The 56,065-nt window shown below is 64.0% G+C and carries 54 protein-coding genes (2 of these 54 running past the window's edge); 28 read left to right on the top strand and 26 right to left on the bottom strand.

The genetic code is table 11. From position 1 onward, the window contains the following. From IVB40_RS26390 to IVB40_RS26425, 8 genes are all read left to right on the top strand, one after another. Positions 1-304, top strand: the final stretch of a protein-coding gene (locus IVB40_RS26390; protein WP_247816757.1) for an NAD(P)/FAD-dependent oxidoreductase. The gene continues 968 nt to the left of window position 1, outside the view; only the last 304 of its 1,272 coding nucleotides appear in the window; its start codon lies beyond the left edge, outside the window; the stop codon is at positions 302-304. Then, entirely contained in the window at positions 297-749 is a 453-nt protein-coding gene (gene soxX / locus IVB40_RS26395) for a sulfur oxidation c-type cytochrome SoxX (RefSeq protein WP_247816758.1), read from the top strand. The genes IVB40_RS26390 and soxX overlap by 8 nt, the downstream gene beginning before the upstream one ends. 8 nt (positions 750-757) lie before the next feature. After that, positions 758-1,225, top strand: coding sequence for a SoxY-related AACIE arm protein (locus tag IVB40_RS26400; protein WP_027568780.1), 468 nt, complete (start codon positions 758-760; stop codon positions 1,223-1,225). After that, positions 1,225-1,542 carry a thiosulfate oxidation carrier complex protein SoxZ gene (gene soxZ, locus IVB40_RS26405; protein WP_027568779.1) on the top strand — a complete coding sequence of 106 codons (318 nt, stop codon included), beginning with the start codon at positions 1,225-1,227 and terminating at the stop codon, positions 1,540-1,542. Before IVB40_RS26400 ends, soxZ begins: the two co-directional genes overlap by 1 nt. Further along, positions 1,539-2,318 carry a sulfur oxidation c-type cytochrome SoxA gene (gene soxA, locus IVB40_RS26410; protein ID WP_247816759.1) on the top strand — a complete coding sequence of 260 codons (780 nt, stop codon included), beginning with the start codon at positions 1,539-1,541 and terminating at the stop codon, positions 2,316-2,318. The genes soxZ and soxA overlap by 4 nt, the downstream gene beginning before the upstream one ends. Before the next feature lie 78 nt (positions 2,319-2,396). After that, positions 2,397-3,719: an extracellular solute-binding protein gene (locus tag IVB40_RS26415; protein WP_247466985.1), complete on the top strand. Its 1,323-nt coding sequence runs from the start codon at positions 2,397-2,399 to the stop codon at positions 3,717-3,719. Continuing rightward, on the top strand, positions 3,716-4,654 hold the full coding sequence (locus IVB40_RS26420) for a sugar ABC transporter permease (protein ID WP_018457161.1): 939 nt from the start codon (positions 3,716-3,718) through the stop codon (positions 4,652-4,654). The genes IVB40_RS26415 and IVB40_RS26420 overlap by 4 nt, the downstream gene beginning before the upstream one ends. Further along, the gene (locus tag IVB40_RS26425; protein WP_247816760.1) at positions 4,651-5,475 is read left to right on the top strand and encodes a carbohydrate ABC transporter permease; all 825 of its coding nucleotides are present in this window, start codon (positions 4,651-4,653) and stop codon (positions 5,473-5,475) included. Before IVB40_RS26420 ends, IVB40_RS26425 begins: the two co-directional genes overlap by 4 nt. On the opposite strand, the gene IVB40_RS26430 is transcribed toward IVB40_RS26425, so the two are convergent. The 3 genes from IVB40_RS26430 to IVB40_RS26440 form a co-directional block, all read right to left on the bottom strand. Beyond that, positions 5,476-7,131, bottom strand: coding sequence for a regulator (locus tag IVB40_RS26430; RefSeq protein ID WP_247360077.1), 1,656 nt, complete (start codon positions 7,129-7,131; stop codon positions 5,476-5,478). Between the two features lie 10 nt (positions 7,132-7,141). Continuing rightward, positions 7,142-7,843 carry an isochorismatase family cysteine hydrolase gene (locus tag IVB40_RS26435; RefSeq protein WP_247816761.1) on the bottom strand — a complete coding sequence of 234 codons (702 nt, stop codon included), beginning with the start codon at positions 7,841-7,843 and terminating at the stop codon, positions 7,142-7,144. A 204-nt stretch (positions 7,844-8,047) separates the two neighbouring features. Further along, positions 8,048-9,016, bottom strand: coding sequence for a hypothetical protein (locus IVB40_RS26440; protein WP_247816762.1), 969 nt, complete (start codon positions 9,014-9,016; stop codon positions 8,048-8,050). A gap of 188 nt (positions 9,017-9,204) precedes the next feature. On the opposite strand from IVB40_RS26440, the gene IVB40_RS26445 reads away from it, so the two are divergent. Further along, positions 9,205-12,681: an indolepyruvate ferredoxin oxidoreductase family protein gene (locus tag IVB40_RS26445; protein WP_247816763.1), complete on the top strand. Its 3,477-nt coding sequence runs from the start codon at positions 9,205-9,207 to the stop codon at positions 12,679-12,681. Between the two features lie 122 nt (positions 12,682-12,803). On the opposite strand, the gene IVB40_RS26450 is transcribed toward IVB40_RS26445, so the two are convergent. The 4 genes from IVB40_RS26450 to IVB40_RS26465 all read right to left on the bottom strand — a co-directional run bounded on the left by IVB40_RS26450 (position 12,804) and on the right by IVB40_RS26465 (position 17,751). Further along, the gene (locus IVB40_RS26450; protein ID WP_247816764.1) at positions 12,804-14,525 is read right to left on the bottom strand and encodes an FAD-dependent oxidoreductase; all 1,722 of its coding nucleotides are present in this window, start codon (positions 14,523-14,525) and stop codon (positions 12,804-12,806) included. A 59-nt stretch (positions 14,526-14,584) separates the two neighbouring features. Further along, positions 14,585-15,604: a trypsin-like peptidase domain-containing protein gene (locus IVB40_RS26455; protein ID WP_247816765.1), complete on the bottom strand. Its 1,020-nt coding sequence runs from the start codon at positions 15,602-15,604 to the stop codon at positions 14,585-14,587. 91 nt (positions 15,605-15,695) lie between these two features. Further along, positions 15,696-16,145 (bottom strand): gluconate 2-dehydrogenase subunit 3 family protein, encoded by a 450-nt coding sequence (locus IVB40_RS26460; RefSeq protein WP_247466976.1) that lies wholly within the window; start codon positions 16,143-16,145, stop codon positions 15,696-15,698. Between the two features lie 7 nt (positions 16,146-16,152). Further along, positions 16,153-17,751 (bottom strand): GMC family oxidoreductase, encoded by a 1,599-nt coding sequence (locus IVB40_RS26465; RefSeq protein WP_247425749.1) that lies wholly within the window; start codon positions 17,749-17,751, stop codon positions 16,153-16,155. A 196-nt stretch (positions 17,752-17,947) separates the two neighbouring features. On the opposite strand from IVB40_RS26465, the gene IVB40_RS26470 reads away from it, so the two are divergent. Continuing rightward, complete coding sequence (locus tag IVB40_RS26470) at positions 17,948-18,736, top strand: thermonuclease family protein (protein WP_027568768.1); 789 nt, start codon at positions 17,948-17,950, stop codon at positions 18,734-18,736. 217 nt (positions 18,737-18,953) lie between these two features. On the opposite strand, the gene cyoD is transcribed toward IVB40_RS26470, so the two are convergent. From cyoD to IVB40_RS26490, 4 genes are read right to left on the bottom strand one after another with little or no spacing between them, the layout of a single operon-like run. Continuing rightward, complete coding sequence (gene cyoD, locus IVB40_RS26475; RefSeq protein ID WP_018457172.1) at positions 18,954-19,343, bottom strand: cytochrome o ubiquinol oxidase subunit IV; 390 nt, start codon at positions 19,341-19,343, stop codon at positions 18,954-18,956. Next, a complete protein-coding gene (locus IVB40_RS26480) occupies positions 19,340-19,981 on the bottom strand; it encodes a cytochrome (ubi)quinol oxidase subunit III (RefSeq protein WP_247816766.1) in 642 nt (213 codons plus the stop codon). Before IVB40_RS26480 ends, cyoD begins: the two co-directional genes overlap by 4 nt. Next, the gene (gene cyoB, locus IVB40_RS26485) at positions 19,981-21,981 is read right to left on the bottom strand and encodes a cytochrome o ubiquinol oxidase subunit I (protein WP_247468128.1); all 2,001 of its coding nucleotides are present in this window, start codon (positions 21,979-21,981) and stop codon (positions 19,981-19,983) included. The genes IVB40_RS26480 and cyoB overlap by 1 nt, the downstream gene beginning before the upstream one ends. Further along, on the bottom strand, positions 21,971-22,804 hold the full coding sequence (locus tag IVB40_RS26490) for a cytochrome ubiquinol oxidase subunit II (RefSeq protein WP_247816767.1): 834 nt from the start codon (positions 22,802-22,804) through the stop codon (positions 21,971-21,973). Before IVB40_RS26490 ends, cyoB begins: the two co-directional genes overlap by 11 nt. Positions 22,805-23,037: 233 nt before the next feature. On the opposite strand from IVB40_RS26490, the gene IVB40_RS26495 reads away from it, so the two are divergent. The 3 genes from IVB40_RS26495 to IVB40_RS26505 are packed head-to-tail and all read left to right on the top strand — an operon-like array spanning position 23,038 to position 25,221. After that, positions 23,038-23,850 (top strand): SDR family oxidoreductase, encoded by an 813-nt coding sequence (locus tag IVB40_RS26495; RefSeq protein WP_247816768.1) that lies wholly within the window; start codon positions 23,038-23,040, stop codon positions 23,848-23,850. Positions 23,851-23,864: 14 nt separating this feature from the next. After that, positions 23,865-24,419, top strand: a complete 555-nt coding sequence (locus IVB40_RS26500; protein WP_247816769.1) for a carboxymuconolactone decarboxylase family protein — start codon at positions 23,865-23,867, stop codon at positions 24,417-24,419. A gap of 1 nt (position 24,420) precedes the next feature. Beyond that, positions 24,421-25,221, top strand: a complete 801-nt coding sequence (locus IVB40_RS26505) for an SDR family oxidoreductase (protein ID WP_027568762.1) — start codon at positions 24,421-24,423, stop codon at positions 25,219-25,221. A 187-nt stretch (positions 25,222-25,408) separates the two neighbouring features. Here the strand turns inward: IVB40_RS26505 and IVB40_RS26510 are convergent, their stop codons facing one another. After that, on the bottom strand, positions 25,409-26,740 hold the full coding sequence (locus IVB40_RS26510) for a sorbosone dehydrogenase family protein (RefSeq protein WP_247816770.1): 1,332 nt from the start codon (positions 26,738-26,740) through the stop codon (positions 25,409-25,411). A 235-nt stretch (positions 26,741-26,975) separates the two neighbouring features. Between IVB40_RS26510 and IVB40_RS26515 the strand changes: the two genes are divergently transcribed. The 3 genes from IVB40_RS26515 (at position 26,976) to IVB40_RS26525 (ending at position 29,524) form a co-directional block, all read left to right on the top strand. Then, positions 26,976-28,166 carry a urate hydroxylase PuuD gene (locus IVB40_RS26515; RefSeq protein ID WP_247816771.1) on the top strand — a complete coding sequence of 397 codons (1,191 nt, stop codon included), beginning with the start codon at positions 26,976-26,978 and terminating at the stop codon, positions 28,164-28,166. Positions 28,167-28,311: 145 nt separating this feature from the next. After that, positions 28,312-29,169 (top strand): VOC family protein, encoded by an 858-nt coding sequence (locus tag IVB40_RS26520; RefSeq protein ID WP_247816772.1) that lies wholly within the window; start codon positions 28,312-28,314, stop codon positions 29,167-29,169. A gap of 79 nt (positions 29,170-29,248) precedes the next feature. Then, entirely contained in the window at positions 29,249-29,524 is a 276-nt protein-coding gene (locus IVB40_RS26525) for a hypothetical protein (RefSeq protein ID WP_027516602.1), read from the top strand. Here the strand turns inward: IVB40_RS26525 and IVB40_RS26530 are convergent. Beyond that, a complete protein-coding gene (locus tag IVB40_RS26530; RefSeq protein ID WP_247816773.1) occupies positions 29,521-30,555 on the bottom strand; it encodes a L,D-transpeptidase in 1,035 nt (344 codons plus the stop codon). The genes IVB40_RS26525 and IVB40_RS26530 overlap by 4 nt on opposite strands. A 182-nt stretch (positions 30,556-30,737) precedes the next feature. On the opposite strand from IVB40_RS26530, the gene IVB40_RS26535 reads away from it, so the two are divergent. Continuing rightward, positions 30,738-31,694, top strand: a complete 957-nt coding sequence (locus IVB40_RS26535) for a lytic transglycosylase domain-containing protein (RefSeq protein WP_247816774.1) — start codon at positions 30,738-30,740, stop codon at positions 31,692-31,694. Positions 31,695-31,744: 50 nt separating this feature from the next. Here IVB40_RS26535 and IVB40_RS26540 read toward each other — a convergent pair whose 3' ends face one another. Continuing rightward, complete coding sequence (locus IVB40_RS26540; RefSeq protein WP_247816775.1) at positions 31,745-32,809, bottom strand: DUF1236 domain-containing protein; 1,065 nt, start codon at positions 32,807-32,809, stop codon at positions 31,745-31,747. A gap of 102 nt (positions 32,810-32,911) precedes the next feature. Between IVB40_RS26540 and IVB40_RS26545 the strand changes: the two genes are divergently transcribed. Next, entirely contained in the window at positions 32,912-33,397 is a 486-nt protein-coding gene (locus tag IVB40_RS26545) for an NUDIX domain-containing protein (RefSeq protein WP_247816776.1), read from the top strand. Here the strand turns inward: IVB40_RS26545 and IVB40_RS26550 are convergent. Further along, positions 33,384-34,358 carry a tripartite tricarboxylate transporter substrate binding protein gene (locus tag IVB40_RS26550; RefSeq protein ID WP_247816777.1) on the bottom strand — a complete coding sequence of 325 codons (975 nt, stop codon included), beginning with the start codon at positions 34,356-34,358 and terminating at the stop codon, positions 33,384-33,386. The two genes, IVB40_RS26545 and IVB40_RS26550, sit on opposite strands and share 14 nt — an antisense overlap. Positions 34,359-34,794: 436 nt before the next feature. Between IVB40_RS26550 and IVB40_RS26555 the strand changes: the two genes are divergently transcribed. From IVB40_RS26555 to IVB40_RS26565, 3 genes are all read left to right on the top strand, one after another. Continuing rightward, entirely contained in the window at positions 34,795-35,451 is a 657-nt protein-coding gene (locus IVB40_RS26555) for a hypothetical protein (RefSeq protein WP_247360102.1), read from the top strand. Continuing rightward, the gene (locus IVB40_RS26560) at positions 35,448-35,714 is read left to right on the top strand and encodes an HGGxSTG domain-containing protein (protein ID WP_247816778.1); all 267 of its coding nucleotides are present in this window, start codon (positions 35,448-35,450) and stop codon (positions 35,712-35,714) included. The genes IVB40_RS26555 and IVB40_RS26560 overlap by 4 nt, the downstream gene beginning before the upstream one ends. Positions 35,715-36,148: 434 nt before the next feature. Beyond that, the gene (locus tag IVB40_RS26565) at positions 36,149-36,499 is read left to right on the top strand and encodes a hypothetical protein (RefSeq protein WP_081747933.1); all 351 of its coding nucleotides are present in this window, start codon (positions 36,149-36,151) and stop codon (positions 36,497-36,499) included. 255 nt (positions 36,500-36,754) lie between these two features. On the opposite strand, the gene IVB40_RS26570 is transcribed toward IVB40_RS26565, so the two are convergent. Beyond that, complete coding sequence (locus IVB40_RS26570) at positions 36,755-37,894, bottom strand: transglycosylase SLT domain-containing protein (RefSeq protein WP_247816779.1); 1,140 nt, start codon at positions 37,892-37,894, stop codon at positions 36,755-36,757. Positions 37,895-38,146: 252 nt separating this feature from the next. On the opposite strand from IVB40_RS26570, the gene IVB40_RS26575 reads away from it, so the two are divergent. After that, entirely contained in the window at positions 38,147-39,424 is a 1,278-nt protein-coding gene (locus IVB40_RS26575) for a L,D-transpeptidase (RefSeq protein WP_247819599.1), read from the top strand. A gap of 168 nt (positions 39,425-39,592) precedes the next feature. On the opposite strand, the gene IVB40_RS26580 is transcribed toward IVB40_RS26575, so the two are convergent. From IVB40_RS26580 to xylB, 8 genes are all read right to left on the bottom strand, one after another. Next, positions 39,593-40,045 (bottom strand): GNAT family N-acetyltransferase, encoded by a 453-nt coding sequence (locus tag IVB40_RS26580; RefSeq protein ID WP_247816780.1) that lies wholly within the window; start codon positions 40,043-40,045, stop codon positions 39,593-39,595. A 207-nt stretch (positions 40,046-40,252) separates the two neighbouring features. Further along, on the bottom strand, positions 40,253-40,651 hold the full coding sequence (locus IVB40_RS26585; RefSeq protein WP_247816781.1) for a hypothetical protein: 399 nt from the start codon (positions 40,649-40,651) through the stop codon (positions 40,253-40,255). A 197-nt stretch (positions 40,652-40,848) separates the two neighbouring features. After that, positions 40,849-41,361, bottom strand: a complete 513-nt coding sequence (locus IVB40_RS26590; RefSeq protein WP_247816782.1) for a cupin domain-containing protein — start codon at positions 41,359-41,361, stop codon at positions 40,849-40,851. A gap of 247 nt (positions 41,362-41,608) precedes the next feature. Next, complete coding sequence (locus IVB40_RS26595) at positions 41,609-42,097, bottom strand: hypothetical protein (RefSeq protein WP_247816783.1); 489 nt, start codon at positions 42,095-42,097, stop codon at positions 41,609-41,611. A 400-nt stretch (positions 42,098-42,497) separates the two neighbouring features. Further along, the gene (locus IVB40_RS26600) at positions 42,498-43,445 is read right to left on the bottom strand and encodes an ABC transporter substrate-binding protein (protein ID WP_247360109.1); all 948 of its coding nucleotides are present in this window, start codon (positions 43,443-43,445) and stop codon (positions 42,498-42,500) included. 96 nt (positions 43,446-43,541) lie between these two features. Beyond that, a complete protein-coding gene (locus tag IVB40_RS26605; RefSeq protein ID WP_247816784.1) occupies positions 43,542-44,582 on the bottom strand; it encodes a ribose ABC transporter permease in 1,041 nt (346 codons plus the stop codon). Continuing rightward, positions 44,575-46,110: a sugar ABC transporter ATP-binding protein gene (locus tag IVB40_RS26610; RefSeq protein WP_247816785.1), complete on the bottom strand. Its 1,536-nt coding sequence runs from the start codon at positions 46,108-46,110 to the stop codon at positions 44,575-44,577. Before IVB40_RS26610 ends, IVB40_RS26605 begins: the two co-directional genes overlap by 8 nt. Before the next feature lie 210 nt (positions 46,111-46,320). Next, positions 46,321-47,766, bottom strand: coding sequence for a xylulokinase (gene xylB, locus IVB40_RS26615; protein ID WP_247816786.1), 1,446 nt, complete (start codon positions 47,764-47,766; stop codon positions 46,321-46,323). Positions 47,767-47,908: 142 nt separating this feature from the next. Here xylB and IVB40_RS26620 point away from each other — a divergent pair, with 142 nt between their 5' ends. The 4 genes from IVB40_RS26620 to IVB40_RS26635 all read left to right on the top strand — a co-directional run bounded on the left by IVB40_RS26620 (position 47,909) and on the right by IVB40_RS26635 (position 52,796). After that, positions 47,909-49,162 (top strand): MFS transporter, encoded by a 1,254-nt coding sequence (locus IVB40_RS26620; protein WP_247816787.1) that lies wholly within the window; start codon positions 47,909-47,911, stop codon positions 49,160-49,162. Between the two features lie 24 nt (positions 49,163-49,186). After that, positions 49,187-50,380: a M20/M25/M40 family metallo-hydrolase gene (locus IVB40_RS26625; RefSeq protein WP_247816788.1), complete on the top strand. Its 1,194-nt coding sequence runs from the start codon at positions 49,187-49,189 to the stop codon at positions 50,378-50,380. A 74-nt stretch (positions 50,381-50,454) separates the two neighbouring features. Further along, positions 50,455-51,543, top strand: a complete 1,089-nt coding sequence (locus tag IVB40_RS26630) for a mandelate racemase/muconate lactonizing enzyme family protein (RefSeq protein WP_027568739.1) — start codon at positions 50,455-50,457, stop codon at positions 51,541-51,543. Between the two features lie 104 nt (positions 51,544-51,647). Beyond that, positions 51,648-52,796 (top strand): amidohydrolase, encoded by a 1,149-nt coding sequence (locus tag IVB40_RS26635; protein WP_247816789.1) that lies wholly within the window; start codon positions 51,648-51,650, stop codon positions 52,794-52,796. A 6-nt stretch (positions 52,797-52,802) separates the two neighbouring features. Here the strand turns inward: IVB40_RS26635 and IVB40_RS26640 are convergent, their stop codons facing one another. Then, complete coding sequence (locus tag IVB40_RS26640; RefSeq protein WP_346283302.1) at positions 52,803-53,018, bottom strand: hypothetical protein; 216 nt, start codon at positions 53,016-53,018, stop codon at positions 52,803-52,805. Positions 53,019-53,111: 93 nt separating this feature from the next. Between IVB40_RS26640 and IVB40_RS26645 the strand changes: the two genes are divergently transcribed. Next, on the top strand, positions 53,112-53,834 hold the full coding sequence (locus IVB40_RS26645) for a DUF72 domain-containing protein (RefSeq protein ID WP_247816791.1): 723 nt from the start codon (positions 53,112-53,114) through the stop codon (positions 53,832-53,834). Between the two features lie 134 nt (positions 53,835-53,968). Here IVB40_RS26645 and IVB40_RS26650 read toward each other — a convergent pair whose 3' ends face one another. Further along, entirely contained in the window at positions 53,969-55,156 is a 1,188-nt protein-coding gene (locus IVB40_RS26650; protein WP_247816792.1) for a CoA transferase, read from the bottom strand. A 165-nt stretch (positions 55,157-55,321) separates the two neighbouring features. On the opposite strand from IVB40_RS26650, the gene IVB40_RS26655 reads away from it, so the two are divergent. After that, a protein-coding gene (locus tag IVB40_RS26655; protein ID WP_247399727.1) for a hypothetical protein crosses the window boundary here: on the top strand, positions 55,322-56,065 show its 5' portion. It continues 144 nt past the right edge of the window; 744 of the gene's 888 nt are visible here — the first part of the coding sequence; it begins with the start codon at positions 55,322-55,324; its stop codon lies beyond the right edge, outside the window.

Here is a 56,065-nt window from a genome sequence, read left to right on the forward strand (position 1 = left end):
CGGGGGCATTCCCAAATCGGCATCCGCGGCAAGCGCACAGGGCAAGGCCTGCGCCGCCGCGATCGTGAGCCTCCTTGCCGGCCGCGCACCAGAAACGCCGCGATTGACAGGCGTCTGCTACAACATTGTCGCACCCGGCTACGGCTTTTCACTCGCGAGCAATTACCAGCCCAGGGGCGACATCTTCGCCGAGGTCGAGGGCGGCGCGACCAGCCCGGTCGATGCGCCGCGCGAATTGCGCGCCCGCGAGGCAACCGAAGCCGAGCGCTGGTTTCAAACCATCACGGCGGACACCTTTGGCTAGAACATCGGCCCATATCGCAGCGCTGACCGCCGCCAGTATCGCCTTCGCCTGCTATGCAGGAGCCGAGCAACTCCGGCCCTACAACGTCGTCGGCGACGGCATCGCGGAATCGCTCACCGGCGCGCCAGGCGATGCCGCGCGCGGGCGCGCTCTGGTGCTCGCGCGCACGACGACTTGTATCCTGTGCCATTCCGGCCCCTTTCCGGAGACCCGGTTCCAGGGCGACCTCGCGCCTGACCTCTCGGGTGCAGGGAACCGCTGGACGGTGAGCCAGTTGCGGCTTCGACTGGTCGATGCGGCGCGCTTCAACCCGGAGACCATCATGCCGTCCTATTATCGCACCGATCACCTCGTGCGGGTCGGGCGAAATTTCGTCGGCAAACCGATCTTGTCCGCCGCCGAGATCGAGGACATCGTGGCTTTTATTGCAGCGCTTCGGGACTAGGACTGTTCATGCCGACCACGCGACGACAATTCCTGAACCTTGCCGGAAGCGTGACGGTCGCCGGGACGATCCCGATCGTCACCCTGCGACCGCTCGAAGCGACACCGGCGATGCTCACCGCCGCGATCCGCAACGTCGTCGGCGAAGCACCTGTACGCACCGGCAAGGTGAAGCTCGACATTCCGCCGCTGGTCGAGAACGGCAACACGGTGCCGCTGACCGTGAGCGTCGCGAGTCCGATGACGGCGAACGACTACGTCAAGAGCATCCACGTCTTCAACGAGAAGAACCCGCAGCCGAACATCGGCAACTTCCATCTCGGCCCCTCCTCCGGCCGCGCCCAAATCTCGACCCGGATTCGGCTCGCGGATACCCAGAAGGTGGTGGCGATCGCGCGCCTTTCCGACGACACGTTCTGGCAGGTCACGACCGAAATCGTCGTGACGCTGGCCGCCTGCACCGAGGAGATGAATTGATGGCCGCGCTCATCAACGTTCCGGCGAAAGCCAGACGCGGCGAAATCGTCGAGATCCGCACGTTGACCTCGCACATCATGGAGACCGGCTTCCGCCATACCGCGGACGGCGCGCTGGTCCCGCGCGACATCATCACGAGCTTCACGTGCCGCTACAACGGCACCGAGATTTTTCGCGCCGATCTCTTCCCGGCGATCGCGGCCAATCCCTATCTGTCGTTCTTCACGGTCGCGAAGGAGAGCGGCAAGTTCGAGTTCGAATGGATCGGCGACAACGGCTATTCGTCCAGCGCGTCCGCGTCGATCACGGTCGAATGAGTTTTTGGCGCGCGATATCGGCCGCGGCGCTCCTCGCCACGGCCCCTGCCCTGCTCGCCGGCGAGATTCGACTGGACGCGCGTCGCTCCGGCTATTCGTTCATGGGGCCGGACACGCGTGCGATGCAGGATGACGACAGCTCAAATCCCGGCATGCTGTTCGTGCTCGACGGTGAGGCGTTGTGGACGAAGAGGACCGGCAGCGCCGACAAGGCCTGTGCGGATTGCCATGGCGATGCACGCGGCAGCATGAAAGGCCTCGCGGCGCGCTACCCGGCCTTCGACAAGGCGCTGGCACGCCCGGTCACGCTCGACCAGCGCATCAATCTGTGCCGCAGCAATCATCAGCAGGCACCGCCGCTCCCCTACGAGAGCCGCGACCTGCTGGCGCTGTCCGCCTTGGTCGCGCACCAATCGCGCGGGGTCGCGATCACGGCCGGCGACGATCCGCAACTGAAGCCATTCGTCGAACAGGGCCGCGACCTCTTCATGCAGCGCGAGGGCCAGCTCAACCTTGCCTGCACCAATTGCCACGACGACAATTTCAACAACCGGCTTGCCGGCGCGCCGATCACGCAGGGACAGCCAACCGGCTATCCGCTTTATCGCCTGGAATGGCAGACGCTGGGATCGCTGGAGCGGCGGCTACGCAGTTGCATGACCGGTGTCCGCGCCCAGGCCTATGATTTCGGCGCGCCCGAGCTGGTCGCGCTCGAACTCTATCTGATGTCGCGGGCGCATGGCTTGCCGATGGAAACGCCGGCCGTGCGGCCCTGAATTCCACAGATTAGGGCTAGGCAGACGCGGAACGGCCGCTAGTATCCGCCCAAATTGAGTCATAGGGAGGGACCTCGAGTGGTCAACCACAAAATCTCGCGTCGTACGCTCTTGACCGGCACTGCCGCAGCTGGCGCGCTCAGCCTGACGGGATTGCCGGCGCGCGCCGAGCTGAACTGGAAGAAATACGCAGGGACCAAGCTCGAGGTGATCCTCGCCAAGGGGCCCCGCGGCGACAACCTGCAAAAATACGTCAAGGAGTTCACCGAGCTCACTGGCATCCAGGTCGAAGCGGAGCAGATTCCCGAGCAGCAGCAGCGCCAGAAGGTGGTGATCGAGTTCACCTCGGGCCGTCCGAGCTTCGATGTCGTCCATCTCAGCTATCATGTGCAGAAGCGGCAGTTCGAGAAGGCCGGCTGGCTCGCCGACTTGACGCCCTTCATGAAGGATCCGGCGCTGACCGCGCCCGATCTCGTCGAGAGCGACTTCTCGGCCGCGGGCCTGCAATATGCCAGGAACGACAAGGGCCAGATGCTGTCGCTGCCCTGGTCGGTCGATTATTTCATCCTCTACTACAACAAGGAGCTGTTCGAGAAGAAGGGCGTCGCCGTTCCCAAGACCCTCGACGAGATGGCCGCGGCGGCCGAGAAGCTCACCGATACCAAGGAAGGCATCTACGGCTTTGTCGGGCGCGGCTTGCGCAACGCCAACATGGCGATGTGGAGCAACTTCTTCCTCAATTATGGCGGGGAATTCCTCGACGCCAAGGGCAACATCCTGACCGATGGTCCGGAAGCCATTGCCGCGACCAAGCTGTATCAGACGCTCCTGACAAAGTCGGCACCTCCAGGCGTCGCCGGCTTCAACTGGATGGAGTCGATGGCCTCGTTCACGCAAGGCCGATCCGCGATGTGGATCGACGGCGTCGGCTGGGCGCCGCCGTTGGAAGACCCGGCCGCCTCGCGCGTTGTCGGCAAGGTCGGCTACACCGTCGTGCCCGCCGGCCCCAAGGGCCAATATTCCTCGACCTATGGCGACGGCATCGGCGTTGCCGCTGCAAGCAAGAACAAGGAAGCCGCCTATCTGCTCTGCCAATGGGTGGTCTCGAAAACCCAGGGCGCGCGGCTGCTGCAGGCCGGCGGCGGCGTGCCGTTCCGCAATTCGATCCTCGGCGATCCCGAGGTCCAGAAGGGCGTCAAGACCAAGGAATGGCTGCAATCGGTGATCGATTCCGGCAAGATCAGCAAGCTCGGCCTGCCCGTCGTGATTCCGGTCGCCGAATTCCGCGACATCGTCGGCGCCGCGGTCACTGCGACCTTGTCCGGCGCCGATCCTGCCGCCGAGCTGAAGAAGGCCAACGATCAGTACCGACCGATCCTGGAGCGTAGCGAGAAGGCGTGAGTGCGTTGACACAATCGACTCCGGGCGCGGCACAGTCTGATGCCGCGCCGGAGAAGGAGTTGCGGCCGCCGTCCTACTGGCCGTTCGTGGTCCCGGCGCTGGTCGTCGTGATCGCGATCATCATCTTCCCGTGGGTCTTCACGATCTGGATGAGCCTGAACGAATGGAAGGTCGGCTCGTCGACCACCTTCGTGGGATTGTCCAATTATCTGCGGCTGACGAGCGATCCCCGCTTCATTGAGGCCATCGGACATACACTGGTCTACACCGCACTCTCCGTGCTGCTGCCGCTCGTGCTCGGCACGTTTGCGGCCGTGGTGTTTCACCAGAAATTCCCCGGCCGCGGCTTTCTGCGCGGCGTCTTCATCATGCCGATGATGGCGACGCCGGTGGCGATTGCGCTGGTCTGGACCATGATGTTCCACCCGCAGCTCGGCGTATTGAACTATCTGCTGTCACTGGTCGGAATCCCTGCGCAGCTCTGGGTATTCCATCCCGCGACCGTCATTCCCTCGCTGGTGCTGGTCGAGACCTGGCAATGGACGCCGCTGGTCATGCTGATCGTGCTCGGCGGCCTGGCCGCGATCCCGACCGAGCCTTATGAAAGTGCACAGATCGATGGCGCCAGCATCTGGCAGGTGTTCCGCTTCATCACCCTGCCGCTGATCATGCCATTCCTGTTCATCGCCGGCATGATCCGCATGATCGACGCCGTGAAGAGCTTCGACATCATTTTCGCAATCACCCAGGGCGGACCGGGATCGGCGTCGGAGACGATCAACATCTATCTCTACAGCGTCGCCTTCTCCTATTACGACCTCGGCTACGGCTCGGCGATCGCGGTCGTGTTCTTCCTGCTGATCGTTCTGCTCGCGGCGGTGATGCTTTATGCGCGCCAACGCATGCTGTGGACCGAGATCGCGAGCGGCACATGAGTCCAAGACAAATCATCGGCAAAATCGGCCTGTGGTTCTCGGTGTTCCTCATCGTGTCCCCGGCAATCCTGTTCTTCCTCTGGATGCTGTCGCTGTCGCTCAAATTCGAGATCGACAACGCCGCCTACCCGCCGGTGTTCTTTCCCGAGCATGTCGCCTGGAAAAACTATGCCGACGTGCTCGCCTCCAACCGCTTCTTAACGTATTTCATCAACAGCCTGATCGTGACAGGGAGCGCGACGTTCCTTGCGCTGCTCGTCGGCGTTCCCGCCGGTTACGGGATTGCGCGGATGGCTGCGCACAAATCGGCGATCGTGATCCTGATCGCCCGCATCACGCCGGGCCTGTCCTATCTGATTCCGCTGTTTCTCATGTTCCAGTGGCTGGGACTGCTCGGCACGCTGGTGCCGCAGATCATCATCCACCTCGTGGTGACGGTGCCGATCGTGATCTGGATCATGATCGGCTATTTCGAAACGACGCCGATGGAGCTGGAAGAAGCAGCCCTGATCGACGGCGCCACGCGCTGGCAGGTCTTCCACCATGTCGCGCTGCCGATCGCCAAGCCCGGCATCGCGGTCGCCTTCATCCTGGCCGTGATCTTCTCCTGGAATAATTTTGTGTTCGGCATCGTGCTGGCCGGACGCGAGACCCGCACCCTGCCGGTTGCCGTCTACAACATGATCTCGTTCGACCAGTTGAGCTGGGGGCCGCTCGCGGCCGCCGCGCTGATCGTCACCCTCCCGGTGCTGCTGCTGACGGTGTTCGCCCAGCGACAGATCGTCGCCGGGCTCACCGCGGGTGCCGTCAAAGGCGGGTAGCTACTCCGCCGGTGCCGCGTGCATGTCCGCATGCGGCATGTAGGGCTCGCTCGCGCCGAGCCTGCTGGCCGCGAATAGACCGGCGGCCATCACGGCATAGGCGAACGCGACCGCGGGCGTGACGCCAAAGCCGCCGCCGATGCCGACGGCTTCGCCGTGCATGAAGCCGAAGTAGGTCAGAACCGCACCAACCAGCGCGAACGCCGAGGCTTTCTCGAAGTCGCGCTCGATTATGAAGACACCGATCGCACCCAGGATCAGGCCGCCGAGGATGGAGCCGCCGCCCATGATCTCGAGCCCGTGATAGAACACGCCCTGCTGCGGCAAGGCGGCGATCGCGGCCGCCTTGACCGCGTCGGCCTTGTCGGCGGCCATTCCGCCGACCGTCGCAGCCGCGTTCATGGTCGAGCCCAACATCGTGTCGATCTGGAGCTTGGCCCACGCAGCCAGATGCGGCGTCAGTGCCAGCACGATGGCGGGCGCGTGCTTGACCGGCGTGGTCTGGAACGCCTGCGCGCCGATCAGCATGCCGATATAGAGCAGGATCGGCGAGATCGCGACGACCGGCACCAGCGCCAGCAGCACCGAGATGATGCCGAACCAGGCCAGCACCACCACCATGACGCCGGTCGCGGCCGAATAGCCGATCCGGCCGCCCATCGCCTTCCAGCCGGGATGGCCGATATAGACGGCATTGATGAAGGGATTTCCCATCAGGCAGCCGATCAGGCTGACGATTCCGTCGGCGGTGAGCACGCGCGTGGTCGGATATTCGTCGCCGGCGGCTTCCGCGCTCTCGACATTGTCCATGGCCTCGACGAGATCATAGATGCCGAACGGAATGGCCGTGACCAGGATGATTCCGAGGAATTCGAAGCCGGAGAAGACGTAGCCCACCGCCGGGATCGGCACCGAGAAGCCGAAATTCGCGAAGGCATCACCGACGCCCTTGACACTCAGTCCACCGAGACCGAGGCCGAACAGGTTCGACCCCCATGCGATGACCATGCCCACCGCAATCGCAACGAGACCGGCGGGAATGCCACGCCAATATTTCACGCCACCGAACCAGCTCACCAGGATGATGGCGAAGCAGACCAGGCCGATCTGCGGCGTCATGTACATTTCGAGCGCCGGCCGCATCGAGATGAAGGTGACGGATACGCCGGCGAGCGTACCGAGCAGTGCCGCGCGCGGTGTGATCTTTCGAATGAAAGGCGCAATGAAGCCACCGATCATTAGGATAAAACTCTGGAAGAACACCCAGACCAGGCCCGCCGACCAACCCTTGAGCGGATCACCGGTCTTGATCGTGATCGGCAGCATGATCACGAAGGTGACGATGAACATGTGCGGCACGCTGACGCCCGATGGCAGCGCGCAGACGTCGGTGCGGCCGGTCTTCTGCGCAAGGCGATAAGCGAGAAATGCGTAGTAGAAGGTGGAAAGACACATCATCAAGCCGAGTGCGGGCAGGATGCGGCCGAACACCAGTGAGTCGGGCATCTTCAAAACGAAGCGTAACAGGCCTGTGAGCACCAGCATGTTGACGAGGATGTTGGTGCCGAAGCCGAAAAACGCGTTCCAGTCGCCCGGTGTCCATAGTGCCGGCTTGAACTCGGAGGTGCCGGCCGTCCCTGTCGTGCCTGTGCTCATGGTGATGCCCCTACGCTGATGTGGAAATCTTCATCGCCTCCAGAACCGCGGCTGAGCTTGCGACCCAACCGAAGATGCCGCCCTGGGCCTTGATCATCTTCAGGCCCATCTCGTGAAACTCAGGAAAGTAGGACGCGCAGCCGTCCGAGATGACGACGCAGCGATAGCCGCGGTCGTTGGCCTCGCGCACGGTGGTGTTGACGCACACTTCGGTGGTGACGCCACACACCAGCAGATTTTCGATGCCGTATTTCTCCAGCACGTCGGTGAGCTCGGTGGCGTAGAACGCGCCCTTGCCGGGCTTGTCGATCACGATCTCGCTGTCGAGCGGATAGAGCTCCGGGATGATGTCGTGGCCCGCCTCGCCGCGAATGAGAATGCGGCCCATGGGACCGGGATCGCCGATGCGAAGGGATGGCGCGCCGCGCTCGACTTTCGCCGGCGGCGCGTCGGAGAGATCGGGCAGATGGCCCTCGCGCGTGTGGATCACCAGCATGCCGGTATCCCGCGCGGCCTTCAGCACCGCACCGATCGGCTTCACCGCGCGCGCGAGCTGGCTGACGTCGTTGCCGAGCGTCTCGCCGAAGCCGCCGGGCTCCATGAAGTCGCGCTGCATGTCGATGATGAGGAGCGCGGTGGCCGACAAGTCGAGTTCGATCGGCCCGGGTTCGGCGCTGATCGCGCCCAATGTCGGCTTGCTTGAGTTCAACATGACGCCCGCCCCTCGCGAGAACTCTCTGTGCCAGGAGTTCTGCAAGCGCCGTGCCATTGTGTACAATGACGATCGGGCGGACAGCGCGGGAAAATTTGCTGCACTGTCAGAACGTTATCAGGCTGCCTCGCGTCTGCTTATTCGCTGTGCGACGACTTTGCGACGTGCATTTGCCTAGAGGATGAGCGACAACGAAGCTCGCTTTTAGCGGGCAGTATCTCCGTACAGCCGTCGATATTCTTCCTCATACGGCGCGTAGGAATCCTTCAGCGTGGCCATGTTCAGCAGCATGGTCGCGACCACAATGTTTGTCTTGTCGAACACGCGCGTCTTCACCCAGGCGCTCTCGGTGCGGCGGCTGCCGGAGAGCGCGACAACCTCGCGCTCGACTTCGTACTCCTCGTCAACAAACAGCGGGCCCTTCACCAGCCTGATCTCCTGGTCGGCGAACAGACCGACGGCCGGTCCCTTGGCCGGGAGAGGATCGTCCTTGGAGCGGTACTGGAACAGCACGCTCAGCATCTCCATCGGGATGATCGCCCTGTCCCACGGATTCGCAGAAGGATTGCCGGCGCCTGAATAATACGGCGAGGTCTCGGTGATGGCGGCGAGCTTCTGCCGCAGCGAGAACGGATAGAGGTCGCCCATGATCTGATCGAACGCCATCCGCACCGCCTGGCGCCGGCTCGTCTGCGCGACCTTCACGTCGCGCAGGATCACGGGATCAGTGAGCGGCTTGAGTTCGCCAAGACGCGCCTCCAGCGCGGTCGCGGCGTGCGGTTCTCCGACCGAGGCCGTGCCGCGCAGCACCTCCGTGCCGTCGCGCTTGACCATCTGGATCTGGCACTGGCTGGTGCCGGGCAACGGCTTCGACAGGATCGCCTGCACCTCCTCGCCTTCGTAACAGACGCTGCGGTAATGCGCGGAGAGACAGCCGCTCTCGAACCAGGCCTGTCCCCACAAACGCGCACCCAGCGGTGCGAACTGGCTGAAATGGGTCGGACCCTCGATGGTGCCGCCCTTGAACCCGAGCTTCTGCGCGGTGGCGTCGTCGTGGATCGAGGCGTGCGCATCGTAGGTTTGGGCTTGCAGCATTTGACGCGGCTGACGCCACGGCCCGATCAGGGCTCCGTCGGTCTCCGTGATCTCGGTATCGAACGCTTGTGCCGTCATGATGTCCTCCGCAAGCAAGCCATGACTAGCAGGAGCGCCACGGATGCGGCCAGCGATATTGACTTCGTCTGCGCATCCCTTTGACTGTCACAATTCGCGTCGCGCAGCCGCTCCTCCCTCCCGCAGCGCAAACCCCAAGTCGAATACCAAGTCGAATAAAAGCCGAACAAGAGACGAGGACTCCTGAAATGACGCTGATGCAGGTCGAGCTGGACGACAAATACCGGCTCGAATCGAAGCGGATCTTCCTGTCCGGCACGCAGGCGCTGGTCCGGCTGCCCATGTTGCAGCGCGAACGCGACCGGCTTCAGGGCCTCAACACCGGCGGCTTCATCTCGGGCTACCGCGGTTCCCCACTTGGCATGTACGACCACGCGCTGTGGCGCGCGAAGTCACACCTCCAGCAGCACGACATCGCCTTCGTCCCCGGTCTGAACGAGGACCTCGCGGCGACCGCCGTCTGGGGCAGCCAGCAGGTCGGCCTGTTTCCCGGCGCCAAGGTCGATGGCGTGTTCGGTATCTGGTACGGCAAGGGGCCCGGCGTTGATCGCTCGGTCGACGCACTCAAGCATGCGAATGCGGCCGGTACCTCGCTCAATGGCGGCGTGCTCGCGCTTGCCGGTGACGACCACGGGTGCCAGTCCTCGACACTGGCGCACCAGAGCGAGCAGGTATTTGCAGCGGCACTGATCCCCGTGATCAACCCGGCGACGCTGCAGGATTACCTCGACCTCGGCCTCTACGGCTTTGCGCTATCGCGCTTCTCCGGCTGCTGGGTCGGATTCAAGGCGATCAGCGAGACGGTGGAGAGTTCGGCCTCGATCTATAGCGATCCCGAACGCATCCAGATCAAGCTCCCCGGAGATTTCGAGATGCCGCCCGGCGGCCTCAACATCCGCTGGCCCGATCCGCCGCTCGACGCGGAGAAGCGTCTGTTCGGCCCCAAGATGGCCGCTGTCCAGGCGTTTGCCCGTGCCAACCAGCTCGACCGCATTGTACTCGACTCCAGGCCGGCACGGCTCGGCATCGTCGCGACCGGCAAGGCTTATCTCGATCTGCGGCAGGCGCTAGCCGATCTGGGCATTACCGACAAGGACGCGCAGGATTTGGGCTTGCGCATCTACAAGGTCGCACTGACCTGGCCGCTGGAGGAAAGCGGGGCCAAGCGCTTCGCCGAAGGACTTCAGGACGTGCTGGTCGTCGAGGAGAAGCGCGGCTTCATCGAAGACCAGCTGATGCGCATCCTCTACAATATCGATGCGTCCAGGCGCCCGACCGTGACGGGAAAACGCGACGAGCGCGGCGCGCCGCTATTGCCAAGCGAGGGCGAGCTGACGCCGACTCTCGTTGCATCCGCGCTGGTGGCCCGGCTGCGCAAGCTCGGCCACCACAGCCCGGTGCTGGAGCAGCGCCTTGCCCGGCTCGAGGCCTTTGACACTCCTGTTCCGGCCTCCGCGCAAATCAAGCTCGCGCGCACGCCGTTCTTCTGCTCGGGCTGCCCGCACAACACCTCGACGCGCGTGCCCGAGGGCAGCCGCGCCATGGCCGGCATCGGTTGCCACGGCATGGCTTTGAGCATGCCGACCCGCCGCACCGATTTGATCTCGCATATGGGCGCCGAGGGCGTGAACTGGATCGGACAAGCGCCCTTCACCACCGAGCAGCACATTTTTCAGAATCTCGGCGACGGCACCTACACCCATTCCGGACTGCTTGCCCTTCGCGCGGCATCGGCCGCCGGCATCAGCATCACCTACAAGATCCTCTACAACGACGCCGTCGCGATGACCGGCGGCCAGCCGGCCGAGGGCGCCTTCAACGTCGCCCAGATCGCGCATCAGGTCTGGGCCGAGGGCGTCAAGCGCCTCGCGATCGTCTCGGACGATCCCACCAAATACCCTGACGGCAATTACTTCCCGCAAGGCGCGACCGTCCATCACCGCCGCGAGCTCGACGCCGTGCAGCGCGAGCTGCGCGACATCAAGGGCCTTACGGTCATCGTCTACGACCAGACCTGCGCCGCGGAAAAGCGCCGCCGCCGCAAGCGCGGGCTGTATCCGGATCCCGCCAAGCGCGTCTTCATCAACGAGCTCGTCTGCGAAGGCTGCGGCGATTGCTCGCAAGCTTCGAACTGCGTCTCGGTGCAGCCGCTCGAGACCGAGTTCGGCCGCAAGCGGCAGATCGACCAGTCGAACTGCAACAAGGACTTCTCCTGCGTGGAGGGTTTTTGCCCGAGTTTCGTGACCGTGCATGGCGGCACGCTCAAGCGGATCAAGACCTCGGCGGTGGATTCAGGCCAGTTGTGTGCCGACCTGCCGCTGCCACCCGCGCGTGAGCTCGACGCCCCCTACAACATCCTCGTGACCGGCATCGGCGGCACCGGTGTCATCACCATCGGCGCGCTGCTCGGCATGGCCGCCCATGTCGACGGCCGCGGCTGCTCGGCGCTCGACTTCACCGGCCTGTCGCAGAAGAACGGCGCGGTGATGAGCCATGTGCGCATCGCCGCGAAGCCGGAAGACATCTCCGCGGTCCGGATCACCACGGGCGGCGCCGACGTCATCCTCGGCTGCGACATGATCGTCTCGGCAGGTCCCTCCGCGCTCAGCCGCGCCGAACGCGGCGTGACCAAGGCCTACGTCAACGCTGACCTGCAGCCGACCGCGAGCTTCGTGCAAAACCCCGACATCGATTTCGAGGCGGGCACGATGCAGACGGTGCTGCGGGACGCTGTCGGCGACAAGAACCTCGACATCATCGACGCCACCGGCATTGCCTCGGCGCTGATGGGCGATTCGATCGCGACCAACCCGTTCATGCTCGGCTTCGCCTTCCAGAAGGGCGCGATTCCGTTGTCGTTGGAGGCGCTCTTGCGCGCCATCGAGATCAACGGGGCCGCGATCGAAATGAACAAGCTCGCCTTCAGCTGGGGACGACTCGCCGCCCACGACATGTCGCGGGTGCGTAGCGTGCTGCAATTCAGGAGCCGGGCCTCCGCGCCGACGAAGTCGCTCGACAACATCATCGCGACGCGCGCGGAGTTTTTGACCGGCTATCAGGACAGGGCCTACGCGGACCGCTACCTCGCCGCTGTCGCCAAGGCGCGCAAGGCGGAAGCGGCTGCCTCGCCAGCGTCCACGGAGCTGACCGAGGCTGTCGCGAAAAACCTGTTCAAGCTGATGTCCTACAAGGACGAGTACGAGGTCGCGCGGCTCTACACCGATGGCAGCTTCTCCAAGAAGGTCTCGGAGAAATTCGACGGCGACTTCAAGCTGAAGTTCTATCTGGCCCCGCCGATCTTCGCACAGCGCGACAAGACCACCGGACATCTCCAGAAGAAGGAATTCGGCGGCTGGATGATTCACGCCTTCCGCGTCCTCGCCAGGCTGAAGTTCCTGCGCGGCGGCGCGTTCGATCCGTTCGGCCGCACCGAGGAGCGCCGGACCGAGCGGAAGCTGGTCGCGGATTATCTCGACATGATCGATCAGCGGATCGCCGGGCTGAAAGCGGAGCAGATCCCGCTGCTGGCGAGGCTCGCGCGGCTGCCGGAGACCATCCGCGGCTTCGGGCATGTCAAGGAAGCCAATATCAAACTTGCGGCGGCGGAGAAGGCGCGGCTGGAAGCGGAACTGGAGAACAGCCGCTTTGCGGCGGCTGCGGAGTAGCGGTAGGCCCGAACCCTCTCGCCGTCATTGCGAGGAGCCCTTGCGACGAAGCAATCCAGAATCTTTCCGCAGAGACAGTCTGGATTGCTTCGCTGCGCTCGCAATGACTGCAGTGGAGATGGTTAGACCGACGTCGTAGCGGCGATCGGCGCCGCTGCCACACTCCCCTCCGCCAGATGGCGCCCTGCGATGTACCCGAATGTCAGTGCCGGTCCCAACGCGATCCCCGGCCAGGGACAATTGCCGTTCATGATCGAGCCCATGTCGTTGCCGCACGCATAGAGCCCGGCAACCGGCGTGCCGTCCTCGCGCAACACGCGCGCCTGGGCATCCACCTTCAGGCCAATCGCCGTGCCGAGATCGGCCGAATAAATCCGCATCGCAAAGTACGGCGCACAGAGGATGGGCGCGACGCACGGGTTGGGCTTGTGAGCGGCGTCTCCGAGATGGCGTTGATAGATCGTGCTTCCGCGTCCGAATTCGGGATCGCGGCCCTCCTTTGCGCCTTCGTTGTAGCTCGCGATCGTCGCCGCGAGTGTCGACGGCTTGATGCCGATCTTCGCTGCGAGCTGCGCGATATCAGCGGCCTCAACCAACTCCCCGCTCGCCACATAGCGCCGGACACTGCGCGTGAACGGCTTGATACGGCCAAGGCCGTAGCTCCACAGGAACGGACGGTCGCAGATCAGATAGAACGGCCGGTCTGGTTCGCCGTCGCCGTCGCGCAGCATGGCGAGCACGAACTCGTGGTAGGAGAGTGCCTCGTTGACGAAGCGCCGGCCGGCCGCATTGACGGCGATCACGCCGGGCTTGGCGCGGTCGCTCACTGTGTGCGGGAAAACGCCGCGGCTGCCATCGGCGCGCCGAAACAGCGAGGCCGGCACCCAATAGGCCGGGCTCGTCGCATCCGTATTGAGCGCTGCGCCGGTTGCGGTCGCGAGGCGGAGCCCGTCGCCCGTACCGGACGTGTGGGCCGCCGAGATAAATCCGGCCGCGGGTGGGAGGAAGCGTTTTCGCAAGGTCGCGTCGTGTGAAAAGCCGCCGGTCGCCAGCACCACACCACGTCGCGCGGCAATCAGCCGATCGCGCGCCCCATGACGGATAATTACGCCGCCGACGCGCTCGCCCTGCGTCGACAGGCCTTCGACGTCCGCACTAAAGAGGATCTCGACCTGCCGGGCCTGCAGCGAGGCATACAGCCGCGCGGCGAGCGCATTTCCGAGATGCAGCGTCGTGCCGCGCGGGCTGCGCAGGCGCTGCCACGCATACTCCGAAACCAGCCGCGCCGCGCGAAGAGCCGAGCGCAGCGATTTTCCGACCCGCCGCAGATGCGGGATGTCGAGGCGGTTGACCATCATCCCGCCGAACAACGTGAACTCCGGCAGCGGCGCGCGCACCCGCGCGAAATGCGCGCCCAGCTGCGTGCCGTCGAAGACGACCGGCTCGAGCACGCGCCCACCCGGCGTCGCGCACAATCGCTCCGGATAATAGTCCGGACAGGCCTTGACCGGCTGGAGCCGCACTTGCGTGTTGGCTTGGAGATAGACGACTGCCTCCGGTCCGCGCGCGAGGAAAGCGGCGCGGAGGCCCGCATTGGCGGGCTCCGGCACCGTGTTCGACAAATATCGCACGGCGTCCGTGACGCTATCGGAGAGCCCCGCCTCTTTCATTTTGGCATTGGCGGGAATCCAGATCATGCCGTCGGACCATGCGGTCGTGCCGCCGACGAAAGCGGTCTTCTCGATCACGAGCACGCGCAGGCCCTCGGCGGCGGCGACGGCCGCAGCCGTCATGCCACCGGCGCCGACGACGATGACATCGTAGGTCTCATGCGCCGGCATCATGCGGCGGGGTTCCCGAAGCGAGGCATGACACCGTCATACCCCGCTTGGGCGCCCACACGCTAGCGGGCCGGCTTGCGCTCGACCGGATCGATATCGATCGCCCGCAGGCGGCCGAGCCGCAGCACGTCCATCGCCAGCTGCCGGCCGATCCGGTCGCGATCGAGCACACGGATCAGATCGTCGACGCCGTTGATCTCGACGCCGTCGAGGCCGATCACGACATCGCCGGACAACAGGCCCGCCTTCGCCGCCGGCCCGTCCGGCTCGATCTGCGCCAGCAGCGCGCCCATCTTGTTCTCGACGCCGGCCAGCACCGCGTGCCGCCGCGGGATCGGCGCGGTCTGACCGGCCACGCCGATATAGGCGCGGCGAACATAGCCGTGGCGGATGATCTCCGACAGCACGAATTGCGCGGTGTTGCTGGCGACCGCAAAGCAGATGCCTTGCGCGCCATTGATGATCGCGGTGTTGATGCCGATCACCTCGGCATTCGACGACACCAGCGGCCCGCCCGAATTGCCGGGGTTGAGCGCAGCATCAGTCTGGATCACGTCCTCTATGGTGCGGCCACTGACCGAGCGGATCGAGCGCCCGAGCGCCGAGACCACTCCGGCGGTAACGGTCGATTCAAAGCCGAGCGGGTTGCCGATCGCGATCACGAGCTGACCGCGCCGCAAGGTCTTGGAGTTGCCGAGCGCCGCATAGGGCAAGTCCCGCACGCCGTTGGCGCGGAGCAGCGCAAGGTCAGTGTCGGGATCGACGCCGAGCACCCGGGCGTCGCCGACATGGCCCTCGACGTCGCGCAGCCGGATCTCCTTCGACGAGCCCACCACGTGGCTATTGGTGAGCACGAGTCCGTCCGGCGAGATCACGATGCCCGAGCCGAGCCCGCCGCGCTCGCGGCCGTTCGGCACCTTTGGTCCGGTCTCGACGCGCACGACGGCCGGACCGACGCGGTCGGTCACGTCGATGACGGCATTGGAATAGGCGTCCAGCAGGGCCCGGTCATCGACCGGGACAGCCGTTTCCGTTCGCGATGACGCGGCGTCATCGACGGTATCTGAGGTGAAATCCAGCATGATAGGAGTCCTTGAGGCTCACACAGATGGTGGCCTGCCCCGTGAGGCGCAAGGGACCCGTCCGGGGCGCAAGGCTGGACTGCCCGGGTGGCTAGGGCGCCCGTCGCAGCGTGCCCGCCCTTGCCTTGACCGGATCCAGCAACGACCAGTCGCCATCCGGCAGCACGTAACCCAGGGGGAACGGCGCGCGTAGCTCGAGGCCGAGCGAGCGCAGCACACGGTCGTCGCGGTAGTAGCATTGCAGCACCACGCGGACGAGCGTCGCGGCAGCCGCGCCGCCGGAACTGCGAAACTCCTGCGCCACCGCATCGCGCCTGGCCGCATCGAGCTCGGCGAACGGTCGGCCCGCGAGCCGCCCCAGATGGTCGAGCGCCGCCGCCACCAATTTGGCGTCACGCCCCAGCGTCGCCAGCATGTCAGCCTGGATCGCGGGGTCGTCAGCGCCGGGCACCTTGTACTCGTCGCTCGCGGGAACGATCATCGCGGCGATAGCGCGGAGGTCGTCGCGCTGGCTGCGTGTCAGTTGATTGTCTGCGGACATGTCGGCCTCAATCGAACAAATTGGCGAGGCGCTGCTTCATCTGGTCGGCGATGTAGAGCGCGAGGGCCTGAATGGTGGACGTCGGGTTGACCCCGCCCGATGTAACGAAGATGCTGCCATCGACGATGAAGAGATTCTTGACGTCGTGCGAGCGGCCCCATTCATTGACGACGGAGCGTTCGGGGTCAGTGCCCATCCGTGCCGTGCCGAGCAGATGCCAGCCGCCCCACGGGATCGGCGAGTTGACGCAGATGTCGCTCGCCCCCGCGGTTTCGAGAATCTCCCGCCCGCGCGCCAGCGCATGCTCCATCATCTTCCGGCTGTTCTCGCTGATCGTGTAGTCGATCTTCGGCGCGGGAATGCCGTGGCCGTCCTTCAAGACCGGATCGAGCGTGACTTGGTTATGCTCCTCCGGCAGGTCCTCGCAGATCGCGGAAAAGCCGAGCCGGTGGCCGTTGAGCTTGCGGAAGATGCGGTGATGATCGGCGCCCCACGGCAGAATGCCCTTCTGCTCGCTGACGACAGCCTCGAACACCGGCCCCGCGCCGCGCACGAACTGAACGCCATAGCCGCGCACGAAGCCGCGCGAGAGGTCCGTGTCATACCATTCCTTGCTCCACAGGCAGGTCGGCGGCGCGCGGTTGCTATCGGTCGGCTCTTTTACGTAGCCGTAGATCTGCGCATAAGGATGGAACATCAGGTTCTTGCCGACGAGGCCGGACGAATTGGCAAGCCCGTTCGGAAAGCGATTCGATGCCGAATTCAGCAGCAGCCGCGGCGTGCCGACGCCGTTGCAGGCGATGATGACGACATGCGCCGGCTGGAACTGCTCGACGCCGTCCTTGTCGTAATAGACCACGCCGGTGGCCATGCCGTTCTCGTCGGTGGTGATCTCGCGCACCCGGCAGTGCGTACGCAGCTCGACGCCGGCGCGGACCGCGTGCGGCCAATAGGTGATGTCGGTCGAGGACTTGGCGCCTTGCGCGCAGGCTGGCGTGCAATGGCCGAGATTGATGCAGCGCGCGCGGCCCTCGTAGTCCATGGTCGCGACTGTCGTATCCGACGGCCACCAGTGCCAGCCGAGCTTGTTCATGGTCTTGCCGATGATCGCACCGGACAACCCCATCGGCTGTTGCGGCATCGGCGGATGCGTCAGCGGTGAGAGCGGATCGCCCGACAGGCCGGACGTGCCCATCATCCGGTCGTTCTCTTCGAAGAACGGGGTCAGCGCGTCGTAGTCGATCGGCCAGTCGTCGGCGACGCCGTCGAGCGTCCTCACCTTGAAATCGGAGGGATGCAGCCGCGGCCAGTGCGCGGTGTACATCACCGTCGAGCCGCCGACCGCATTATAGTTGACGACTTTGATCGGCGAATCGTCGTCGTTGATCGGATAGTCTTCGGGGCGGCCGCGGACGTTGGGGCTCGACGACCACTCGCCGTAGAACTTGGCCTCCCAGTCCCGGCCCGTGCTGGGATATTCCGCCGGGTTCATCCAGCCGCCCTGCTCCAGGCAGAGAATATGCATCTTGGTTTCGGCCAGCGACCACGCCACCGCCGCGCCCGAAGCGCCGGCGCCGATGATCAGGACGTCCACGGGGTCTTTCATCGCAAATTTTTCCTCCCTTCGCCGCTTCCCGGGCGATTCGGCCTCCGCTCCGCAAGGCCCGCGAACGATAGAATCAGAGCTACGGCTGAGTAAAGCCGCGAGGTCGGAATGTCGCACTTCGCGGGGCGCAGACCATTGGTATCGCCACATCCGGATGCTAGGAACAAGGCGCACGAGCCATCGATAGCGAGACCTTATGTCCTTCCGAAAGTCCTTTGCCAGCGCCCGCGCTTTTGCGCTCGTTTCCTTTATTGCCCTGTCCGGATTTCTGGGCACCTCCGGCCCGGCCTCGGCGCTGACCGCCGCCGCGACGGTCCGCGATGGCAACGCCATCCAGCTCGGCGACGTCACCTACCGCCTCGACGGCGTCGACGCACCCGAGCTGGACCAGGTCTGCATCGACGATCACGCCGATCCCTGGACCTGCGGCATCGAGGCCCGCGACCAGCTCGCCAAGCTGATTGGCAAGCGATCGGTGCGTTGCGACGATGTCGGACCGGAAAAGAGTTTTGGCAAGCGGCACCGCGCGATCTGCACGGCCGAAGGCGACAAGACCAGCTTGAACGAGCAGCTCGTCAAGCTCGGCTATGCCATTGCCCGGGAGCCGGTCAAGGCGAACATCAAGTCGGCCGCGGCCGACGCCAAATCAACCTCGGCCGGAATCTGGAAGGGCTGCTTTGTTGCACCGCAGGAATTCCGCGCCGGCAAGAAGGACGGCGCGCTCCTGGGCGCCGCCTGCCGCGCCGACCGCGACAAGGAGATTCGCGCGGTGTTGTTTCCTGAGGATCTGACGATGCCGCCGAGCTGTGGCATCAAGGGCAAGCTTGCGGTCCGCGCGCGCGTGACCGGCAATATCGGCATCTACCATTTACGGGGCTGCCCGAGCTACCCCGCGACCACCAGACCGGACCGCTGGTTCTGCTCGGAGGACGACGCCCAGGCTGCGGGCTTCCGCAAGGCCTACAATTGCCGGCGGCCGAAATAACGACGCCCATCACGCACCCGTGAGCGGCAACCGGAGACAGTATTCATCCGGAATTGAACTCTATCGGGAGTTGCTGCATTTGTAAGCGTACGCAAGCGCTTTGCGCGAGCGTTTCCTTGGCGGCAATCCGGCTCCGGCCCGATTGCTTTGCTCGGGCGTTTCCTCCCTAGACTTGGGCCGCTTGTCGCAACAAGCGGCTCTTCTTTTTTGTGCGCCCTTAGCGGCGCATCGGCATGATCTGATCCATGGCCGGCATGTTCGCATTCAGATGCGCCATGATCCAGACAGTGCCACCGACCACCAGGAAGACCACCAACAGTCCGAAAGCCAGCGCCAGCACGTTGTTGGTGTTGTCGGGGCCGGTGGTGATGTGCAGGAAGAACACGAGGTGCACGCCCATCTGCGCGATCGCCAGCACGATCAGCGCGACCGGAATCGAAGGCTGCCAGACCAGATCCGTGCCGGCGATGAAGAACGAGGTCGCCGTCAGCAGCAGCGCGAGAACAAGACCGACCACGTAACCGAGGATGCGCGTGCCGACACTGTGTTGCTCCTCATCGCCCGGCGCAAGGTCATGACCGGCCGGCATATGCGTCTGATCGCTCATACGCCACTCCCAAGCAAATAGACGACGGAGAAGACTCCGACCCAGACGATGTCAAGCGCATGCCAGAACAGCGCGAAGCACATCATCCGGCGCAGCACGTCGGCACGAAAACCCTTTGCGAAGACCTGGGCCATCATGGTGAGAAGCCACAATATGCCGGCCGAGACGTGGAGGCCGTGGCAGCCGACCAGCGAGAAGAACGAGGTCAGGAAAGCGCTGCGCGATGGGCCATAGCCGCGGGCAACGAGATCAGCGAATTCGCGAAACTCAATGACGAGAAAGATGAGGCCGAGCAAACACGTCACCGCCATCCCGAGATAGAACCAGAACCGGTTGCGCACATCGGCCGCGATGCTCGCCATGCCGCACGTGAAACTCGACAGCAGCAGGCAGACAGTCTCGATCGCGACGTTCCGCTGCTCGAATATCTCCGAACCCTTCGGGCCGCCGGCGGTCTGGTCGGCCAGCACCGCATAGGCCGCAAAGAAGCAGGAGAACATCACGATGTCGGAGAGCAGGAAGACCCAGAAGCCATAGGCGGTCACGATGCGCTTCGGCGCCGGGCCGGGATGCTCGATGACGAGCCCGATGTGATGGGGATCGACGTGCGCACGGCCGGCGGTCGCGGTCATTGACATCAGACTGTCCCTGCCATGCTGACGAGGCTACGCCGCTCCTCAAGGTTGACGCGGTCTATCGCCGCGACCTCCTCGGCCGGAATGACGTATTCGTCATGGTCGCGCCAGGCGAACACGACGAAGGTCGCGAACGCTCCGATACCGCCCAAGATCACCATCCACCAAATGTGCCAGATCAGCGCAAAGCCCATGACCGTGGCGAAGAACGCGCAGACGAACCCGGTCGGCGAGTTCCTGGGCATCTCGATGTCATGATACTCGGGCGCATCATGATCGAGGGATTGCTGCTTGGCATGGGTCTTCAGATCCCAGTAGGCATCCTCGCCGCGCACATCGGGGTTGAAAGCGAAGTTGAAAACCGGCGGCGGCGACGACGTCGCCCATTCCAGCGAACGGCCGTCCCAGGGATCACCGGTGCGGTCGCGCAGGGCTTCGCGGTTGCGGATGCTGACCACGAGCTGCACGATCTGGCAGATCACGCCAATCGTCAGCACGGCCATGCCGACGGCTGCAACCAGCATCCATGGCCGCCACGCCGCGACGTCATAGTGCTGCATGCGCCGTGTCATGCCGAGCATGCCGGCGACGTAGAGCGGGATGAAGGTGACGTAGAAGCCGAGGAAAGTGAACCAGAACGCGAGCTTGCCCCAGCGGTCGTTGAGGCGAAAGCCGAACGCCTTTGGGAACCAGTACTCAAAGCCGGCGAAGGCTCCGAACAGCACGCCGCCGATGATGACGTTGTGGAAGTGCGCGACCAGGAACATGCTGTTGTGGAGGATGAAATCGGCCGGCGGCACCGCGACCAGCACGCCCGTCAATCCGCCGATGATGAAGGTGACCATAAAGCCTATCGACCACAGCATCGGCGTCTCGAAGCGGATGCGGCCGCCATACATCGTGAACAGCCAGTTGTAGATCTTCACCCCGGTCGGTATCGCGATGATCATGCTGGCAATGCCGAAGATAGCGTTGACGTCGGGGCCCGCTCCCATCGTGAAGAAGTGATGCAGCCAGACCATGAAGGAGATGACGCAGATCGCCATGGTCGCCAGCACCATCGAGCGATAGCCAAACAGCGCCTTGCCGGAGAAGGTCGAGACCACCTCGGAGAAGATGCCGAAGGCCGGCAGCACCAGGATGTAGACCTCGGGATGTCCCCAGGCCCAGATCAGATTCATGAACATCATGACATTGCCGCCGGCCTCATTGGTGAAGAAGTGGAAGCCGAGATAGCGGTCGAGCAGCAGCATCGCGAGGGTGGCGGTCAAAATCGGGAAAGCCGCGACGATCAGGAGGTTCGAGGCCAGCGTGGTCCAGCAGAACATCGGCATACGCAGATAGTTCATGCCTTTGGTGCGCAGCTTCAGCACCGTCGTCACGAGGTTGATGCCGGCAACCAACGTGCCGACGCCGGAGATCTGCAGCGACCACGCGTAATAATCGACACCGACGCCCGGCGAGTAGGACAGTTCCGACAGCGGCGGAAAGGCGAGCCAGCCGGTGCGGGCGAACTCGCCGATCACGAGCGAGAGATTGACCAGCAGCGCACCGGTCGCGGTCAGCCAGAAGCCGACCGAATTGAGCGTCGGGAAAGCGACATCTCGTACGCCAAGCTGGAGCGGCACGATGAGATTCATCAGTCCGATCACGAACGGCATCGCCACGAAGAAGATCATGATGGTGCCGTGCGCGGAGAATATCTGGTTGTAGTGCTCCGGCGGCAGATAGCCTTGCGACTGGTAGGCCACCGCCTGCTGGATCCGCATCATGATGGCGTCGCTGCCGCCGCGCAGTAGCATCACCGAGGCCAGCAGGATGTACATCACGCCGATCCGCTTGTGGTCGACGCTGGTGATCCACTCGTGCCAGAGATACGGCAGATGCCCCTTCACCACGACCCAGGCCAGCACGGCGAGAATCCCAATCAGCACCACGGCGCCTGCGATCAGCGGGATGGGTTGATCGAACGGAATGGCCGACCAATCGAGCTTACCGAGCATCATGGCCTCCACTGTGCGACCGACCGGCCTCGGATGCGAGCTCCGGACCCGGTCCCGGCGGAATGTGCTGGGTCGCGATCAGATCAAACAGCCTGGGGTCATCCAGCCGGTAGGTCGGCCTGCCCTTTTCGATGCCTTGCTGCATCAGCTTCTTGTAGCTGTCCTCATTGAGGACAGCATCGCTCCTCGCCGTGGTCGCCACCCAATCCGGAAAGGCGAGCGACGAGACCACGTTGACGTCGAACATCATGTCCGGAAACCCGTCGCCGGAGAAATGTGCCGACAACCCCTGGAGCTTGCCCTCATTGTCGGCGCGCAGGTTCAGCTTCGTCACCATGCCGTTCATGGTGTAGATCATGCTGCCGAGTTGCGGGATGAAGAAGGTGTTCATCACGCTCGAGGACGTCAGCTGGAAATTCAGCTCGGCGCCTGCCGGCACCGTCAGCGTATTGACGGTGGCGATGCGCTGGTCCGGATAGATGAAGAGCCATTTCCAATCGAGCGAGACGGCCTGGATGCGAACCGGGCTGCCGGTGCCGGGCACGGGTGCCGCGGGATCGAGCTGGTGCGAGCCGATCCAGGCGACGCCGCCGAGCAGGATCACGGTGAGCGCGGGGATCGCCCACACCACCATCTCCACCCGCCCGGAATAGACGAAGTCGGGCTGAAACTTTGCTTTGGGATTCGAGGCGCGAAACCAGAATGCAAAGGCCAGGATGGCGATGATGGTCGGCACCACGATCGCGAGCATGATGAAGACGGAATCGACCAGGATGGTGCTGTTGGCCGCAGCCACAGGCCCTTGTGGATCGAGCAGATTCATCGGCAAGCCACTGGCGGTTGGGAAGCCCCGGGACAGAGCCTAGCGCGGGAAAGGCTCCGCAACAAACGCGATCTCGTGAGGTCGGTTCCTAACGGCGCGGGTCGATCGTTCGCCCTTCTCGTGCGGCGGCATGCAATTCCATGCGATGTCAATGACATGAAAGCGGGAGCCCGGCCCTTCTCTCCGCTCGGGGCGATTGCTAGAGTGCACGAAAATAATCGGGATGAAACGACATGCAGGGGCCCGAGCACGATCCCGGTCTCGCCGGCAAGGTGGCGCTGGTCAGCGGCGGCGGCGCTGCCGGCGACGGCATCGGCAACGGCCGCGCCGCCGCAATTCTACTGGCTCGCGCCGGCGCCAAAGTGCTGGTGGCCGATCGCGACCTCAAGCTCGCCGAACGCACCGCGGAGATGATCGCAGCCGAAGGCGGCACGGCCGCGGCGCATGGCGGCGACGTCACCAGCGAGAGCGATTGCAGGACACTGGTCGAAGCCGCGCTCGACCGCTGGGGCCAGCTCGATTTCCTCGACAACAATGTCGGCATCGGCAGCCGCGGCAGCGTGGTCGACGAAGCGCCCGAGCAATATCGCCGCGTCATGCAGGTCAATGTCGAGAGCATGTTCCTGCTCTCCAAGCACGCGATCCCTGCCATGATCAAGACCGCGCGGGGCGGCGCGATCGTCAACATCTCCTCGATCTCGGCGCTGCGGCCGCGCGGCCTGACGACCTATTCGACCTCGAAAGCCGCGATCATCGGCCTGACCCGCGCGATGGCGGTCGATCACGGCCGCGACAACATCCGCGTCAATTGCATCTGCCCCGGGCCGATGTACACGCCGATGGTCTATGCCCGCGGCATGAGCGAACAGGCGCGCGCCCAGCGGGCCAAGGCGTCTTTGCTGAAAACGGAAGGCACCGGCTGGGACGTTGGCCATGCCGTCAAATTCCTGCTCAGCAATTTTGCGCGCTATATCACCGGACAGGTGCTGGTGGTGGACGGCGGGGTGACGCTGCAAGCCCCCGAACGTGAATCACAAGAACACTGAAAGGAACATCAGGGATGGCCCGCCTGCCCTATCTCGAGGCCGACCAGGTCGCGCCCGAATATCGCGACATGCTCAAGCGCAACACCAATTTGCACAAGCTGTTGGTCAACTCGCCGGAGATGGCGCGCGCCTTCAACGGCATCGGCGGCTACATCCGCTTCAAGAGCAAGCTCGACCCGCGCCTCCGGGAGCTTGCGATCCTCCAGGTCGGCTGGATGGAGAAGTCGGAATACGAGTTCACTCACCACGTGAAGATCGGCAAGGAGTTCGGCGTCACCGATGATGACATCGCCGGCCTGATGGCTGAGACCGAGGGCAAGCCCTCGACGCTCGAGCCACAGGCCAAGGCGATCCTGAAAGGTGCCCGCGAGATGGTGCGCGAGCTCGCGATGTCGGATGCGACCTTTGCCGAGATCAGGCAGCATCTCTCGGACGAGCACATGGTCGACCTCGTGCTGACCATCGCATTCTATTGCGGTGTGGTGCGCGTGCTCGCCACCATGAAGATCGACAACGAGCCATATTACAAAGAGGTACTCCAGCAGTACCCGATTCCGGGAGTGAACTGACATGCGCTTGAAGGACAAGGTTGCGATCGTCGTGGGCGCCGGCCAGAGTCCCGGCGAAGGCATGGGCAACGGCCGCGCCACTGCGCTGACCTTCGCGCGCGAGGGCGCCAAGGTGCTGTGCGTCGATCATCATCTGGAATCGGCGCAGGAAACCGCCGCCATGATCGCCGCGAAGCATGGCACCGCCGCGGCGTTCAGGGCCGACGTCACAAAATCCGCCGACATCAAGGCGATGGTCGCGGAGGCGCAGGCGCGCTGGGGCCGGATCGACGTACTGCACAACAATGTCGGCGTAAGCCTGGCCGGCGGCGACGCCGAGCTGCTGCAAATCACTGAGGAGGCGTTCGACCGCGTCGTCGCCATCAATCTGAAGAGCTGCATTTGGGCGGCGAAAGAGGTGATCCCGATCATGCGCGCGCAAAACAGCGGCGCGATCATCAACATCTCCTCGATGGCGGCGATCACCACCTATCCTTACGTCGCCTACAAGGCGACGAAGTCGGCGATGATCGCGTTCACCGAACAGCTCGCCTACCAGAACGCCGAATACGGCATCCGCGCCAACGTCATCCTGCCGGGCCTGATGAACACACCGATGGCCGTCGACACCCGCGCCCGCGAATGGCACAAGACCCGCGCCGAAGTCGAGGCCGAGCGCGACAGCAAGGTGCCGCTGCGCAGGAAGATGGGCACGGGGTGGGACGTCGCGAATGCCGCGCTGTTCCTGGCCTCGGACGAGGCGAATTTCATCACGGGTGTGACGTTGCCGGTGGATGGCGGCGCGAGTGTGCGACGGGGGTGAGCGCCGCAAGCGCAGTGCGTCTTCCCTTCTCCCCTTGCGGGAGAAGGTGGCGCGAAGCGCCGGATGAGGGGTTCTCTCCGCACACGCACAAGGAGTTCGCCGATAGAACCCCTCACCCGTCCCGCCGCTGCGCGGCGAGCCACCCTCTCCCGCAAGGGGCGAGGGCGCACCTACCTCCGTGGCGAGGCTAACGGCTTACCCGCCAGATCGTGCCGTTGCCGTCCTCCGACACCAGCAGCGCCCCATCCTTTGCCACGGCGACACCGACCGGCCGCCCCCATACCTCGGTATCGCTCACCACGAATCCCGTGACAAAATCCTCATACTCGCCGGTCGGCTTGCCATCCTTCATCCGGATTCGGATCACCTTGTAGCCGGTGCGCTTCGACCTGTTCCAGGAGCCGTGCTCGGCCGCGAAAGCATCGCCCTGGTATTCGGACGGAAACTGCGTGCCCTGATAGAAGGTCATGCCGAGCGAGGCCGAGTGCGGCTGCACCAGCACATCAGGCACCGTCACCTTGTCCTTGAGGTCCGGCCGCGCGCCGGCGTGGCGCGGGTCTTCGTTGCCGCCGATATAGAACCATGGCCAGCCGTAGAACGCGCCCTCCTTCACGCTCGTCACATAGTCAGGCACGAGATTGTCGCCGAGCCCGTCGCGCTCGTTGGTCGAGCACCAGGGCAGCCCGGTCTGCGGCTGGATCGCAAGACCGACACAGTTGCGGATGCCGGTGGCGTAGATCTTCCGCTCCTTGCCCTCGGGGGTGAAGGCGAGCACCGTGGCGCGCTCGGTCTCGCTCGCCCAGGCCGCACCGAGCGGCTGCGCTTTCGACCAGGCTTCCACTCCACCCGGCGGCGTGCCCATGCCCTCGGCGACGTTGCTGAGCGAGCCGACCGACACCAGCATGCGCCTGTTGTCGGGCGTGAAGACGACGTCGCGGGTGGAATGACCGCCGTCATGCGGCAGACTCGCGACGATCGTCTCCGCCTTGCCACGCGCCTTGAGATCGCCGGCCTGATAGGGAAAGCGGACGACGCTGTCGGTGTTGGCGACGTAGACCCATTGCGGATTGTCGCCGTTCGGGAAGAAGGCGATGCCGAACGGCTGCCTCAGTCCGGCAGCGAAGACCTCGTTGGTCGCGGCCTTGCCGCCATCGCCGGCGCGCAACACGCGGATGTTGCCCGCGCGCGTCTCGGCGACGAAGACATCGCCGTTCGGCGCCACGCGCACGATGCGCGGGGCGCGCAGGCCCTCTGCGAACAGCTCGATCTTGAAGCCGGCCGGGACCTGAAGCGCCCCCTCCGGCGGGCGCGGCACCACGCGCGACGAACTCGCAACCGACCGCGTGGCGCCGGGCCTGACCAGATCCTGTGGCCGGATCAACCTGACCGTGCCAGGCTTGTCGGCCTGCCAATCGCCGTAGGCATCCTTGCCCTGCAGCACCGGCTCCGCCTGGGCGCAGTTCGCGACCGCGACCAGCCACCCCGCGGACATCGCCACGAACGAAATCCTGTTCCTCACGTCGTTTCCTCCCGGCCGTCATGTCTGGCGCATCAACACCGATCGACACGCAAGCGTTCTGCGACAGGTCAAATGCCTGCCGAATCCCACGTCAGCTCATGCCCGCACGATGTGCATCAGCCGCGGCCCATCGTACTGGAAAATGCGGCTGATCGGTGCGACACATTGTAAGGGCAGGACCGCCGGTTGCGGTCATCAAGGCTGCGGCATTGGGGCTGCATCTGTTGGGGTGATCATGTGGGGATCCATTATATCGGAATGGGCGAGCCTGCTGCTCCGCTGGCTGCACGTGGTCGCCGCGATCGCCTGGATCGGCAGTTCCTTCTATTTCATCGCCCTCGACCTCAGCCTCAGGCCTGACAGCAAGCTGCCGGACGGCGTGCAAGGCGAGGCCTGGCAGGTCCATGGCGGCGGCTTCTACCGGATCATGAAATATCTGGTCGCGCCCGCCCAGATGCCGGACGAGCTGACCTGGTTCAAATGGGAGGCCTACACCACCTGGCTGTCCGGCTTCGCGCTGATGGTGGTGGTGTATTATCTCGAGGCCGATTTGTTCCTGGTCGACAAGTCGATCCTCGACCTCACGCCATTCCAGGCCGGCCTGTTCAGCCTGTGCAGCCTCGCGTTGGCGTGGCTGCTCTATGAAGGCGCCTGCCGTACCGGGCTCGCGCAGCGCGAGCTGCCCTTCGCGATCGGCGGCTATCTGTTCCTGGTCGCATTGACCTATGCTTTCACCCACGTGCTGAGCGGGCGCGGCGCCTTCAACCAGATCGGGGCGATCATCGGCACCATCATGGTCGCCAACGTCTTCACGCTGATCATCCCGAACCAGAAGAAGATCGTCGCCGCCCTGCTCGCGGGGCAGGCGCCAGATCCAAAGCTCGGCAAGACCAGCAAGGAGCGCTCGGTTCACAACAACTATCTGACGCTGCCTGTCGTCGTGCTGATGATCAGCAACCACTATCCCCTGCTCTATGCCACCCGCTTCAACTGGATTATCGTCGCCATCATCCTGGCGCTCGGTCCCGTGATCCGTCATTTCTTCAACGAGGGTCATGCCGGACGCCGATCGCCGTGGTGGGTGTGGGGTGTCGCAGCGGTCGGCGTGATCGCGATCCTCTTCCTCTCGGCGGCCGGCCCGCGCGAGGTCAAGACAAGCGCGCTGTCGGCGCAGCCGACGCTTGCCAATGTCGAGGAGATCGTGATGTCCCGCTGCAGCATGTGCCACGCGACCGAGCCGGTCTGGGCCGGCATCGTGACCGCGCCGAAGGGCATATTGCTCAACGCGCCCGAGCACATCCATCGCAACATCCGCCTGATCGGCCGCGTCGCCGCCTGGTCCAATGCGATGCCGCCGGGCAACATCACCGAAATGACCAGCGAGGAGCGCGCCATCCTCGCCGCCTATATCGAGCAGGCGCGCTGACGCCATCGCGCGTCGATATCGCCTTTCGCGGAATGAATTTTCCGCATGTCCCGCCGATTTGAAAATGACTTGACCGTTTATCCGGCGTAGACAGAACTTGCGCCGCCAGCGGCGGTCCAGTCAGTTTGCATGCGGGGAAAGAACAGTGGCTCTCAAGAACGTCATCGGTATCGACCACGCCGTGGTCATGGTTCAGGACCTCGACAAAGCCGCCGAGAACTACCGGCAGCTCGGCTTCACCATCTCGCCGCGCGGCACTCACAGCGCACATATGGGCACCGGCAACTACACCATCATGTTCGACCCGGATTATATGGAGCTGCTCGGCGTGCTCGCGGCGACCGAGCACAACGCGCCGGCGCGTGCCTTCCTCGACAAGCGCGGCGAAGGCATCGAGCGCATCGCCTTCACCGCGGTCGATTCCACCGCCGGCGCGGAGGAGATCCGCGCGCGCGGCCTGGAGCCGATCGGCCCGACCGATTTCGAACGGCCCGTGACGCTGCCTGACGGCACGGTCTCGGCGGCGAAATTCCGCACCTTCATGTGGCCGACCGCGGAAGCGCCCGGCGGCGTGCGCATTTTCGCCTGCCAGCACAAGACGCGCGAGACGGTGTGGATTCCCGAGCTGATGAAGCACGCCAATGCGGCCAAGCGGATCAAGCAGACATTGATCGCGACGCCCGAGCCCGCGAAGGAAGCCGCGCATCTGGGACGGCTGATCTACCGCGAGCCGAAGGCCGAGGCCGACGGCGCGGTGACCGTGGCATCCGGTGACGATCGGGCCGATTTCGTCTATTTGACGCTGGAGCAGCTCGACAAACGCTATCCCGGCGTGCCGCTCGCGGGTCTTTCCGAACGCGGTGGCGCTGCCCTGGTGCTTGTGAGCGGCGATCTCGCGGCCACCGAGAAGGCGCTTGGTTCGGCAGCCGTGCGCAGCGGGTCTGCGATCTGCGTGCCGCCGGCCAAGGCGAACGGCACCCTGCTCGCCTTTGTTGCCGGCTGATTTGAACTAATTCTTTAACAAGCGTTTTACCGGGCCGCCCTAGGCTTCCGGGCGACCCGCGCCTTCAGGGGCCAAGCGCATGTTTAAAGAGAAATCGCCGATCGCCTATGACGCGCCGGCCGAACTGAAAAAGTGGCCGTCGCTGAAAGGCGAGAGGCAGAAGGATCGAGGTCCGCCCTATCTCGTCTACAACGGCACACTCGCCGACTGCGTCCGCGAGCTCATGGGCAAGCCGATCAAGGGGATCTCGCTGTACGATATCATGACGAGGCCGCAAGCAGCGTTCGACCAGACCGTGCTATCGCCCGGCGATGCCGCCGAGATCGCGATGCGCAAGGATTTTCCTAAAGACTAGTTCGAGGCGCGCCTGCCGCCGGACTTCACCTGCTGCCTGGACGAGGAGTCCGTCGGCGCATCCAGGAAGACCACCGGCGTGCCGCGCTTGACGTGCTCGCCCAGCGCGCGCACGTCCCAATTGGTCAGCCTGACGCAGCCATGCGACGCGGACTTGCTGACCCTGTCAGGCTCCGCCGTTCCGTGGATGCCGTAACCCTGAGCGGATAAGCCGATCCAGTATGCTCCCACCGGATTGTTCGGGCCCGGCTGAACATCGAACGGCTTTTTCGATTTGACGCTTCTGAACTTGTAGTCGGGGTTGTAGTGATAGACCGGATTCTCGTGAGTGCTGGTGACCTTGAGCGTACCGCTCGGCGTCGGACGATCCGGACTTCCGATTGACGCGGGATAGAATGCGATCAGGGTGCCGCCCCCGTCGAATGCTTTCAGCGTGCCGTTCTTCTTGTCGATCTCGAGCCGCGCAGCGGCTGGCAGCTCGCTTCGTGCAGAGACATTCGCAACGGTAATCGTCTCTCCAGCCTTGTCGAAGGACTTGCCGGGATTGAGCGTCCGAAGCAGGTCTCCGCTCATGTGGAATTTCTCGGCAAGCCCTTCGAGCGGACTGGTGTAGCTCAGCGCCTTCAGCTGCTTCATGTCATCGAGCTTGCCGGGCAGTTCCTTCAGAAACGGGCCCTTCACATCCGCGTCCGTGATCTTGTATTCGACGAGGACAGGGCCTTCGTTCGCGGCATTCAACTTATCCCAAAGCTCCGGTCCGATCGCTTTGTCGGATGCAACGCCGTTCTGCTCGGCGAATGCCTTCAGCGCCTTGTGCGCGTTCTCGCCGAGCTTGCCGTCGATCTCCCCGGGCGAGAACCGCGCATGGTCGAGCAGAATCTGAAGCTTCACGATCGATGCGTTGAGCTTGTCGCTAGCAGGTTGCTTTGCGGGACGCGCAGCGTCGTTTACCGCTGCTGCATCGAGATTGCCCGCAAGCGCCGGAGAGATCACCGACAGCGAAATCACCGCGCCAAGCATCCACCGCATCATCTCGCTCGTCCCAATTCGCCATGCCCGCAAAATCGCGGGGAAGAGAGTTTCCCGTCGGGAACACCGTAGTAACACCGGCGGAACCGACGAGACCGCAGCTTTGCCGCAATCCCTCGGTTAATAACTCCTTATCGCCGGCGCACCGCTGGCCGTTCACCCACAGTTCGAGGTTGCTCCAGCAAATGCGATTTGTCGTCGCGGCTTGCGCCGCGTTCATGATTCTGATGTGCGACTTCGATCCGTCGGCGTCCCGCCAAACATCAGCTTTCGATCACACCGTTCTTCAAAACACTCAGGCCGCGCCACTTGTTCCGGTGGTCGAGCTGTTCCTTGCAAGCGTGCAGGCCCTCGAGCTCGCCAATGCGCGTGCGGCCTATGAGGAGACACCCGAGCCGCAGCGAGCGGTCGAACCCGTCGCGCAGGCGCCGGTTTCGCCGATGGAGCGCTTCTGCCACGCGCTTCGTGGCGCTGCCGAAGCCAGCGGCATTCCCGTGCCGTTCTTCGCGCGTTTGATCTGGCAGGAGAGCCGCTTCAAGTCCAACGAGGTCAGCCAGGCCGGCGCGCAAGGCGTCGCACAGTTCATGCCGAAGACGGCAGCCGAGGTCGGGCTGGATGATCCGTTCGATGCGATGAAGGCGCTGCCGGCATCGGCCAAATTTCTGCGCAAGCTGCGCGACGATTTCGGCAATCTCGGACTTGCCGCAGCCGCCTACAACGCAGGCCCCGGCCGGATCCAGAAATGGCTTGCCAAAGAGAGCGAGCTGCCGCGTGAGACACGCGACTATGTCCGCATCATCACCGGCACCAGGGCCGAGGACTGGACCGAACGTGCGGAAGCCCTCGCGATCCGGATCGACCTGCCGCGCGAGGCGCCATGCGAAGGCATCGGCAGCCTGTCCAAGACCAAAGACGTCGCCTGGGTTCCGGTGAACCTGACGCTCTCGGTCACGACCATCATTCGCAAGGCAGAGCAACTGGCGGCGCGATTGACCGCCAGCCGCGCACGCAAGCGGCTCGCGTCCCTGATCCGAAAGAGCACCCCGGGCAAGGCACGCAGCATGATCGCCGCCCGCGCGGCGGGAAAGAGCGCGAAGGCCCGCGCCATTCGTTTTGCAGCGCGCGAACGATCTTCAGGCTGATGGGCAAATCCGGAAGCCGCTCGATGGAGCGGCTTCCGATGGTCCGTGGATTAGTCAATCTCCTCGATGATGCGGCGTTCGCCCGGCTCGACGACATAGGTCCGCGTATCGCGGTGAATGTAGCGGTACTCGCGCAGGTCGGGCGCGTCCCGGTAGACGGTGCTCGGGAATTCCTCGACCTCGACACTCTCGGGAACGCGGTCACCGACGTGAATCTCGGATCGCGCAGTGCTGCCGGTGGTCTGTCGTTCGCTCCGTCCCTCGGTGCGGGTCTTCGCATGCTTGCGGATCACTTCGCGGTCGCGATCCGAAAACTTGCTGGCGCTGCGCTCGCGCGTCGTCGTCGTTGTCGCCGTGGATTGTCCAGAGTACGGCAGCACCGTCACGATCTTGTATGTCGCCGGATCGACCACGACGATCTCATCCTTCACCAGCGCGAAGCTGTAGCCGCGATATTGCGGCACGATCTCGACCACGTCGGGTGGCAGCGTCGATAGCTGGACATCGCGCGGCACGACCGTGCCGACGTTGAGCGAGAAATTGACGCTGGTCAGCGGCCGCACGTTGAGATGGGAGATGGACGCGCTGATCTTGGTCTCCTGCTGCTTGTTGAGGTTGACGTCAGTGCGGACGGCGGCCTGTGAATTGGCACCGGTCCGCTGGTCCTGAGCCTGATTGCTGCTCGGCGTGTTTGGCGATTGCTGGGCCTGGTTGGTTCCAGATGAACCAGGCGCCTGCTGCGTCTGATTGGTAGTGTTCGCCGGAGGATTGGAGCGATCCTGTGTCTGGTTCGAGTTTGCCGTACCGCTCGGCGGCCGGGAGGACGTGTCCGCGCTGTTGGTGGCGTTGGTCCCCGAGCCGGAATTGGCCGACCCGGAAGACGGAGTGGTCGCCTGGGTATTCTGTGTCGACGCTCCCGGCGTTGATGATTGCTGCGGCTGCGATGGCGACTGCTGCGTTTGTGCTGCGCCAGACGGCGACGTGTTGGACGGAGCTGCGGAATTGGACTGGGATTGCGGCGTCTGCTCGGACTTGGTGTTGCTGCTTGGCGATTGCGCAAAGGCGGCGTTCGCCAGCACCAGCCCTAAGGCGGTCGTTGCCAACAGGCGGATCATGGTTCACTCCCTTGTTCGGTTAAAGCGTTGGCTATTAACCTGCGCTAAAACCGTCTGTTCCACTTTTTCCCGGGCGAATGCGCTGCCTGCACGGAACCTGCGATGCCATCGAAAAGTGCCGGGATCGTTGCCTATCGGAAGCGCGGGGAGATCGAGGTCCTGCTCGTTCATCCCGGCGGGCCGTTCTGGCGCAACAAGGACCTCGGCGCCTGGTCGGTCCCGAAGGGCGAGTATGCCGACGAAGAAGACGCAGAAACCACCGCGCGACGGGAGTTTGCCGAGGAGCTTGGACTTGAGCTGTCCGTGCCGCTGACTTCGCTTGGCCGGGTCAAGCAGCGCGGCGGAAAGGTCGTCACCGCGTTCGCGGCCGAGTTCGACGTGGATTTGCGCAGCATTCGCAGCAACACTTTCGAGATGGAATGGCCGCCGCGCAGCGGCAAACGCCAGACCTTCCCTGAGGTCGACCGTGCAGAATGGTTCACGCTCGCAGAAGCGCACGAGAAGATCAACGCAGGACAACGCCCGCTGCTCGAGCGGCTGGCTCAGGTGGTCGGCATCACGCCAACCAGACGCGCTACTCCGCCTTGATGTTCGCCGCCGCCACCACTTCGGCGAGCTCCCTGGTCTCCTTGGCGATCTTCACAGCATACTCAGCCGGACTGAGCACGCTGACGACGCCCTGCGTCTCCAGCCGCTCCTGTAACACCGGATCCTTGGCTGCGGCGACGATCTCCCGGTGCAGCATCTCGAGCGTCGGCGCGGGCGTTGCCTTTGGCATGAAGAAGCCGACCCAGAACGAGATGTCGAAACCGGGATAGCCGGCTTCAGCGACGGTCGGCACATCAGGCAGCGCCGGCAGCCGTTCGGCTGAGGACACCGCGAGCGCGCGCAGCTTGCCGGCCTTCACCAGCGGCACGGCGGACAAGGGATCGAACACCGCCAGGACCTCCTGCGCGAGGATGCCGACCTCGGACGCAGCACCACCGCGATAGGGCACGTGGATCATCTTGACGCCGGCCTTCTGGCTGAGCAACTCCATGGCGAGATGAGCGAGGTTGCCGTTGCCGCCCGAGCCGTAGGCAAGCGCGCCGGGCGCAGCCTTTGCCGCGGCGACGAGATCGGCGACGGTGTTGATGTTGGCCGTCTTGGGATTGTCCGGATTGACCATCAGCACGAGCGGCGCCGACACGACGGTGGTGAGCGGCGCGAAGTCCTTTTCCGGATCGTAGCGGATGTCCTTGAAGAGCGTTTTGTTGAGCGTGATCGTGGAGGAGTTGCAGGCCAGCATCGTGTAGCCGTCGCCTTCCGCACGCGCGACGCCTTCAGCGGCGATCATGCCGTTGGCGCCGGCGCGGTTCTCGACCACGAAGGCTTGTCCGAGCTTGTTGCTCAGCCGATCGGCGACGATGCGCGCGACCACGTCGACCGGGCCGCCCGCGCTGAAGCCGACCATGATCTTGACCGGCCGCACCGGATATTTCTGCGCGAGGGCCTCCGTCGTCACGCACAATCCGGCGACGATCGCCAGCAGGCGAAGCATTCGTTGCATTCGTTTTCTCCCCAGACGCATCGCGCCGCTTTGGCATGACGCAGCGCATTCGCAGATCATGATGAGCGGGCGCGCCGGATTTCGCAATCGCGTTTGCGCGCCGGCATTCCGTCGCGCGGCAGGTCAGGGCCGATCCGAAACAAAAATGCGAAAACAACCCCATGCACAGTAGCCGGCAACTGCAAGAACAAGGACTTGCACGAACGCGGATTGGCACGAACGAGGATTGCGCGCTTCGTAATGCCGTTTGACTCGTCGGGCAAAACACTGGCAGAATGCCATCATCGCAACAATCGCCAGCGTCCACGCCGCCCGACCACGGGGGCTCGCGGCGATTGCGCGTAAGCCCTTCATCGACATCTCAAAAATCCCACAGGCGCGCAGCGAGCGATTGATTTCGCGCGCAATGAGCCCGCGCGAGCAAAGGACACAGCACATGACGACATCTGCGAAACACCACGGCACGCTGCCGGTTGCGGCAAACGATCGCAGCGGCCCCGACGCGAGCCCGCGGATCAAGCTCTACAAGCGGGGGATTGCGATCCTCCATGCCGACCCGCAAGCCGGCGAACGGCTGCTGGCCGAGGCGCTCGGCGCCGCCGACCGCGACGCCCTGCATGGCCTCCTCAAGCAATTGGTGAAGGCCAGCATGACCGGACGCAAGCCCGATGAAGCCAATCTCGCATTCATGATCTCGCTGGTGAAGAGCATCGCGCCGAAGGACTCGATCGAGGCCATGCTCGCGGTGCAGATGGCGTCGGTTCACGCGGCAGCGATGCGCTCCGCCTGCCGCCTCGCCCTCACCGATGACATTCCGCAGCAGGAGAGCCTCACACGCGCGCTGACCCGGCTGGCCCGCACCTTCGCAAGCCAGATCGAGGCACTCAGCCGCCACCGCAACAACGGCGAGCGTGCGATCACGGTCCGGAACTTGTCGGTGCAGGATGGCGGCAGGGCGATCGTGGGCAACGTGACGCAACACGCGAGCCTGATCGTCGCGGAGCCGAACGTTGCGACAGCCGCAGGACTGGTCCCGCCGCGTGAGGCCGGCGCGTGCGAACAGGCCGAATCCAGGCAAGGCAGCAATGCATGAGCGGCGACCACATTCGCAACACGCGTGCGATGTGGACGAGCCCGCGCTGTGGCGCCGAAACGCGAAACGGCACCACCTGCCGCGCGCCGGCCGTGCACGGCAAGGTCCGCTGCCGCATGCACGGCGGCGCACGGAGAACAGGCGCGCCGAAGGGAAATCAGAATGCGCGAACGCATGGCGCATTCACGCGTGATGCGGTCGCTGAACGAACGCAGGACCAGGCCGTGCTGGATGATGCGTTGAAGCTCCTTGCGGAGCTGTAGCGAGTTGCCGAATAGACGTTGCGGGCGACCAGCGTAGATCGCAATCGTTGTTGACGAACACGCTTGCAGAGACCCGCAACAGATGCCCTGCAGACTTCCACCGTGGGTCATTTCCTTTGGTCTGTAAGGGCTTTGGTCGGCTACGCCGTCATGAGCGACAAGCTCTGCGCCAGCCTGGAGGTCGGCTAAGGGCAGGCTAGGCCAAAGAAGCAGCTGCACTGACCTTTAGTTGAAGCGTTGTCGTATTTGAACCTTCGCTCGAACTTCCGGACTCACGTCAGTGGGGATGGGAATGAACTGTCCCATCACAGCATCGAGCGATCGTAGCTGTCGTCACTCGTCAGCGGCAGTTGCAACGGAATTGGTTTCCGGGTTGCCAGCCTAAGCCGCACCAAGCCAGCGGATCGGCGGGCGAATATCGCGGAGGCAAACAGATGTTTCCAGCGAAACTTGCGGCATCGTTGCTGGGGTCAGCGTTGCTACTGACGCCGGTCCTTGCGCGCGACGATGGCCGATACGACCATTCTCCGCTGAAGTCTTGGTTCGAAAGCTTGCAGAGCGAATTTGGAAAGTGCTGTACCGATGCCGACGGATACATAGTGTCCGATGCCGATTGGGAGTCCAGTCGGGGCCGTTACCGTGTCCTCATCGACGGCGAATGGGTGCTCGTACCTGACGGTGCGGTTGTCACAGAACCAAACCGCTTCGGCCGTACAATGGTCTGGAGGCATTACATAGACGGCCATCCGCGCGTCCGATGCTTCATGCCCGGAATCATGACTTGACTTCACTTTCAAGGTGCTCCGCTTCGGGTCATTCGCGTCGATCTGCCCGCGTATTCTCGATGCCCGCTATGGCCCTAGCTGCCGGCGTGCCGGACACTTAGCCTTCGGGCCACAAGCAGACATCAGCACCTGATCGATGGCCTCGCTAGCAGCAAGAACGACCCGAGCGCGTCGTTGACGATGTAAAGTGCATCCGCGCGACCGGCGACGGTGAAGCCCCGCTCGCCCGCGGGTGCCGCAACTCCTGCTAACCACTCAACGGACATTCACTGGCGCCTGCGCCCGCTCGGCGTCGGCGGTCGCGGTGCCCATGTATTTCGATTGGAAATGAGCAACCCGCTCGCGCCACATTCCGACGAACGCTTCCGACGTCAGCTTCTCCACGGATTTCCACGCCTCTTTGACGGCCGGAAGCGTATTGCCCCAGATCGCGCGCCTGCACCATTTTTCGCCCTTCTCCCTGCCTTCGCCAGTGGCGCACATCGATTTCCAGGCGATGCGATTGGGTTGGCTGAGGTGCTCCGCGGCGCCTTCCCAGCCCTGTTGATGGATCAGGTAGAGATCGTTCAAGTCCGGCTTCCTGTGCGTCACCCACTGGAATAGAATGCCTTCCGTGATGACCTTGTAGGCTGCCGCAACGGCATTATCGCGGGGATTAAGAATGTCTCCGGATCCGAATTTTCCGAACTCGTATTTGCTCAGCTGGAACAGCCCGATATACGACCCGGTGCGCTGCTTGGGGTCGAAACCGGACTCGACCTTGGCCACGGCCTTCATGAAAGTGAAATCCAGACCGAAAGCGTCGGACGCGCGCTTGATCTCTTCCACCGGCGTCCCGACCGGGATGTCCTTGAACGAACGCAAGACGATCGCCGCCGGCTTCTCGGCAGGCGGCAGTTCGGACCAGACATAACAAATGAGATACCGGAAATCCCGCGGCCCCGTGCTGGAGGCACCGCCGGATGCACCGCACGTGGTCGGCGCCGGCTGGGCGACATCGTGGTGGCCCAAGTCCACCGAGTCCTGCGCAGGCGGTAAATCGGCCGACAGCGTTTGCGACGGACCGGGCAACGCGGCCACGACGATCGATTCCGATTTATCCGAGGCCGCCGTCGTGTCGGTGGCCGTCCCCGCCGCGGGCTCAGCGGCTGTCGCCACTTCGGCGCTAGCGACAGCGGCGTCCGCGGGTCCGGTGTTGCCCATTGCGATTGCCTGCGGTTCATCCGCGAGCCTCGCGGTGGCGGCGAGAGATGCTGCGCGGTCCTGGACTGTCACTGCGCGGGCGTTCTCGGAGCCGGCCGGACCGAAGCCGGCCAGCCAGCCAACGATCCACCCCGCGAGAACGACCGTTCCGCAAAACGTCGGCGCCACTATCGTAAGTCGCCGCGGGTTCATGATGCCGTCGCCCCCATAGGCTCCACCGGAGCCGTGTAGAAAAGCCAAGCATGCGAAGAGGCTCATTCTTGGGATCAATGTGGGTCGCGCAATGGCACAAACGGCCACTCGTCGATTTTTCTAAAACGTGTTGCCCCATTGCAACGCGTCGATCACAAGCAATCGCGCCCGTCTCCAGCGGCAACTCCCACGCTAATTGTGAGCTCGGTCCAATTTTCGACCCACTGCGACCGGATTTGGAGGAGAGGCTTGGTGCGCTGTCAGAATGACGCATCAGGCTTCGGCTTCGCGCATCGTCTCGAAACGATGGAACCGCGCCTATGGGACCGGGCGATGTTCGTTAAGGAATTACCACCAATGCAGCGTGCGATATCAATCGCTGTATTCGCCATTTTCATGCTCCCTGCGGGGATCGCACACGCTCAATTTCTGTTTGGACCCCAACACACGTTCTGGCGAAGCCAATACGCTCCGTACAAAGACAAGCACCACCATCGGCAGACAAACTCTGAAACGGCGAAGAGCGTTCGGCCCGAGCCCCTTCCGAAGGGCCCGCTCCAGATCATCATCTCGATAGCAGACCAACGGGTCTCGCTTTTTGACAACGGGGCGCTGATTGCACGCTCTTCGGTGTCCACGGGAATGGAAGGGCATCCGACGCCCCTCGGCGTCTTCAGCGTCATCAGCAAACAACGATGGCACCGTTCAAATATTTATAGCGCCGCCCCCATGCCCTACATGCAACGCATCACCTGGTCAGGGATAGCGTTGCACGCCGGTGTCGTGCCTGGGCATCCAGCGTCACACGGCTGCATCCGTTTGAAAGATGATTTTGCCGTTCGACTCTGGCATCTCACGAAGCGCGGCACGCGCGTGATCATTGCGCATGGTGATGCCCAGCCGGTCGAGATAACCAATCCGCATCTTTTTCAACCGAAAGCCGCGTCCGGTTCGTCCGAATTCCAGAGTGCCACCGTCGCAACCAAGAGCATCGGTGCAGCCGCGGCAACGCAGGGATCAGTGGTGTCAAACGCCGAGACTCCAGAAGCCGCCAGTTTCCAGGAGCCGGGCTCGGCTCCCGCTGCAAGCGTGCCCAAAAAGATCGTCCCGATCTCCATCTTCGTCAGTCGCAAGTTGAGCAAGCTGTTCGTGCGTCAGGGCTTCACGCCGTTGTTTGATGTCCCGGTCAAGATCGACAATCCGGAGGAGCCGCTGGGAACGCACGTGTTTACCGCAATGGAATTCCAGAACGAGGGGACGGCTATTCGCTGGAGCGTCGTGTCGATTCCAGAGGAATTGCCCCGTATGTCCGAAGCTGCCACGAAACGGCGAGAAGCGCCCGCGAAGCAAACCGCGCCGGAACCATTACCCGACAAAGCCAACGCTGCGCTCAATCGTATCGAAATGCCCCAGGATACGGTTGAGAAGATTTCTGAACTCCTGACGCCGGCCTCTTCGTTGATTGTTTCCGACAACGGAATTAGCCAGGAGACAGGAAAAGACACGGATTTCATCGTGGTAACGCATTGACGCGGCGGCGCGACCCACCAACACACGATGTCGCTGCGCAACCCGCTGGAATTGTCCGACGACAACTTGATGTCCGCACCTGAGCCCTGCGGCGCGAGGTCCGCTAAGGGGTCGCAAGCGGTCATGGACCGGCTGCGCGGGGCAGGTCAGCTATGGGCCCACAAGCGGTCATTCCTGGTGGAGATGGTCACGTCGCCACGAGTACAGAACATCGGGTTCTTTCTCTTCGTTGCGTGCGCCATCTGTCTCTGAGACAAGCCGAAAACCATGCTTCTCGTAGAACTTGCGTGCAGTTTGGTTTCGCTGGAAGGTCCAGAGGCTCAGGTGCGCAAATCGATCCTTCGCAACATTCAACAGCGTAAGGCCAATCTGACGGCCTTGCCACGTTGGGAGCACGTAGAGTTGGTCGATCCATGCATCGCGAAACGCTATAAAGCCAACGAGCTCTTGGCCGCTGGACCAGCCCCAGAGTTGGCAGGCCGGAAAAATGCGTTCTCTGAAGAACCAACGGTCCTCCGCTGGAGTGTGGAGCCCGGCCAGAGTTGGCAGAGCTTGGTCGAAAGCCGTACGATGGACAGCGGCCGCAGCATCCATGTCTTCAATCGCAAGTCGCCTCAGCATTTATGAACCCCAAGGTCTCGGCCGATCGTACCCCAGCGAACCTATCGCAGCTATGCGCAACACGTCTCTTCTGGGGCAATCGCGTCGGTGCAGACCTCTACTGTCTCTTCCAGTCCGGCCCGAACAGCTGACATGGTGGAGCCGGCGCAGTTGGTCCGGAACGGGCCAGAAGCCGAAGCCAACTACTGATACTCGTCGAGAGAAAACTCAGGGGGCTTTCCGCGCGTCGTCACAGACCAGTCGATGCACTGTCGGCGCTACAATTTGACTGCGCTTCAAGTCCATGTTGCTAATTACCTCGGAGAACTTGCCGTCGCAGTCAAAGTGAAACTCGAAGAGGTTGTTCTTGTTAAAGGCATCTCCATCGATAATGTAGGCAGTGGCGGAGTGGGCGGGCTTCGTGCTTAGATCAATTGCGAATTTGGTGCCGTCGTCGGCGGTCATTACCTGCCAGCGCGGCTTAATGAGCTTGCCCCGCCAGTTGACGTAGCCGTCACGCCAGAGAAGTGACGATGTGTCCGCCGCCATGCGATCTGGTGACTGAGCCGCGATACTCGATGGTAACACCGCCAAAACGGACATTAGGATTTTGGTTCCAACCTTCATTGAGCGTACTCACTTGGCAACATTGGGTGCGATAGCTCATCATTGCCCACTGCCAAGTCGAATAGCCTTTTATGGCCGCTTTGGGTCAAAACGCGAAGAACTCAAGTTGAGCAAATCTGGTCCGCTCTGGCTCAACGAGCGGACTTCCGACCGCCCAGGCGCAACTTCGCAGATGGGCCAGCAGCAGACCTTCTGACCTACGGCATTTTCGCATCCATCAACACGAATGCCAGGCGGCAAGTCTCCTTTCCATGATTGACCCAGGCATGGTTGGTAGCCTGTTGGACGACCGTGTCGCCGGCCTTGAGATGCACCACGGAGTCTTCGAGCATCAAGTCGATTTCCCCCGCAAGGACCACGACGTAATCAACGGTGCGAGTGCGATGCCAGATCGGCGGAGTGGGATGATCAGCATTGAATGGGGCAAACTCGACAACGCCGAACTGAGTACCGTTTTCAGGAGGAGATACACCAACGGATTTATCTCTCGTGTCCCCCTTTGATGGAATGATAGGCAACCCGCTAGTGACCCAAAGATTTGCCGAACCCAGATCGTTCGCCAATGGTGCTATCGCTATCCGGCCGTCCATTATGGCAGCCGATTTGCTGTCCTTTGCGTCGGGTCCCGTCACCACTCTTCGTATGTCCGACGCCGATGCTTGCCCTGCGAGGAACATCGCGAGCATGAAGCCGATTGTCATGCGGAACATTTGATTGACCTCCCGTAGACTCATCACCACCAGATATTGCGCTCAGCCGTGATGGCGTTGCGACCTGCGAACCTAGAAGATTATTGATCGGGCGGCGATTCGAGTATTGTCAAAAAGCTGACTGTCCGGCCTACGTCGGCAGTGGGTCAAAAAGCTGACCGTTAGCGGCCCGCGCCGGCGGACGTCGCGGCGGTTGAGGCGCTCTTTGGCTTGGGGCCAGAAGCAGCCGTACGTTCGGAATGCCCCGTCACTCACTGGTCTCGTTCTGTTTTCGGATCAGGGACATGTCCGAGACGCGGGTAGTGATAGGCAGTCCATGCTGTCTAAGAACACTCCATCCGGCCCATAGCCCGATGAGGCCAAAAAGGCTGGCCGCCGGAAGAACCCAGGTCATTTGTCTGGCGCCCAGCGTAGCGGCTATCGTCGCGCAGAATACGGCGACCAAGACCGCAGGAAGGACATATGGCCAGGTTCCTACAACACGGTCCAACCCTCTTCGGCCGATGAGCAATACTGCAATCACCCCTAAGCAACTCATGCCTAAAAGGAGAACATTCCCGCCAATATCGAGCACAAGGCTTACCCTGTGCTGTGGCATGGAGCGGCCCCCCAGCAAGTGTTCGTAAAGACGAACGCCCGAAGCATAGGCCATAAGAAGGCAGAACAACCCGAATACGAAGCCGATCGTCTTGAGGAGAGGCCTTGCCGCTTGTACTTCCATGCCGGGCAGCTTCACCTGTGCTCAACGCTCTATGAGGCGTTCAACCGAAGACCAGTTTGGTAGAGCGCACCGGTGAAATTTCCGCTCATGTCTTTGGTCAAGCTCAGGTTGCCGCAATCGCGTAAAGGCGTCGAAGAACGACGACTTACGGTCGCAGATTACCAACACCATCTCACTTCCGCAATGGATCACAAGCTGAACTCATGCATTGAAAGTCGCTTGGTGTCGGAAAGCGGACGTCGGCTGGTCGAGCCTGCGACTATGATGAGAGACGGGATTTGAACCTACGACCTCATGATCATGAGCCTAACAGAGCGCGGCCGACCTAAGCCCGGTCGACCGCTGCATGCCCGGCTAACACCGCACCACGCGAGGCCGGCCAGCGCCGCACCAGGCACCAGCCGTCTTCCGCCTGCTACTGCGAGCGGTCCGAGGTCCAGCCCTTGTACTCGCCGACATTGTCGCGCGTCACGAGTTTCGACGGCAGCAGCTCGACGGTGGACGCCGGCTTCTGGCCGTTGAGAATGTTGACGCCGACCTGCACGGCGCGGCGGGCCATGAAGAACGGGTCCTGCGAGGCGGAGGCCTGGATCTGCGTCGCCTGCGGGTCCTTGAGCGCTGCTTCGATGTCGGGTGCGCCGTCGACCGCGGTGATGACGATGCCGGTGCGCTGCTGCTGGCGCGCGGCAAGGTCAGTGCCGATCGCCTGCGGATCGTTGATGGCGAAGATGGCGTCGATCTTGGCAAAGCGGGTCAGATAGCCCTGCGCCACCGTGAGGCCGCCTTCGCGCGAGCCCTTGCCGTCCTGGTCGTTGGACAGGACCTTGATGCCGGGATTCTTGCCGAGCACGTTCTTGCAGCCGACGACGCGGTCGATCACCGCGGAAACCTGCGGGCCGTTCTCGATGATGACGTCGCCCTTGCCCCCGAGCTTGTCGACGATGTACTGGCAGGAGATCTCGCCGGCCTGGACATTGTTGGTGGTCACCGTGGCGTCGGCGCCTTCGGCCGCGGTGTCGACGGCGACGACGACGATGCCGGCGGCCTGCGCCTTCTTGATCGCCGGGCCGACCGCCTTGGGATCGCCGGGATTGAGCAGGATCAGGTCGACGCCCGCGGCAATGAAATTGTCGATCTGGGTGACCTGCTTGCCGAGATCATATTCGAAGCCGACGGTGGTGATCTTCACATTGGGATTGGTCTTCTTGGCCTCGAACTCGGCGCCCTTCGACAACGCGACGAAGAACGGATTGCCGAGCGAGCCCAGCGAAACGCCGATCGACTTGAGCTCCTTGGCGCCGGACGGCGCGGAGCTCAGGACGAGCGCCATCGCGGCGCCGGCAAACGAGATCGACTTCAACATTGGCTTCCTCCCTGGTCTGTTTGAAGCTCCGGCACGGCGACCAGTTGCCGTGACGGAATGAACATGAGGGCGCAGCGCCCGCTGCATTTCTTGCTCTCAAGTGCGCGCCGAGCCCTGCAGCCGATAGCGGTCCAGTGCGACCGCGCCGATGATCACCAGACCCTTGATCACATATTGCCAGACGTCGGACACGCCGATCAGGATCAGGCCGTTCGACAACACCGCAATGATCAGCGCGCCGACCAGCGTTCCCCAGATCGAGCCGATGCCGCCGACGAAGGATGTGCCCCCCAAGATCACGGCGGTGATGGCGTCGAGCTCGTAGGATTGGCCGAGTTGCAGGCCATTGGCGGCATAGAGCCGCGCCGCCTGCATCGCGCCGCCGAGACCGGCGAGCAGGCCCGACACGCCGTAGACGAAGATCAGCACGGCCCAGACCTTGATGCCGGCGAGCCGCGCCGCGCTCTCGTTGCCGCCAACCGCATAGATGTGCACCCCGAGCACGGTGCGCTTGAGCACCAGCCACGACACCAGGATGACCAGCAACGCGATCACCCAGAGCCACGGAATCGACACGACGCCCGGAATGAGGGTCAAGGCGCCGTTGCCGATGAAGGCATAGGGGATCGACGGATTGAACACGGTGGTGTCGGCGCCGAGCAGGCGCGCCGCGCCGCGCACGGCGGTCAATGATCCCAGCGTGACGATGAAGGGCGGCAGGCGCATCAGCGCGATCAAGCCGCCATTGAGAATGCCGAAGACCGCACCGGTGAGCACCGCGGCCGGCAACCACAGCACCCCGAGATCGGGGAATTTGGAGATGATCAGCCCGGCCATCGCCGACGCCGCCAGGATGGAGCCGACCGACAGGTCGATGCCGCCGGTGAGGATGACGAAGGTCATGCCTGCGGCCAGCACGGTATTGACCGCGGACTGCTGCACCACGATGCCGATGTTCTGGCCGGTGAAGAAGCGGCCGTCCGACAGCACGTGAAAGCCGACGCACAGCAACAGCAGCACCGGCAGCATGCCGACCGCGCGAATGATCATCCGCGTCCGCTGCCGCTTCGTCTCCTGCGCGGCGGCAAGACCGGACGCCACGGGAGCCGCTTTCGCGGAAGCGCCGTTCTCAGGCATCGAGCTGCTCCGTTCCAGTGGCGAGGGCCATGATCTCCTCCTGACTGAGCGGCGATGTCGCGTCGCGTCGGATCTGCCCGGCGATATGTCCCGCGCGCATCACGATGACGCGGTCGCAGATGCCGATGATCTCGGGCAGGTCGGACGAGATGACGAGAACCGCGGTGCCCGACTTCGCGAGATTGTCGATGATCGAATAGATCTCGGACTTGGCCCCGACGTCGACGCCGCGCGTCGGCTCGTCGAGGATCAGGATCTTCGGGCCGATCGCGAGCAGCCGCGACAGCAGCACTTTCTGCTGGTTGCCGCCGGAGAGCCCGCCGGCGGGAACACCGACATTCGCAGCGCGGATGCCGAGGCCCGCAAAAGCGCGCTTGGCGCGGTCGCGGGCCTTGTCGCGGTCGAGGATGCCGCCGAATTTCGCGTCGCGGCCCAGCACCGCGAGATTGATGTTGTCGAGACAGGACATGTCGAGGAACAGGCCGAGCGCCTTCCTGTCCTCGGTGAGATAGGCAATGCCGGCGTCCAGCGCCTCGCCCGGCGTGCGGATCGAGACCGCCCGCCCCTCGATCTCGACATGGCCGGAGACCATCGGCGCGGCGCCGATGATGAGATGCGCAAGATCGGTGCGGCCGGCGCCGACCAGGCCGGCAAGGCCGACCACCTCGCCCGCATGCACCGTCAGCGAACATCCCTTGACGCGCCTGCCGTCGGCGATGTCGACGGCCGCGAGCACGGGAGCTCCCGATCGCGCGTTGGGATCGTTCCTGGGATCATGCTCCTTCTTGTAGAAGGACGAGACGTCGCGTCCCACCATCATCCGGACGATGGTGTCGGCGCGGATGTCGCCCTTGTCGAGCGAACCGACCAGCGTGCCGTCGCGCAGCACCGTGACGCGATCGCCGAGCGCATAGACCTCGTCCATGCGATGCGAGATGTAGATGATGGCGAGACCTTCGGCGCGCAGCTGGCGGATCAGCGCGAACAGCCTTTCGCTCTCACCGGCCGACAGCGCGGTGGTCGGCTCGTCCATGATCAGGATCCTGGAGCGGGCGTGCAGCGCGCGCGCGATCTCGACCAATTGGCGCTGGCCCATCGAGAGATTGGCGACCAGCGTCTGCGGCGTGAAATCCGCGCCGAGTCGCGCCAGGATCGGACCGACGCCGGCCTGCATCGCCTCGCGCGCCAGCAAGCCGCCGCGGGAGACCTCGCGACCGAGATAGATATTCTCCGCAACGCTCAGATTGGGGGCGAGCGAGAGTTCCTGATAGATGATCGCGATGCCGGCCGCGCGGCCGCCGAGCGGGCCGCTGATCTGCACGGGCTGGCCGTCGATGCGGATTTCGCTGCCCGGGTCCGGCCGGTAGGCGCCGGACAGGATCTTCATCAGGGTGGATTTGCCGGCGCCGTTCTCGCCCATCAAGGCGTGGATCTCGCCCGCGTAGACGGTGAGGTCGACATCGCGCAGCGCCTTGATGCTGAAGAACGATTTAGAGACCCGGCGCATCTCGAGGATGGGCTCGCTCATCACACCTCCCCGACGCGCCGACGGCGGCATCGCAATCTCACCCGCGTCTCGTTGGTCCCCGGCGCGGGTGCGAGCATTAAACAAAAGGTTGTGGCGCAGGGCAATACCTCCCGCATGCCGACCAACGGTCCTGCGCTGCTTTTATCTTTTGCAGACGGAACCGATCTCGCGCGTGATGCCTTTTCTTCGCCACATCATCGCGTATCGCGATCAGCGCCGCGGACGGTACAGGCGGCGCCATTGCGGCAGCCGCTCGGCATAGGCCTGCGCAAGCGCGCCGTCGGGCTCGAACGTCTCGACGCGCCGTGGCGCGGTGCAGACGGCGTCGATCGCCTCACCGGTGACGGCGAGGCGGCCGAGCCGCGCCGCACCAAACGCCGCGCCGGTCTCGCCGTCGGCAAAGCGATGCACCGGCATGTTCAGGACATTGGCCAGCACTGCAAGCCAGAACCGCGACCGCGAACCGCCGCCGATGACATCGGCCTCCGCGATCGCCAGTCCGGTCTCGGCAAGCACGTCCCGGCAGTCCGCAAGCGCGAAGGCGACGCCTTCGAGCACGGCTTGCACGACCGCGTCACGATCGGTGGCGTGACTGAGGCCATCGAGCATGCCGCGCACGTCGGGGTCATCGTGCGGGGTGCGTTCGCCGGAGAGGTACGGCAGGAAGCTGACCGGCGACGGCGCGCTCGGGCGCAACCCGAGCGGCGCCAACAGGTCGGCCTCGGGGGTCCCGAACAGCCGCGCGATCCACGCCAGGCACGATGCCGCCGAGAGGATCGCGCCGGCTTGAATCCACCTGCCGGGGACGGCGTGACAGAAGGTGTGCACGACCCGCTCCGGGTTGGCCGCGATCGTCTTGGTCGGCACCAGCAATGCGCCGGAGGTTCCGAGCGAAATGAAGGCTGCGCCGGGATTGACGGCGCCAATGCCGACGGCTCCCGCCGGATTGTCGCCGGCCCCGCCGGCGAGCATCGGTTGCCCGGTCATGCCCCAGCGCTGCGCCAACTCGCTCCGCAGCCGTGCCGCCGGCGCGCAGCCTTCGACCAGGCGCGGCATCTGCCGGCGCGACAGCGTGGTCGCGGCGAGCCCCTCATCCGACCAATCGCGACTGACAACATCGAGCCACAGCGAACCCGAGGCGTCCGAAACATCCTCGATCGCCTCGCCCGTCAGCACCAGGCGCAGATAGGCCTTGGGTTGCAGCACGAGTTTTGTCGCCGCGAAGATCTCCGGTTCGTGCCTGGCGACCCACAGAAGTTTGGGCGCGGTGAATCCCGGCATCGCCTTGTTGCCTGTCGTCGTCCGCAAGGCGGGCCAGCGCCGCTCCAGCTCGGCGCATTCCGCAAAGGACCGTCCGTCATTCCAGAGAATGCAGGGCCGCAACGGCGTGTGGTTGCCGTCGAGCAACGTCGCGCCGTGCATCTGGCCGGACAGGCCGATGCCCTCGACCTCGGCCAGCTCGCGCGCGTGATCCGCCTTCAGCGCGTCCAGCGTCGCGAAAGTCGCCTCGATCCACTGTGCCGGCTCCTGCTCGCAATGGCCGGGACGCGGCGAGGAGACCGTCAGCGACCGGCTGCGGCTCGCCACCACGCGCTGCGCGTCGTCGACCAGAACGATTTTGACGGCGGAGGTGCCGAGATCGATGCCGAGATACATGATGCTACTTGCCTTGCGCGTCCAGTCCGCTGCGCGTCCATTCCCTTGTGCGTCCATGACATCGCGGCCATGGCGGTCCCGATGTTGGCATGCACCCGCCAATCATGTAACCCACCCGAAACCTTCTCGGGACGCAACGCCCATGACCACCGCCGCCACCCACGACGCGGGAGCCACCCGCGCGCTGATCTTTGCGCTGCTTGCGCTGGCCTGCGGGCACATGCTCTCGACCTTGCTGCGTACCATTCCCGCCGTCAGCCTCGACCTGATGGCGGCGGATTTCGGCATCGAACCCCAGGCGCTGGCGAGCCTCACCTCGGTCTACCCGTTCGCGTTTGCGGCTGCGCAGATCCCGGTCGGTGCGGCGATGGACCGCTTTGGCGTGCGGCCGGTGTCGCTGAGCCTGCTCGCGGGAACCGTGATCGGCGCCATCGCGTCGGGCTTTGCGACGGGACCCGAAAGCTTCGCCGTCGGTCAGGTGCTGCTGGGCGTCGCCACCTCCGGCATGCTGATGTGCCCGATGACGTTGGCGGCCAAGCAATTGTCGGCCGCGCGCTTCGGGCTGTGGTCGGGCGCGATCCTCTCGATCGGCAATATCGGCATGCTGTTGTCGTCGAGCCCGCTCGCCTTCATGGTCGACACTTACGGCTGGCGCGCCGGGTTCTGGATCTCGGCGCTCGGCGGCGTCGCCGTGGCGCTCGCGGTGTTCCTGCTGGTGCCGAGCCAGCCGGCCGAGCACAAGGACGAATCCTCGCCGCTGTCGCAGATGATCGAGGTGCTCAGGCTGGGACTGTCGCGGCCCTTGCGCGGCCTGATCGCGCTGGCGCTGGTGTCGCTTGCGACATCGCTGGTGCTGCGCGGCCTGTGGGGCGGGCCGTGGCTGATGCAGGTCAAGGGATTGTCGCGGGTCGATGCCGGCAACCAGCTCGGCGCGTTCACGCTGGCGATGATCGCAGGCCCGCTTCTCGTCGGCATGATCGACCGCAGAATCGGCCGCCGCCGCGCGCTGGTGGCGGGAACGCACCTGGTCGGCGCAATGCTGCTGGCGCTGATGGCGTTAGGGGCGCCGCACTACGCGGTCTCCGTGTTGTTCGGCGTGCCCGTGATGCCACCGCAATACGACCTGGTGCTGTTCGTGCTCATCGGCTTGGCGACCTCGGCGCAGCCGCTGCTGTTCGGCATGTCGCGGCAGCTGGTCGACGCGCAAGTTGCAGGCAAGGCGCTCGCGGCGATCAACCTCGCCTTCTTCCTCGGCGCGGCGCTGATGCAGTCGATCACCGGTGCGGTGGCGGCGTTCGCGGGGCTGCCGGCGGTGCTGCTTTTCATGGCTGCCATGCTTGGCATCGGCGCGCTGATCTTTTTGGTCTACACCTCGCCAAGACCGGCGATAGAGTAGAGTCCTGCATCAAGGGGATATCTCATGCCTGTCGACACCAAAGCCGCGACCGACCGCCTCATGCGCTTTCTCGCCGTCGAGGGCGTCACCGGACAGGAGGCCGCGATCGGGCGTGAGCTCACGGCCGCGCTGAAGGAGAGCGGCGTGCCGGCGAAGGCGATCCGGCTCGACGACGCCAATACCCGCATTCCGGTGCCGACCGAGACCGGCAACCTCATCGTCGACCTGCCCGGCCGCGGCGCGCTGCACAACCAGCCGCGCATCATGTTCATGACCCACATGGATACCGTGCCGCTATGCGCCGGCGCCAAGCCGAAGAAGTCGGGTCGCAAGATCGTCAATGACGCCAAGACCGCGCTCGGCGGCGACAACCGGTGCGGCTGCGGCGTGCTGGTGACGCTGGCCGCCGAGCTCGAAAAGCAGCAGCTCGATCATCCGCCGATCACGCTTTTGTTCTGCGTGCGCGAGGAGAGCGGGCTCTACGGCGCGCGCCACGTCAAGCTCGACGAACTCGGCTCGCCGGTGATGGCCTTCAACTATGACGGCGGCTCGGCCTCCAACGTCGTCATCGGCGCCGTAGGTGCCGACCGCTGGACCGTGGAAATCTTCGGCCGCGCCTCGCATGCCGGCGTCGCGCCGGAGCGCGGCATCTCCTCGACCATGATCATGGCCCTCGCGCTCGCCGATGTGAAGGCCGGCGGCTGGTTCGGCAAGGTGGTCAAGCGCAAGCAGCAAGGCACCAGCAATGTCGGCCCCGTCACCGGCGGCGAAGGGCGGCCTGCGGGCGATGCCACCAATGTCGTCACCGACTACGTGCATGTGCGCGGGGAAAGCCGCAGCCATGACGGAAAATTCTTCAAGGAGATCACGAAAGCCTACAAGGCCGCGTTCGAGAAGGCGGCCAAGAAGGTCACCAACGCGCAAGGCAAGTTCGGCAAGGTCAAGTTCAAGGCCGAGACCGATTATTTCCCGTTCCGCATGAAGGACAACCTTCCCGTCGTCAAACGCGCAGTGGACGCCGTGTCCGCCGTCGGCGGCACGCCGAACGTTCGCACCGCCAATGGCGGCCTCGATGCCAACTGGATGGTCCGCCACGGTGTTCCGACCGTGACCTTCGGCGCCGGCCAGAATGAGGTGCACACGGTCGACGAGTGGATCAATCTGGACGAATACGATCGCGCCTGCGCGCTGGCCGTGCAGCTCGCAACGATGCGGTGAGCTGCCTTGCACGGCGCGCGCTTGCCGGACGGTGCGCGCCGGCCTAGCCTGCAAAGAAAACGCAGGGAGGCCGCATGGCACGCATTTCAAACATCGAGACCGGATTCTACCGGATCCCCCTCCCCGTCATGCTCTCCGACTCCACCCATGGCGACATCGCGGCGTTCGAGCTGATCACCTGCCGCATCCACGATGCCGATGGCGCCGAAGGCGTCGGCTACACCTACACAGTCGGGCGCAATGGCGGCGCCGTCGCCGACATCCTCAAGCGCGAAATCCCGCCGCTGGTCGAGGGCCGCGAGGCCGATGACACCGAGGCGATCTGGCATCAGGTCTGGTGGGCGCTGCATTACGGCGGCCGCGGCGGGCCGGCGGTGCTGGCGCTTTCGGCACTCGACATCGCGCTGTGGGATTTGAAGGCGCGGCGCGCGAAATTGCCGCTGTATCGATTGCTCGGCGGGTTCGATGCGCGCGTGCCCTGCTATGCCGGCGGCATCGACCTCGATCTCTCGGTCGAGGCGCTGCTGGAGCAGACCGACGGCAATCTCGCCAAAGGCTTTCGCGCCATCAAGATGAAGGTCGGCCGGCCCGATCTCAAAACCGACATAGCGAAGGTCTCCGCGATGCGACAGCATCTCGGCGACGGCTTTCCGCTGATGGTGGATGCCAACATGAAATGGACGGTCGAGGAAGCGATCCGCGCCGCCCGCGCGTTCCAACCCTACGACCTCACTTGGCTCGAGGAGCCGATCATTCCCGACGACGTCGCGGGCCATGTCCGCATCATGCAGGCCGGTGGCGTGCCGATCGCGGCGGGCGAGAATTTGCGTTCGCTATGGGAGTTCAAGAACTACATCGTCGCGGGCGCGGTGTCCTATCCCGAGCCTGACGTCACCAATTGCGGCGGCGTCTCCGCCTTCATGAAGATCGCGCGGCTTGCGGAGGCGTTCAACCTGCCCGTCACCAGCCATGGCGCGCACGACATCACCGTGCACCTGCTCGCGGCCTGCCCGAACCGTTCGTATCTGGAGGCGCACGGTTTTGGGCTCGACAAATATATCGAGCATCCGCTGGTGCTGGAGGACGGGCTTGCGCTCGCGCCGGACCGTCTCGGCCACGGCATCAGCTTCGACTGGGACGGGCTGGCGAAGCTGTCGGCGTAGGCGGGACGCGTTGCTGCACGCGAGGCATTCGCTGACGCCTGATGCAAGCTGCAGTTATTCGGCTATGGTGTTGAGGCCGACACACAAGCTGTGAGATTCCCGCCTTGACACCCAAGCTGCACCAGAAACTGACCGCGTGGCGCCGGCATTTGCATGCGCATCCCGAACTGTCCCTCCAGGAGAAAGCTACCGCCGCCTTCGTGCAGGACAAGCTCACCGAGCTCGGCATTTCCTTCGAGGCCGGGGTTGGCGGCCACGGCATCGTCGCGACCCTGACGCGCGGGCACGCCCAGGGCCGCGTCGGCCTGCGCGCCGACATGGATGCGCTGCCGATCACCGAAGATACGGGGCTAGCTTACGCTTCGCAAAATCCCGGTGTGATGCATGCCTGCGGCCATGACGGGCATACCGCTTCGCTGCTCGGCGCCGCCGCGCTGCTCGCCGCCGACACCAGCTGGAGCGGGACGGTCGATTTCATCTTCCAGCCGGCCGAGGAAGGTTATGGCGGCTCGCGCGCGATGGTCGCGGCCGGGCTGTTCGAGCGCTTTCCGATGCAGCGGGTGTTCGGATTTCACAACTGGCCGGGCCTTGCTGCCGGCACCATCGCGGTCCATGACGGCGTCGTCATGGCCTCCGGCGGGCGTGTCACCATCACCATCGACGGCCATGCCGGACACGCCGGCATGCCGCATCTGACCCGCGATCCCGTGATGGCGGCCGGCCATTTGATCGTGGCGTTGCAATCGATCGTGTCGCGTAGCGTCGATCCGCTCGACACCGCCGTGCTCTCGCTCTGCACGCTCGAAGGCGGCACGGCACGCAACCAGATCGCCGGACGCGTCTCGATCGGCGGCACGCTGCGTTACCATCGCGATGCGGTGAAGGACACCGTCGTGGCGCGGATCGAACAGATCTGCGCCGGGATCGCCACGAGCTTCGGCGTCAAGGTGACCCCCGAGATCGTCATTGGCGTCGGCGTCGTGATCAACACGCCGGCCGAGGCGGATCTCGCGCGCCTCGCCGCGGACAAGGTACAGGCCGAGCTGCGGCGCGACCTCGCGCCCAGCATGGCCGGTGAGGATTTCGCCCACTTTCTCTCGCGGCGCCCCGGCGCCTTCGTATGGATCGGTAATGGCGAATTGCGTGATGGCGCCGAGCTGCACGGCCCGCGCTATGATTTCAATGACGCGATCCTGCCGGTGGCATCAGGCTGGATGGCAGAAGTCGCCAAGGCGGCGCTGGCCTCGAACTAGGCCCGCTCAGGAGATCTCGCGCGGCAGCTTCCAGGCCGGCTTCGGCTCGAACGTCTCCTCGACCTGCGCGACGTGATAGCCGGCAGGCAGAAGCCTGCCGCCCTCCTCGTCCGCGACCGGCACGTCGGTCACCAGCCCCTCGATCAATGCGGCTTCCCACACCTCCTTCTCGGAGGGAAAGGGGTCGCCGATCTGCTTGTTGCCTTCGAACAGCGCGTACATCGGTTCCGGTCCTGCGTTGATCAAGCTCACGAGCAACGTATCGGCCGCACGGACGTTCCCATCCGGCAAATGCAACGGATGGACACTGCAAACATGGCGCGCGTTCTGATCGGAACTTCCGGCTGGCATTACGCCTCCTGGCGAGGCCCGTTCTTTCCCGAGGGCGTGACGCTGAAGCAGCAGCTGAGCTATTACGCCGGGCAGTTCGACACCACCGAGCTGAACGGAGTGTTCTACCGCACCCCGACGCCCGAGGCCGTCAAGGGATGGCGAGACCAGACCGACCGCGATTTCGTCTTCGCCTGGAAGGCCTCGAAATTCATCACGCATTGGAAGCGCCTGTCGGATCGCTCGGTGAACAGCCTCGAGCTGCTCGAGGATCGCATCTCACGGCTCGGCGGCAAGGCCGGCCCGATCCTGTTCCAGCTGCCGCCGCAATTCGAAGCCGACGCGGACCGCCTCGCCGGCTTCTTCAAGCTGTTGTCGCGGAAGCGGCGTTACAGTTTCGAATTCCGTCATCCCAGCTGGTATCAGCCGCGCATCTTGCGGATGCTGGCCGACGAGAACATCTCGCTGTGCCTGTCCGACCATCACGACGCACCCGCGCCGTGGAAGCGCACGGCGGATTTCGTCTATGTGCGCGGACACGGACCAAGCGGGCGCTATCACGGGCACTATACGAAACCCACGCTCGCGCAATGGGCGCGGCGCATCAAGTCCTGGAAGCGACAGGGTTGCGACGTCTACGTCTATTTCGACAACGACCAGAAGAGCGCGGCGCCCGCCGATGCCCGGGCGTTGAAGCAATTGCTGTAGCGCCAACAAGCGCGGAACATTGCCTATGGCCTGGACGATGCGGCAATCTCGTCTGCGGCCATCCTTCGAGACGCCCGCCTGCGGCGGGCCCTCAGGATGAGGCCGTGTTTCGCCGCAAAGATACCGTGCCCTTGCTAGACGATGCCGGCTTGCCGGAGCGCCGCGATCGCAACCTTGTCGTAGCCGAGCTCGCTCAGGATAAGATCGGTATGCTCGCCGAGCGTGGGCGGGCGCGTCGCGATTTCGCCGGGCGTTTCCGACAGGCGGACGGCGGCGCGCGCCACCGGGGCGGGCTTCGGCAGACCTGGATAGTCGACGTCCTGCATGAATCCGGCGGCGCGGACGTGCGGATGATCCAGCGCTTGTTGCGGGCTCAGCACGGGGCCGGTCGGAATCATGGCCTTGCCCAGGGTGTCGACGGCTTCCTGCGTGGTGCGCTCGGCGCACCAGCGCGCCATCCGCTCGCTGATGACAGGGCCGTTGTTGCCGCGGCTGATGTCGTCGGCAAAGCGCGGATCGTTCAGCCAGACCTCCTCCTCGCCCATCAGTTTCGCCCAGCGCTTGAACAGCGGATGCCCCGTGACCTGGCACAGCACCCAGCCGTCCCTGGTGCGGTAGATGTCGGCGGGCGCCGCGGTCTGGCCGAGATTGCCTGTCGGGACCCGATTGACGTTGATGACGGCCTGCTCGATCAGCGTCGCGTTGGTGAAGGACAAGGCGGTTGCGAGCAATGCGCCCTCGACGATCTGCCCGCGCCCGGATTTGCCGCGCTCGATCAGCGCGGCGAGCGTGCCGAACGCGCAATGCAGCGCGGTCCCGAAATCGACCCAGTTGACCGCGGCCCGGTAGGGCGGATCCCCGGCGCCCGTCATGTACACCGAGCCCGACATGACCTGGCCGACGCCGTCGAAGCCGACGCGGTCGGACCATGGCCCCGGCCCGCCGAACGCGGTGGCCGTCGTCAGGATGATGTCGGGCTTGATCGCTTTGAGCGAGTCGTAGTCGAGCTTCATCGCGCGCAAGGTCTGCGGCGGCAGATTGGCGACGACCACGTCCGCGGTCGCAATCAGGCGGCGCATCACCTCCTGCCCTTCCGGCTTCATCGGATCGAGCGTGAGGCACTTCTTGTTGCGGTTGACCTGAAGGAACAGCGCGCCTTCGCCGTTTTCGCCGACCGGCGCCACGAAGCGATCCTCGCTGCCGTCGCGCTTCTCCACGCGAATGACCTCGGCACCGAATTCGGCCAGCAAGGTCGCGCAATAGGGCCCCGCGATATAGCGCCCGAAATCGAGAACCCGGACGCCGTCCAGAACCCCTCCCATCGATCTCTTTCCTTTATGCTTTTCGTCAGCTTACAGGGATTGGCATTTGCGGCAAGGTGGCAACGGAGACCATGTCCACCCTCGAGAGTGATCGGGCGAATCATTTCGACTGGCGGAAATTGTGCTCTAGTATGGACCTGTCCCTCCCCGATCAGAGCCTTGTCCATGCCGCAACAATTCGATCGATCCAAAGAAGATCTCGGCAACGCGATCCATTTCGAGCACGTCAACATCCAGGTCCCGGACCAGCGGCTTGCCACGCTGTTCTATGTCGCAGGCCTTGGGCTCACCCGCGATCCCTATCTGATGGTGTCCGACACCAATATGTGGATCAACGCCGGACGAAGTCAGTTTCATTTGCCGAGCGGCCGGCCGCAGGTGCTGCGCGGTCATGTCGGGCTGGTCATCGCGGGCCGCGAGGCGCTGCTGGCGCGATTGGCGTCGGTCGCGAAGAAGCTCGAGGGCACCGCGTTCGCCTTCACCGAGCACAACGACCATGTCGAGGCGATTTGTCCGTGGGGCAACCGCTTGCGCTGCTACGAGCCCGACGCCGCGCGCTTCGGCCGCGTCGCGCTCGGCATTCCCTATGTCGAGTTCGACGTGCCGGTGGGATCCGCCCCGCGCATCTGTGCCTTCTACCCCGAGATCATGGGCATGCCATCCGAGTTGCGGAACGGCGACGGCACGGTTGCCGCCGTGAAGACCGGCCGCGACCAGCATTTGTTGTTTCGCGAGACCGATCGACCGCAAGGCGACTATGACGGCCACCATGTGCAGATGTACATCACCGATTTCTCCGGCCCTTATCGCAAGCTGCTGGCGCGCGATCTGATCTCGCGCGAGGACAATCAGTACCAGTACCGCTTCTGCGACATCGTCGATCTCGACAGTGGCGAGCCGCTGTTCACG

It is taken from the genome of Bradyrhizobium sp. 40 (genome assembly GCF_023100925.1).
Taxonomy (GTDB): domain Bacteria; phylum Pseudomonadota; class Alphaproteobacteria; order Rhizobiales; family Xanthobacteraceae; genus Bradyrhizobium.

What these genes read in the sequence shown, in the direction of transcription:
- soxA (WP_247816759.1), top strand. Translation starts at nt 1,539, where the DNA reads ATGAGTTTTTGGCGCGCGATATCGGCCGCGGCGCTCCTCGCCACGGCC.
- IVB40_RS26445 (WP_247816763.1), top strand. Translation starts at nt 9,205, where the DNA reads ATGACGCTGATGCAGGTCGAGCTGGACGACAAATACCGGCTCGAATCG.
- IVB40_RS26565 (WP_081747933.1), top strand. Translation starts at nt 36,149, where the DNA reads ATGTTTCCAGCGAAACTTGCGGCATCGTTGCTGGGGTCAGCGTTGCTA.
- IVB40_RS26400 (WP_027568780.1), top strand. Translation starts at nt 758, where the DNA reads ATGCCGACCACGCGACGACAATTCCTGAACCTTGCCGGAAGCGTGACG.
- IVB40_RS26495 (WP_247816768.1), top strand. Translation starts at nt 23,038, where the DNA reads ATGCAGGGGCCCGAGCACGATCCCGGTCTCGCCGGCAAGGTGGCGCTG.
- IVB40_RS26605 (WP_247816784.1), bottom strand. Translation starts at nt 44,582, where the DNA reads ATGCCTGAGAACGGCGCTTCCGCGAAAGCGGCTCCCGTGGCGTCCGGT.
- IVB40_RS26545 (WP_247816776.1), top strand. Translation starts at nt 32,912, where the DNA reads ATGCCATCGAAAAGTGCCGGGATCGTTGCCTATCGGAAGCGCGGGGAG.
- IVB40_RS26610 (WP_247816785.1), bottom strand. Translation starts at nt 46,110, where the DNA reads ATGAGCGAGCCCATCCTCGAGATGCGCCGGGTCTCTAAATCGTTCTTC.
- IVB40_RS26450 (WP_247816764.1), bottom strand. Translation starts at nt 14,525, where the DNA reads ATGATGCCGGCGCATGAGACCTACGATGTCATCGTCGTCGGCGCCGGT.
- IVB40_RS26555 (WP_247360102.1), top strand. Translation starts at nt 34,795, where the DNA reads ATGACGACATCTGCGAAACACCACGGCACGCTGCCGGTTGCGGCAAAC.
- IVB40_RS26630 (WP_027568739.1), top strand. Translation starts at nt 50,455, where the DNA reads ATGGCACGCATTTCAAACATCGAGACCGGATTCTACCGGATCCCCCTC.
- IVB40_RS26560 (WP_247816778.1), top strand. Translation starts at nt 35,448, where the DNA reads ATGAGCGGCGACCACATTCGCAACACGCGTGCGATGTGGACGAGCCCG.
- IVB40_RS26530 (WP_247816773.1), bottom strand. Translation starts at nt 30,555, where the DNA reads ATGATGCGGTGGATGCTTGGCGCGGTGATTTCGCTGTCGGTGATCTCT.
- IVB40_RS26590 (WP_247816782.1), bottom strand. Translation starts at nt 41,361, where the DNA reads ATGTTCCGCATGACAATCGGCTTCATGCTCGCGATGTTCCTCGCAGGG.
- IVB40_RS26535 (WP_247816774.1), top strand. Translation starts at nt 30,738, where the DNA reads ATGCGATTTGTCGTCGCGGCTTGCGCCGCGTTCATGATTCTGATGTGC.
- cyoB (WP_247468128.1), bottom strand. Translation starts at nt 21,981, where the DNA reads ATGCTCGGTAAGCTCGATTGGTCGGCCATTCCGTTCGATCAACCCATC.
- IVB40_RS26425 (WP_247816760.1), top strand. Translation starts at nt 4,651, where the DNA reads ATGAGTCCAAGACAAATCATCGGCAAAATCGGCCTGTGGTTCTCGGTG.
- IVB40_RS26465 (WP_247425749.1), bottom strand. Translation starts at nt 17,751, where the DNA reads ATGAAAGACCCCGTGGACGTCCTGATCATCGGCGCCGGCGCTTCGGGC.
- IVB40_RS26650 (WP_247816792.1), bottom strand. Translation starts at nt 55,156, where the DNA reads ATGGGAGGGGTTCTGGACGGCGTCCGGGTTCTCGATTTCGGGCGCTAT.
- IVB40_RS26580 (WP_247816780.1), bottom strand. Translation starts at nt 40,045, where the DNA reads ATGCTGAGGCGACTTGCGATTGAAGACATGGATGCTGCGGCCGCTGTC.
- IVB40_RS26525 (WP_027516602.1), top strand. Translation starts at nt 29,249, where the DNA reads ATGTTTAAAGAGAAATCGCCGATCGCCTATGACGCGCCGGCCGAACTG.
- IVB40_RS26480 (WP_247816766.1), bottom strand. Translation starts at nt 19,981, where the DNA reads ATGTCAATGACCGCGACCGCCGGCCGTGCGCACGTCGATCCCCATCAC.
- cyoD (WP_018457172.1), bottom strand. Translation starts at nt 19,343, where the DNA reads ATGAGCGATCAGACGCATATGCCGGCCGGTCATGACCTTGCGCCGGGC.
- IVB40_RS26640 (WP_346283302.1), bottom strand. Translation starts at nt 53,018, where the DNA reads ATGTACGCGCTGTTCGAAGGCAACAAGCAGATCGGCGACCCCTTTCCC.
- IVB40_RS26570 (WP_247816779.1), bottom strand. Translation starts at nt 37,894, where the DNA reads ATGAACCCGCGGCGACTTACGATAGTGGCGCCGACGTTTTGCGGAACG.
- IVB40_RS26435 (WP_247816761.1), bottom strand. Translation starts at nt 7,843, where the DNA reads ATGTTGAACTCAAGCAAGCCGACATTGGGCGCGATCAGCGCCGAACCC.
- IVB40_RS26505 (WP_027568762.1), top strand. Translation starts at nt 24,421, where the DNA reads ATGCGCTTGAAGGACAAGGTTGCGATCGTCGTGGGCGCCGGCCAGAGT.
- IVB40_RS26490 (WP_247816767.1), bottom strand. Translation starts at nt 22,804, where the DNA reads ATGAATCTGCTCGATCCACAAGGGCCTGTGGCTGCGGCCAACAGCACC.
- IVB40_RS26620 (WP_247816787.1), top strand. Translation starts at nt 47,909, where the DNA reads ATGACCACCGCCGCCACCCACGACGCGGGAGCCACCCGCGCGCTGATC.
- xylB (WP_247816786.1), bottom strand. Translation starts at nt 47,766, where the DNA reads ATGTATCTCGGCATCGATCTCGGCACCTCCGCCGTCAAAATCGTTCTG.
- IVB40_RS26625 (WP_247816788.1), top strand. Translation starts at nt 49,187, where the DNA reads ATGCCTGTCGACACCAAAGCCGCGACCGACCGCCTCATGCGCTTTCTC.
- IVB40_RS26430 (WP_247360077.1), bottom strand. Translation starts at nt 7,131, where the DNA reads ATGAGCACAGGCACGACAGGGACGGCCGGCACCTCCGAGTTCAAGCCG.
- IVB40_RS26440 (WP_247816762.1), bottom strand. Translation starts at nt 9,016, where the DNA reads ATGACGGCACAAGCGTTCGATACCGAGATCACGGAGACCGACGGAGCC.
- IVB40_RS26470 (WP_027568768.1), top strand. Translation starts at nt 17,948, where the DNA reads ATGTCCTTCCGAAAGTCCTTTGCCAGCGCCCGCGCTTTTGCGCTCGTT.
- IVB40_RS26540 (WP_247816775.1), bottom strand. Translation starts at nt 32,809, where the DNA reads ATGATCCGCCTGTTGGCAACGACCGCCTTAGGGCTGGTGCTGGCGAAC.
- IVB40_RS26585 (WP_247816781.1), bottom strand. Translation starts at nt 40,651, where the DNA reads ATGAAGGTTGGAACCAAAATCCTAATGTCCGTTTTGGCGGTGTTACCA.
- IVB40_RS26460 (WP_247466976.1), bottom strand. Translation starts at nt 16,145, where the DNA reads ATGTCCGCAGACAATCAACTGACACGCAGCCAGCGCGACGACCTCCGC.
- IVB40_RS26550 (WP_247816777.1), bottom strand. Translation starts at nt 34,358, where the DNA reads ATGCAACGAATGCTTCGCCTGCTGGCGATCGTCGCCGGATTGTGCGTG.
- IVB40_RS26600 (WP_247360109.1), bottom strand. Translation starts at nt 43,445, where the DNA reads ATGTTGAAGTCGATCTCGTTTGCCGGCGCCGCGATGGCGCTCGTCCTG.
- IVB40_RS26645 (WP_247816791.1), top strand. Translation starts at nt 53,112, where the DNA reads ATGGCGCGCGTTCTGATCGGAACTTCCGGCTGGCATTACGCCTCCTGG.
- IVB40_RS26455 (WP_247816765.1), bottom strand. Translation starts at nt 15,604, where the DNA reads ATGCTGGATTTCACCTCAGATACCGTCGATGACGCCGCGTCATCGCGA.
- IVB40_RS26500 (WP_247816769.1), top strand. Translation starts at nt 23,865, where the DNA reads ATGGCCCGCCTGCCCTATCTCGAGGCCGACCAGGTCGCGCCCGAATAT.
- soxZ (WP_027568779.1), top strand. Translation starts at nt 1,225, where the DNA reads ATGGCCGCGCTCATCAACGTTCCGGCGAAAGCCAGACGCGGCGAAATC.
- IVB40_RS26515 (WP_247816771.1), top strand. Translation starts at nt 26,976, where the DNA reads ATGTGGGGATCCATTATATCGGAATGGGCGAGCCTGCTGCTCCGCTGG.